Source organism: Xanthomonas vasicola, assembly GCF_000772705.2.
GTDB lineage: Bacteria > Pseudomonadota > Gammaproteobacteria > Xanthomonadales > Xanthomonadaceae > Xanthomonas > Xanthomonas vasicola.
Genome location: NZ_JSBW02000035.1, coordinates 1 through 57,671, shown reverse-complemented (window position 1 = coordinate 57,671; position 57,671 = coordinate 1). Strand labels below are relative to the sequence as shown.

52 protein-coding genes, 1 tRNA gene, 1 other RNA gene and 1 pseudogene are annotated in these 57,671 nt (G+C 62.3%); 27 read left to right on the top strand and 28 right to left on the bottom strand.

The features are described from left to right. Positions 1–16: 16 nt before the first annotated feature. From NX05_RS08165 to NX05_RS08135, 8 genes are all read right to left on the bottom strand, one after another. The gene (locus NX05_RS08165) at positions 17–616 is read right to left on the bottom strand and encodes a LysE family translocator (protein ID WP_039436757.1); all 600 of its coding nucleotides are present in this window, start codon (positions 614–616) and stop codon (positions 17–19) included. Between the two features lie 34 nt (positions 617–650). After that, positions 651–1,511 (bottom strand): gamma-glutamyl-gamma-aminobutyrate hydrolase family protein, encoded by an 861-nt coding sequence (locus NX05_RS22135; RefSeq protein WP_080764576.1) that lies wholly within the window; start codon positions 1,509–1,511, stop codon positions 651–653. A gap of 17 nt (positions 1,512–1,528) precedes the next feature. After that, positions 1,529–2,569: a fatty acid desaturase family protein gene (locus NX05_RS08160; protein WP_010363239.1), complete on the bottom strand. Its 1,041-nt coding sequence runs from the start codon at positions 2,567–2,569 to the stop codon at positions 1,529–1,531. Positions 2,570–2,594: 25 nt separating this feature from the next. Continuing rightward, a complete protein-coding gene (locus tag NX05_RS08155) occupies positions 2,595–3,917 on the bottom strand; it encodes an O-acetylhomoserine aminocarboxypropyltransferase/cysteine synthase family protein (RefSeq protein ID WP_039436754.1) in 1,323 nt (440 codons plus the stop codon). After that, on the bottom strand, positions 3,917–5,071 hold the full coding sequence (locus tag NX05_RS22130) for a 2-aminoethylphosphonate--pyruvate transaminase (RefSeq protein ID WP_080764577.1): 1,155 nt from the start codon (positions 5,069–5,071) through the stop codon (positions 3,917–3,919). Before NX05_RS22130 ends, NX05_RS08155 begins: the two co-directional genes overlap by 1 nt. Positions 5,072–5,350: 279 nt before the next feature. Next, the gene (locus tag NX05_RS23680) at positions 5,351–5,719 is read right to left on the bottom strand and encodes a hypothetical protein (RefSeq protein ID WP_126922596.1); all 369 of its coding nucleotides are present in this window, start codon (positions 5,717–5,719) and stop codon (positions 5,351–5,353) included. Between the two features lie 517 nt (positions 5,720–6,236). Continuing rightward, positions 6,237–7,217, bottom strand: a complete 981-nt coding sequence (locus tag NX05_RS08140; RefSeq protein WP_053012849.1) for an IS5 family transposase — start codon at positions 7,215–7,217, stop codon at positions 6,237–6,239. A gap of 217 nt (positions 7,218–7,434) precedes the next feature. Beyond that, positions 7,435–8,679 (bottom strand): MFS transporter, encoded by a 1,245-nt coding sequence (locus NX05_RS08135; RefSeq protein WP_039436747.1) that lies wholly within the window; start codon positions 8,677–8,679, stop codon positions 7,435–7,437. 470 nt (positions 8,680–9,149) lie between these two features. Here NX05_RS08135 and NX05_RS08130 point away from each other — a divergent pair, with 470 nt between their 5' ends. Both NX05_RS08130 and NX05_RS08125 read left to right on the top strand, forming a co-directional pair. Further along, positions 9,150–9,443 carry an FmdB family zinc ribbon protein gene (locus NX05_RS08130; protein WP_010379621.1) on the top strand — a complete coding sequence of 98 codons (294 nt, stop codon included), beginning with the start codon at positions 9,150–9,152 and terminating at the stop codon, positions 9,441–9,443. Between the two features lie 157 nt (positions 9,444–9,600). Next, entirely contained in the window at positions 9,601–9,840 is a 240-nt protein-coding gene (locus NX05_RS08125; RefSeq protein ID WP_017118561.1) for a response regulator, read from the top strand. A 204-nt stretch (positions 9,841–10,044) separates the two neighbouring features. On the opposite strand, the gene NX05_RS08120 is transcribed toward NX05_RS08125, so the two are convergent. After that, complete coding sequence (locus tag NX05_RS08120; protein ID WP_039436745.1) at positions 10,045–10,812, bottom strand: DUF3011 domain-containing protein; 768 nt, start codon at positions 10,810–10,812, stop codon at positions 10,045–10,047. Positions 10,813–10,969: 157 nt separating this feature from the next. Between NX05_RS08120 and aspS the strand changes: the two genes are divergently transcribed. The 17 genes from aspS (at position 10,970) to queE (ending at position 26,461) form a co-directional block, all read left to right on the top strand. Further along, positions 10,970–12,736 carry an aspartate--tRNA ligase gene (gene aspS, locus NX05_RS08115; protein WP_039436744.1) on the top strand — a complete coding sequence of 589 codons (1,767 nt, stop codon included), beginning with the start codon at positions 10,970–10,972 and terminating at the stop codon, positions 12,734–12,736. A 310-nt stretch (positions 12,737–13,046) separates the two neighbouring features. Then, a complete protein-coding gene (locus NX05_RS08110) occupies positions 13,047–13,574 on the top strand; it encodes a GNAT family N-acetyltransferase (protein WP_039436743.1) in 528 nt (175 codons plus the stop codon). A 99-nt stretch (positions 13,575–13,673) separates the two neighbouring features. Next, positions 13,674–14,351 carry an alpha/beta hydrolase gene (locus tag NX05_RS08105; protein ID WP_017116757.1) on the top strand — a complete coding sequence of 226 codons (678 nt, stop codon included), beginning with the start codon at positions 13,674–13,676 and terminating at the stop codon, positions 14,349–14,351. Positions 14,352–14,440: 89 nt separating this feature from the next. Next, positions 14,441–15,169: a YebC/PmpR family DNA-binding transcriptional regulator gene (locus NX05_RS08100; protein WP_010363965.1), complete on the top strand. Its 729-nt coding sequence runs from the start codon at positions 14,441–14,443 to the stop codon at positions 15,167–15,169. Positions 15,170–15,282: 113 nt separating this feature from the next. Beyond that, positions 15,283–15,807: a crossover junction endodeoxyribonuclease RuvC gene (gene ruvC / locus NX05_RS08095; RefSeq protein ID WP_010363966.1), complete on the top strand. Its 525-nt coding sequence runs from the start codon at positions 15,283–15,285 to the stop codon at positions 15,805–15,807. Positions 15,808–15,964: 157 nt separating this feature from the next. Beyond that, positions 15,965–16,549, top strand: coding sequence for a Holliday junction branch migration protein RuvA (gene ruvA / locus NX05_RS08090; RefSeq protein WP_039436742.1), 585 nt, complete (start codon positions 15,965–15,967; stop codon positions 16,547–16,549). Between the two features lie 197 nt (positions 16,550–16,746). Beyond that, positions 16,747–18,654 (top strand): potassium transporter Kup, encoded by a 1,908-nt coding sequence (locus tag NX05_RS08085; protein ID WP_039436741.1) that lies wholly within the window; start codon positions 16,747–16,749, stop codon positions 18,652–18,654. 129 nt (positions 18,655–18,783) lie between these two features. Beyond that, the gene (ruvB, locus tag NX05_RS08080; protein ID WP_010363979.1) at positions 18,784–19,821 is read left to right on the top strand and encodes a Holliday junction branch migration DNA helicase RuvB; all 1,038 of its coding nucleotides are present in this window, start codon (positions 18,784–18,786) and stop codon (positions 19,819–19,821) included. Between the two features lie 52 nt (positions 19,822–19,873). After that, the gene (ybgC, locus tag NX05_RS08075; RefSeq protein ID WP_039436740.1) at positions 19,874–20,332 is read left to right on the top strand and encodes a tol-pal system-associated acyl-CoA thioesterase; all 459 of its coding nucleotides are present in this window, start codon (positions 19,874–19,876) and stop codon (positions 20,330–20,332) included. Positions 20,333–20,343: 11 nt separating this feature from the next. Further along, positions 20,344–21,123, top strand: a complete 780-nt coding sequence (gene tolQ, locus NX05_RS08070) for a protein TolQ (RefSeq protein ID WP_010363983.1) — start codon at positions 20,344–20,346, stop codon at positions 21,121–21,123. A gap of 157 nt (positions 21,124–21,280) precedes the next feature. Then, a complete protein-coding gene (tolR, locus tag NX05_RS08065; RefSeq protein WP_017112552.1) occupies positions 21,281–21,730 on the top strand; it encodes a protein TolR in 450 nt (149 codons plus the stop codon). Then, the gene (tolA, locus tag NX05_RS08060; RefSeq protein ID WP_010363988.1) at positions 21,720–22,760 is read left to right on the top strand and encodes a cell envelope integrity protein TolA; all 1,041 of its coding nucleotides are present in this window, start codon (positions 21,720–21,722) and stop codon (positions 22,758–22,760) included. Before tolR ends, tolA begins: the two co-directional genes overlap by 11 nt. After that, entirely contained in the window at positions 22,760–22,885 is a 126-nt protein-coding gene (locus NX05_RS25170; protein WP_010363990.1) for a hypothetical protein, read from the top strand. The genes tolA and NX05_RS25170 overlap by 1 nt, the downstream gene beginning before the upstream one ends. A 130-nt stretch (positions 22,886–23,015) precedes the next feature. After that, on the top strand, positions 23,016–24,335 hold the full coding sequence (gene tolB / locus NX05_RS08055; protein WP_017118569.1) for a Tol-Pal system beta propeller repeat protein TolB: 1,320 nt from the start codon (positions 23,016–23,018) through the stop codon (positions 24,333–24,335). Positions 24,336–24,392: 57 nt separating this feature from the next. Continuing rightward, positions 24,393–24,911: a peptidoglycan-associated lipoprotein Pal gene (gene pal / locus NX05_RS08050; RefSeq protein WP_010363994.1), complete on the top strand. Its 519-nt coding sequence runs from the start codon at positions 24,393–24,395 to the stop codon at positions 24,909–24,911. A gap of 5 nt (positions 24,912–24,916) precedes the next feature. Further along, positions 24,917–25,735, top strand: coding sequence for a tol-pal system protein YbgF (gene ybgF / locus NX05_RS08045; protein WP_039436736.1), 819 nt, complete (start codon positions 24,917–24,919; stop codon positions 25,733–25,735). Positions 25,736–25,777: 42 nt separating this feature from the next. Continuing rightward, entirely contained in the window at positions 25,778–26,461 is a 684-nt protein-coding gene (gene queE / locus NX05_RS08040) for a 7-carboxy-7-deazaguanine synthase QueE (protein ID WP_039436734.1), read from the top strand. Positions 26,462–26,714: 253 nt separating this feature from the next. On the opposite strand, the gene NX05_RS08035 is transcribed toward queE, so the two are convergent. Beyond that, positions 26,715–26,790, bottom strand: a tRNA-Lys gene (locus tag NX05_RS08035). 47 nt (positions 26,791–26,837) lie between these two features. Then, positions 26,838–27,512, bottom strand: a complete 675-nt coding sequence (queC, locus tag NX05_RS08030) for a 7-cyano-7-deazaguanine synthase QueC (protein WP_010364121.1) — start codon at positions 27,510–27,512, stop codon at positions 26,838–26,840. A gap of 272 nt (positions 27,513–27,784) precedes the next feature. Between queC and NX05_RS08025 the strand changes: the two genes are divergently transcribed. Genes NX05_RS08025 through NX05_RS08015 form a run of 3 tightly spaced genes read left to right on the top strand, consistent with a single transcriptional unit; the run spans position 27,785 to position 29,424 of the window. Next, the gene (locus NX05_RS08025; RefSeq protein ID WP_039436732.1) at positions 27,785–28,792 is read left to right on the top strand and encodes a sensor histidine kinase; all 1,008 of its coding nucleotides are present in this window, start codon (positions 27,785–27,787) and stop codon (positions 28,790–28,792) included. Continuing rightward, positions 28,789–29,148 carry a response regulator gene (locus tag NX05_RS08020; protein WP_010364125.1) on the top strand — a complete coding sequence of 120 codons (360 nt, stop codon included), beginning with the start codon at positions 28,789–28,791 and terminating at the stop codon, positions 29,146–29,148. Before NX05_RS08025 ends, NX05_RS08020 begins: the two co-directional genes overlap by 4 nt. Positions 29,149–29,190: 42 nt before the next feature. Continuing rightward, complete coding sequence (locus NX05_RS08015) at positions 29,191–29,424, top strand: GNAT family N-acetyltransferase (RefSeq protein ID WP_010364127.1); 234 nt, start codon at positions 29,191–29,193, stop codon at positions 29,422–29,424. A 213-nt stretch (positions 29,425–29,637) separates the two neighbouring features. On the opposite strand, the pseudogene NX05_RS25165 reads toward NX05_RS08015, so the two are convergent. Both NX05_RS25165 and NX05_RS07995 read right to left on the bottom strand, forming a co-directional pair. Next, positions 29,638–31,666, bottom strand: a pseudogene (locus NX05_RS25165) (methyl-accepting chemotaxis protein). Positions 31,667–31,743: 77 nt separating this feature from the next. Then, positions 31,744–31,950, bottom strand: a complete 207-nt coding sequence (locus NX05_RS07995; RefSeq protein ID WP_010364131.1) for a hypothetical protein — start codon at positions 31,948–31,950, stop codon at positions 31,744–31,746. A 235-nt stretch (positions 31,951–32,185) separates the two neighbouring features. Here NX05_RS07995 and NX05_RS07990 point away from each other — a divergent pair, with 235 nt between their 5' ends. After that, positions 32,186–32,896 (top strand): rRNA pseudouridine synthase, encoded by a 711-nt coding sequence (locus NX05_RS07990; protein WP_039436729.1) that lies wholly within the window; start codon positions 32,186–32,188, stop codon positions 32,894–32,896. A 1,122-nt stretch (positions 32,897–34,018) separates the two neighbouring features. On the opposite strand, the gene NX05_RS24400 is transcribed toward NX05_RS07990, so the two are convergent. After that, positions 34,019–34,183, bottom strand: a complete 165-nt coding sequence (locus NX05_RS24400) for a hypothetical protein (RefSeq protein WP_172645724.1) — start codon at positions 34,181–34,183, stop codon at positions 34,019–34,021. A 134-nt stretch (positions 34,184–34,317) separates the two neighbouring features. Here NX05_RS24400 and NX05_RS24175 point away from each other — a divergent pair, with 134 nt between their 5' ends. Continuing rightward, positions 34,318–34,959, top strand: a complete 642-nt coding sequence (locus tag NX05_RS24175) for a hypothetical protein (protein ID WP_162231355.1) — start codon at positions 34,318–34,320, stop codon at positions 34,957–34,959. On the opposite strand, the gene NX05_RS07980 is transcribed toward NX05_RS24175, so the two are convergent. The 4 genes from NX05_RS07980 to NX05_RS07965 all read right to left on the bottom strand — a co-directional run bounded on the left by NX05_RS07980 (position 34,943) and on the right by NX05_RS07965 (position 38,893). Continuing rightward, positions 34,943–35,347, bottom strand: coding sequence for a response regulator (locus NX05_RS07980; protein WP_010364152.1), 405 nt, complete (start codon positions 35,345–35,347; stop codon positions 34,943–34,945). The two genes, NX05_RS24175 and NX05_RS07980, sit on opposite strands and share 17 nt — an antisense overlap. A 78-nt stretch (positions 35,348–35,425) precedes the next feature. Then, the gene (locus NX05_RS07975) at positions 35,426–35,923 is read right to left on the bottom strand and encodes a hypothetical protein (RefSeq protein ID WP_039436727.1); all 498 of its coding nucleotides are present in this window, start codon (positions 35,921–35,923) and stop codon (positions 35,426–35,428) included. Positions 35,924–36,061: 138 nt separating this feature from the next. Next, positions 36,062–37,858, bottom strand: a complete 1,797-nt coding sequence (recQ, locus tag NX05_RS07970) for a DNA helicase RecQ (RefSeq protein WP_039436725.1) — start codon at positions 37,856–37,858, stop codon at positions 36,062–36,064. 486 nt (positions 37,859–38,344) lie between these two features. Continuing rightward, a complete protein-coding gene (locus tag NX05_RS07965; RefSeq protein WP_010364158.1) occupies positions 38,345–38,893 on the bottom strand; it encodes a Dps family protein in 549 nt (182 codons plus the stop codon). A 102-nt stretch (positions 38,894–38,995) separates the two neighbouring features. On the opposite strand from NX05_RS07965, the gene hrpA reads away from it, so the two are divergent. Continuing rightward, positions 38,996–43,117: an ATP-dependent RNA helicase HrpA gene (gene hrpA, locus NX05_RS07960; RefSeq protein WP_039436723.1), complete on the top strand. Its 4,122-nt coding sequence runs from the start codon at positions 38,996–38,998 to the stop codon at positions 43,115–43,117. Positions 43,118–43,196: 79 nt separating this feature from the next. On the opposite strand, the gene NX05_RS22100 is transcribed toward hrpA, so the two are convergent. From NX05_RS22100 to pqqA, 10 genes are all read right to left on the bottom strand, one after another. After that, positions 43,197–43,273: non-coding RNA, sX9 sRNA (locus tag NX05_RS22100), on the bottom strand. Between the two features lie 61 nt (positions 43,274–43,334). Further along, complete coding sequence (locus NX05_RS07955; protein ID WP_039436720.1) at positions 43,335–45,971, bottom strand: TonB-dependent receptor; 2,637 nt, start codon at positions 45,969–45,971, stop codon at positions 43,335–43,337. A 102-nt stretch (positions 45,972–46,073) separates the two neighbouring features. After that, positions 46,074–47,108 (bottom strand): glucokinase family protein, encoded by a 1,035-nt coding sequence (locus NX05_RS07950; RefSeq protein WP_039436719.1) that lies wholly within the window; start codon positions 47,106–47,108, stop codon positions 46,074–46,076. A 299-nt stretch (positions 47,109–47,407) separates the two neighbouring features. Next, positions 47,408–48,922 carry a PhoPQ-activated pathogenicity-related family protein gene (locus tag NX05_RS07945; protein ID WP_039436717.1) on the bottom strand — a complete coding sequence of 505 codons (1,515 nt, stop codon included), beginning with the start codon at positions 48,920–48,922 and terminating at the stop codon, positions 47,408–47,410. 427 nt (positions 48,923–49,349) lie between these two features. Beyond that, the gene (locus NX05_RS07940; RefSeq protein ID WP_010375147.1) at positions 49,350–49,862 is read right to left on the bottom strand and encodes a hypothetical protein; all 513 of its coding nucleotides are present in this window, start codon (positions 49,860–49,862) and stop codon (positions 49,350–49,352) included. A gap of 62 nt (positions 49,863–49,924) precedes the next feature. After that, positions 49,925–51,043: a pyrroloquinoline quinone biosynthesis protein PqqE gene (gene pqqE / locus NX05_RS07935; RefSeq protein ID WP_039436715.1), complete on the bottom strand. Its 1,119-nt coding sequence runs from the start codon at positions 51,041–51,043 to the stop codon at positions 49,925–49,927. Further along, entirely contained in the window at positions 51,040–51,318 is a 279-nt protein-coding gene (pqqD, locus tag NX05_RS07930; RefSeq protein ID WP_010364171.1) for a pyrroloquinoline quinone biosynthesis peptide chaperone PqqD, read from the bottom strand. Before pqqD ends, pqqE begins: the two co-directional genes overlap by 4 nt. Continuing rightward, entirely contained in the window at positions 51,315–52,067 is a 753-nt protein-coding gene (pqqC, locus tag NX05_RS07925; protein ID WP_039436714.1) for a pyrroloquinoline-quinone synthase PqqC, read from the bottom strand. Before pqqC ends, pqqD begins: the two co-directional genes overlap by 4 nt. After that, positions 52,064–52,963 (bottom strand): pyrroloquinoline quinone biosynthesis protein PqqB, encoded by a 900-nt coding sequence (gene pqqB, locus NX05_RS07920; protein WP_010364177.1) that lies wholly within the window; start codon positions 52,961–52,963, stop codon positions 52,064–52,066. Before pqqB ends, pqqC begins: the two co-directional genes overlap by 4 nt. A gap of 82 nt (positions 52,964–53,045) precedes the next feature. Next, positions 53,046–53,126 (bottom strand): pyrroloquinoline quinone precursor peptide PqqA, encoded by an 81-nt coding sequence (gene pqqA / locus NX05_RS22095; RefSeq protein ID WP_002812057.1) that lies wholly within the window; start codon positions 53,124–53,126, stop codon positions 53,046–53,048. A gap of 314 nt (positions 53,127–53,440) precedes the next feature. On the opposite strand from pqqA, the gene NX05_RS07915 reads away from it, so the two are divergent. Together NX05_RS07915 and NX05_RS07910 are read left to right on the top strand one after the other, a co-directional pair. Then, positions 53,441–55,600 (top strand): RelA/SpoT family protein, encoded by a 2,160-nt coding sequence (locus tag NX05_RS07915; RefSeq protein ID WP_039436713.1) that lies wholly within the window; start codon positions 53,441–53,443, stop codon positions 55,598–55,600. 345 nt (positions 55,601–55,945) lie between these two features. Then, a complete protein-coding gene (locus tag NX05_RS07910) occupies positions 55,946–57,388 on the top strand; it encodes a hypothetical protein (protein WP_039436711.1) in 1,443 nt (480 codons plus the stop codon). Positions 57,389–57,671: the final 283 nt, after the last annotated feature.

Sequence of the window (57,671 nt, the reverse complement as noted above, 5' to 3'; positions counted from 1 at the left end):
AGAAAATTTGATTCAGTCAGTAGATAAATAAGAAAATTGCGACAAGCAGATATATGGCGCCGGCAAACCGAATTATATTGCGTTCATTCCTGAGGAGGGCGCGAGCCCTTTGGGCGAGTAGCGCATATCCACCATAGATTACGAGCGAAATAAATAATCCCATCAAAATCAATGCAATTGCTTGGTGCGTGTAAGAATAGTATGGGCTGATAAAACTTGGATAGGTGAGCAATGTGGCCAGCCATCCCTTGGGATTGGTTAGGGCTACAAGTGATGAATCAATGAATGCCTTTCGCGGGATAGAATAGATTATCTCGGTACTGTGATGTTCGGGTTGGTGCAGCAATGAGACTAGGCCAAGGTATGTGAGATAAATGGCTCCTACAAAACGAAGATAACCGAGAAGAGACGAGTGCTCGTGTATGAGCAAGCCGACCCCGGACAGCGCGATAACGGCGTGAATCAAAGTAGCTAATCCAAAGCCCAATAAACAGGGAACCATGATTTTATGGCCATACTTGATAGTTTGAGCCACGACAAATGCTACGTTTGGTCCAGGCACGGCGACCGCGCAAGTGAACGCAATCGCGAAAAGAACCATTAGCTGGGAATCCATTGTCTCGGCATTATATTAAGTAATGTTGGTCGCTTCAATCTATTTCTTGGAAGAAAGAGGCGGAAGTATTGGCGCCATGCCGCCTCGATTCGTATGCATAGCAAGCATCGCCAAAGAATTGAAATATCTTCTGACTCACTGGATCCTGCTTGACATGCCATTCCGGATGCCATTGCACTCCTAACTGAAAGGTCGAGGATCGGTAGGAAATTGCCTCGACAACGCCGTCGTCTGCGATAGCCTCTACACGAACCCCGGGTGCCGGCTCGGACGCTCCTTGATTATGGAGCGAGTTAACTTGGAGCACATTTTTTTCGTCTTTGAGAATATCGGAAAGCAGTCCATCGGAAATGATCCGAATCCCGTGTGATGGCAGATATTGTTGATCGCGAGGTACGTTCAAGGGCTCACTATGTACTATGCCGAGCTCAGTGACAGGCAGCTGTGCAACAAGTACTCCGCCTTGCTGTACATGCATTTCTTGCAATCCACGGCAAATTCCTAGGACCGGCATATCTAGCTCTCTCGCGATCGACAACGCGACACACGACAGGCGATCCCTGGGCCGGTCTCGTTCCCTAGCGATAACGTCGTCGTCGGCACGGTTCCATCGACGCTGCAGGCCATTAAAGATGTCTGCATCAAGATTTGATTCATCACCAGTCAATACTAGGCCATCTAAACGACGCATCAGATAACGGAATTTCCTGAGGCTTGCGTCCCAACGAAGATCGCCGTCCACAGTAGGAAGAATGACGCATTCAACAGCAGCGTAGATATCAAGGGCTTCAATGTAACGTCTTCTTAACCTGTCACGATGAACTCCATCATCAATGTTTCGATTTGCTGTGACTCCAACAACAGGTCGACTCACGTATTCGGAAACCTTTTCCATCGTGGATGTCCTCCGGCTCATTTGCGCGGCCCAATTTCGTAGAGGCGACGGTTTCGTTCAAGCAATTGCGCGATTACGCTTGGCTGTCCCTCTGGGCCGCTAAAAAATAGGCCACCCCAGGATTTCGCAATATTTGCATATGTTGGATCACGCATCCGGATTTTCTGTGCTTTTTTTAATAACCAGAAAGGAACCGCCGGCGAAAGATGGTGCTCAAGATGGTACTCATCGTAATTGACACCAAATAACAAGCGCTCTATGAGTCCGCTTTTTCTATTCCTTGTCAAATAAACATTCTTGACCTCACTTTCGCACATCGGCGAGTGCTCAGCCAGCTCGGTGAACCAACCCAAAACCTGAAAAGTGGTGAGATAGGGGATTAGCCAAAAAAGCACTAGCAGATGGAGAGCATTTGCTGAGGTAAAGCCAACTATTACCGTTATCCAGAACGCCGAGAAACCATACGAATCTATAAGGACGTCTCGCTTATTGACGATCCTCTCCTTGCTTCCCAAGACAAAGAATCGGTTACTCCAAAGATAGCTCAAATAACGAAGGGTGGCCCCGCCGAAAATTGACTTCCAGACAATAAATGATTTATACTTGCGCGGCTCGCGAACCGTATAGACCCCTGATTTGACAAAGAACTTCAAATCAGGGTCCTGCTCTGGATCACCAAGGTGCGGATGATGTAGGTGTACATGGGAGACGCGGTATGCCCAGTGCCGCTGGAATATAGGATAGGCGGCGAATATCGTCCCGAGTAAATTGTTCCATAATCTATTCTTTGCTAGTATTCGGTGCGCTGCATCGTGTGAGATCGTTGTTAGCCCGCGCTGGTGAGCGCCAATAATCAACAATGCCAATGGGTAAAGCCACCAACTGACTTGAACCGTAGCAACTGCGCAGGCCACCATTATCGTATAATCCTTGATTATATATAAGGCGCCGGTAATGTTATCTGTGCGCAAGCCAGCCAACTCGCGCATGATTTCGCTAGAAAACTCGAATTTTTCGAATCGCTTATTTCTGAGCGACCAAGTCTGCTTTGTTTTCATGATGCTTCTCCAGGCGGATCAGCCATTAAACGGCATCAAGGCCGCGTTTAATGTCATTAATTATGTCATCAATATTCTCTATGCCGACGCAAAGGCGGATAGAACCATCGAGGATTCCAGCTGCCTCACGCTGAGTTTTAGGGACGGTCGTATGAGTGGTAGAGACTGGATGAGTTACGAGCGTTCGTGCATCCCCCACATTCGACACGTGGTACATTAGACGGATGTTCTGCACGAACTTTCTACCTGCAGTTTCATCGTCCAACTCGAACATGATCATTGCGCCGTAGCCAACTTTGAGATCAATCAGTTCATCTACGATTTCTCTTTCGCGTCCCGTAGCAAGGCCAGGATAAGAAACGCTTCGGACCTTAGGATGACCTTCCAGAAAACGGGCAACCAACGCAGCGTTCTGGCAGTGGCGGTGCATGCGCAGGCTTAGTGTTTCCAAACCCTGTATCAATTGAAAACTTGCGAATGGGCTGATCGCCGCGCCTGTATCGCGAAGCCAAGTCATACGTGCCTTCAAAAGGTAAGCACTATTACCTAAATCTTTCAGAAAGTGCACCGCATCTCGCCAGCATATGCCGCCATGCGCCTCGTCAGGGCCATTTAGCAGTGGGAAGCGGGAGACATCATCCCAAGCAAAGTTCCCATTGTCGACGACCAGTCCTCCTAGTGTGGTGCCATGGCCGCAGATGTACTTTGTTGCCGAATAGGTAGTGATGGCGGCCCCCAACGCCCCGGGCCTGCAAGCAAGTGGTGTTGTAGTGTTGTCAACAACGAGGGGAATGCCATGGACCCTGCCAATCTCAGCAAGCGCCGATACCGGCAAGGGAATGACACAAGGATTGGAAAAGACTTCGCCGAACAACGCTATGGTCCTGTCATCGATTTGCCGCCTGAAGGATTCTGGTTCCTGGGGGTCAGCCGATCTTGCCTCAATGCCTAAGCGCTTGAAGGTGTTAAACAGCAAATTCCAAGAATTTCCATAAAGATACTTCGATGTAACTATGTTGTCGCCCGGTCGACCGCTGCCCAAGTTCATTAGCGCAAGAAAGGTAGCGGCTTGTCCAGAAGCCACTGCAAGCGCATCCGCCGCGCCCTCCACCCGGGCGTATCGGCGCTCTAGTACACGGGTGGTAGGATTAATGATCCGCGTATAGGTGAAACCGTCTCGCTTTACATTGTATATATCAGATACACCCGCTAGGTCATCACTGAGCTCATAAGCCGTGGTCTGGTATATGGGAACTGCCATAGCGTTGGTGACTGGATCGTGCCGATAACCTGCGTGTAGAACGGCTGTTTCCGTCAAAAAGTCTTTTTCGTGATTGCGATACGACATCAGACCGCTCCACCTGCAAGCGCGGAATTGGAAAATTTCGCCTCTGTCAGACGGCGTTTGCGATCTTCGAAAAAATCACGGAATGCTGTCGCCATAGTGATTATCCATTTTGGCTCGATCGCGCCGATGCAGCCGATCCTGAAGCTTCGCGTCTGAATATGGAATTTTGAGTAGATATAGAGATTGTACTTTACAAGATGGCAATAAAATTCATCGAAATCCTCTTCGGTATCAATCACACCCTTCGCGGTGAGCGCCAAACATACCGGGGATCGTGCCATGGCACTTAGTAACGGCTTAGCGTATTGGTGGGTTGCACTAATAATATCTTCTCGTACGATGCAATATCGCCTTCTGCGATTTTTCACGCCTTCACAGCTCAGCAATTCGAGCGCTTTGGTGCAGGCTTGTATCACATGAGTAGGAGGAGTTGAACGCCATTCTCCTGTCTGTTCAAAACTTTTCCATTGAGCTCGAACATCCAGAACGAAAGAATTGACCGGAGTTGTTTTTTTTCTTGTCAGTAACGCCAAACTGGCGATTACTAATGAAATGCCAGGCGGTCCTTCAATGCATTTATTACTGGAAGTAACAAGAATGTCAAATGGCGTAGCTTTTACGCTAATATCGAGTGCGCCAAAAGAGCTCATAGCGTCTACAATCGTGACAATTCCATATTTTTTTGCCAACTGGACGATTCCATCAAGTGGATTTATTACGCCAGTGGTTGTCTCACAGTGTACAAAGCAGATGTGAGTTATGGAGCGATCTTTGCAGAGGTATCTCTCTATATCGACGACAGAAAGTGGTTTGTCGACAGGTGCATTAATGCTGATTGCGCTTATTTCGCGCAGTTGAAGTATTTTAAGAATGCGTTCGCCATATATACCATTTATGCAAACAAGCGGCTTATCGGACTGGGAAATAAAGGTGGCTAACGCCGCCTCGATTCCGTATGTTCCACTACCTTGAATTGGTACAACCGAATGGGAATCCTGTCCTTCAACCAGGTTGATCACTAGATTGCGCATCAAGGCAGTCATGATCCTAAAGCTTTTGTCCCTTGAGCCCATGTCAAACTGCATCTGTGATTTTACCTCGTCGCTTAAGGCCAACGGACCTGGTGTCATTAAGAAATATTTTTCTGTAGACATATAGGAACCTCAGTAGCGGAGGATAGGCACACTTAGCTCAAGATGCTTACGCAGGCTACAACTAGTGGTGATGAGGGGGGGGCAACGATGCCTGTTTAAAAACTTTTGAATAGCCAAATTGTGGCAGGCAACAAGTTGGTGTGCTGCAGTTGCTCTATATCTAAATTTAATTAATATAAACTATGATGCATATCATGATATACGCACACACCGAGCCCAGTGTGCGGAGACATGTGATAATTTTGAGAAGAAACCGCGCGAGGACGGGCTATGTAAAAATTACTCGATCTTCTTGGCCAGAGTATCGCGTTGCTGCTGCATCGGGTTCAAATCGATGACGCTCGCAAACACAGGATCAGTGCGCTGGAGATCGGCGGCGCCGATCATTTTCTTCTTCAAAGGAATTGAAAAATCGGCAGCCGATCGCAACAGGCAGCCGATCGCAACAGTGATGTTACATGTCACCTCCGTGACGGTCACCTCGGTTGACCAATCACGCTGGCCAACCTTCACCTTGTGAGCGGCTGCAATTTTCTCATCCAATGAGTAAGAGCACTCACAGCCAGATTTTCTATGCCGCGACAACAATGTCAGCGGATTACTGAAGTCCTGGCGTCTGGCATGGCGTTGTTCAAGGGAAAAATTCATTTGGATAGCTCTCTGTCGGCATCAGCACCAATCACAATGTTCCTACTCTACCGAATCCTTTCTAATTTCAATAATTTCAATATTAGGTTAGCCTAGGTTTGATTATATGCTTCGGATGAGCTGGCGCAAGGTAATTTTGCAATCGCAGACATGAGATTTTGTTATTAAAATTTTCGTCATGATCGTTGTGCGCGTCCCTTTAGCTTTTATATGAGATATCCATCTAATAATCTCCTGACAAACAGCTGAAATACCAACGCCGATCTACTGTGGCTGGAGCATTGCTGCGTGACCTCCCCCTGCGTTAGGGAACCTCTGAACAACACACCGCAGATGAGCGACACTCTCCGCTCACGTATAGGGACGCGACATACAACTGACGTAGGTGGCGCTGAGGACCTAGGGAAGGTCTGATCAACGAGGCCTGAGAGTGCGGGATGTCGCGTCGTTCCGAAGAGTGGCGTTTGGATCTTCGGAATTTCGCCATTTCTGGCGCTTTGCGTGGGAATTCCCCGGTTTACAGGCGCACGCTCCCCATAGCCGGCAGCAACTGCTTTGGCTTCATCCACAGATTGGAGAGCGCAAACAAGGTCAGCACCTGTGCGGTGTTCTTGGCCAGGCCGCGATAGCGGAGCTTGGTGTAGCCGAACTGACGTTTGATCACCCGGAAGGGATGCTCCACCTTCGCGCGCACGCTGGCTTTGAAGTGCTCCCAACGCTGTTCCCGAGCACGCTCGCGGTTGTTGCCGATGGCTTGGATCGTCGAGGGCTTGGCGGCGCTGAAGAATGCAGCTTCGCAGTCCTGCAGCTCTTTGCGTTTGTCTGCACCGGTATAGCCGCTGTCGCCGAACACGCTGTCTTCTTTGCCGTGTAGCAAGGTGTGCATCACCGTGACATCGGCGACATTGGCCGCTGTGCAATGGACGTGGTGCACCAGCCCGGAAAACTCATCCACGCCGATGTGCGCCTTCATCCCGAAATACCACTGATTGCCCTTCTTGGTCTGATGCATCTCAGGGTCGCGTGCGTGATCGGCGTTCTTGGTCGAGCTGGGTGCAGCGATCAGCGTCGCATTGACGATCGTGCCCGACCGCAGGCTCTGGCCCGTGCGCGCCAGATGCGCGTTGACCGCTTCCAGCATCCGCGCGGCAAGGCCATGGGTCTCCAGCAGACGCCGAAAGTTGAGAATCGTGGTCTCGTCGGGAATGTCGTCCAACCCGCAGAGCTGGGCAAATCGCCGTAAGGTCGGAATCTCGTGCAGCGCTTCTTCCATCGCCGGATCGCTCAACGCATACCACTGCTGCAGCAGATGAATCCGCAACATCGTTGCCAGGGCGTATGGCTGCCGCCCTGGCCGCCCCGACACCGGATAGTGCGGCGCGATCAGCCCGAGCAGTTGCTGCCACGGAACCACCTGCTCCATCTCGGCCAGGAAGATCTCCCGCCGGGTCTGCTTGCGCTTGCCCAGGCCCTCCGCGTCACCGAACGTCAGTTGCATGGATGAATCCTCAACATGAGGCGGGTAGTGTCGCGTATCTGTGGTGAGTTGATCAGACCTTCCCTAGGCAAGCGCAAGCAGACCCGCCGCGAGATCTTTGTGGCCGAGATCGAGCAGGTCCCCTCGACGTCCCCCCGTCGCTGGTCGCAGTAGCACTTCTGCGTCGTGCACTGACCAAACTGTTCAAGCCTCCTAGAAAACAGCGCGAAGGAGGGTTTCAGCGTTGCTTGGTATGCGGTGGCGCTTCGGCCTGCTGGGTTTCCGGCATCAATTCCAGTGCCGACGGCGTGGTGCGCAGAATCGGGCGGAAGGCGATCGGATGGGTGCGGCGGCGGGTGAAGCGTAACAGTCGCGACAGCGTGAATCCGGCCAGTGCCAACAGCATCACGGCGAAGTACACCGGCAACGCGGCTGGGCCGAATTTCTGCATCGCACCGCCGGCCAACGCTGGGCCGACCGCCGCACCCACACCATGCACCAGCAACAAACTGCTGCAGCCGGAAAGCAGGTCTTCGCGCGGCAGGTAATCGAGCATGTGCGCCACCGCAAACGGATAGAGCGAAAACGCCAGCCCGCCATAGACGAAGAACAGCACGAACAGCATGGTCGTCTGCGTCTGCACCATCGGCAATGCCGCAGCGATGGCGATGCCGGCGGCCATCACACTCACCGTCACCAGGCCGATGCGGCGGTCATGCCCGTCGCTGATGCGCCCGATCGGCCACTGCAGCACCGCACCGCCCACGATGGCGGTGAGCATGAACATCGCAACGCCGTCGGAATCCAGCCCGATCCGCTTGGCGTACACCGGCAACAAGCCCCAAAACGCGCCCATCGCCAGGCCGGAAAGGCCGGCGCCAATCGTCGCCACAGGCGCTAAGGCATACAACGTGACCAACCGCAGCCGCGATACATGCGGCACCTCGGGCGGGATCAGTCGCGTGGTCATCACCGGCATGACCGCTGCACAGAACAGGATCGCCGTCAGCGTAAACATCGCCGGCGCGCCTGCGTCGCCGATGGTGAGCAGGATCTGCCCCAGCGCTAGCGCCGACAGATTGATTGCCATGTACACCGAAAACACCCGGCTGCGCCGGCGCGCGTCCGGTTCGGCGTTGAGCCAGCTTTCGATCACGGTATACAGACCCACCAGCGCCGCGCCGGTCACCAGGCGCAGTACGCCCCAGCCCCAGGCATTCAACCAGATTGGATGCAGCAGCACCGCAATGGCCGCCAGCGCCGCATAAAACGCAAATGCGCGGATATGCCCGATGCGGCGAATCAGCGGCGGTGCAAAGAAGGTGCCGAGAAAGAAACCGGCGAAGTAGCCGGACATGATCAAGCCCAACGCACGCGCATCGAAGCCGGCCTGATCGCCGCGCACGGCGAGCAGCGTGCCGAGCAAGCCGCTACCGGTGAGCAGCAGGGCAACGCCGAGCAATAAGGCAGTCAGCCGCAGCATGGATGCGGCCCTCGTGGGGGAAAAGGCGCGTCGATCACGTGTCCGAGTGTAACAGCCTGCCCGACGCAGCTTGACTGTGTTGGCGTGCTTCGATGGGGTTGTCGGCGATTGCCAGGTCGCTCTGTGATGTGATTCCTGCAACGTGTAGGACTTCTACGATTGGCTGCACGCTGCGCTGCCTGCATGGCTCATCCACTCACGCACTCACGCACGCGCATCGCGCGCGCAATGAAGCGGGACGTCATTCCACCACTGCGCACGCGGGGGCGGGACTGGGGGTATTGCGTCCGTACACGGAATCCATCCACGCGATGTTCTCGAAGCGGCCATCCATGGTCGCCGCCCGCTACGCGCCGCCGACCTTGATCGCCCACCGTCGCTGTCGCTGCGCACCGCCTACCCCCACTGCACCTGCCAGCCTGCATGCGTCTAGAATCTGCGCCCCTGCATCGTCTTCAACTGATCCTGCCATGCCCATCTACGGTTTCCAGTGCACCACCTGCGGCCACGCATTCGACCGCCTGCAGAAGATGTCCGACCCCGATCCGCAGAGCTGCCCGGCCTGCGCCGCGGCCACGATCAAGCGTCAGGTCACCGCGCCGTCGTTCCGCCTGTCCGGCAGCGGTTGGTATGAGACCGACTTCAAGTCGGCCGGCGAAAAAAAGAAAAACCTCACCGAAAGCAGCAGCGCCGGCGGCGATGCCAAACCGGCCGCGGCAGCAGAGAGCAAGCCTGCGGCCAAGCCCGCGTCCGATCCGGCGTAAGTGGTCACGGTGCGCAGATTGCGCCGGTTGGCGCGATGCCGCGCGCCAAATGCCCCCGCGTCGCGCATCGTGCTGTCAGCAGGGTCACGCTAGCCTGCGTTGTTGCTGGCCGCCAGGTCAGGTGGCTGTAAGACGCCAACGCAGTTCGCCGCCATCAGTGTTGTGCCCGCAGATTGATTTGTTCAAGCGCTCGCAATCGCCGCATCGCCGCCCTGGTGTGGGCGACTTGCTGTCTGCACGCACCTATGCCGGCGCGCTGCTGTCGATGGACGGCTACCGCGTGGTGCTGGCTGCCGACGGCGCTGCCGCACTGCATTGCGGGCGAGTATGGGCTGGCTGGGCCATGCTCGGTAAGTCTGGTTCCGCCATCACACCTGCATTCCCAGCAAACCTCTGACGAAGCGTGCGCGCGCGGCTACCAGGCTCTACGGCCCCGACGTGCGCGTCGCGCGCGCAGGTGTTGCCGCACTTCTTTATGGTTGCCCCGGCCGGGTTCGAGATCCGCACCGCCTGGATACCTGCTGTTGTCGATAGCAATAGCCCGGTGCCTCGCCGAAGCGCGCAGGCCGATCCCACAACGCCGGCCTGCGCGCCCGGCGCCTCAACGCGCTTCGAAGCGCGCCCGGCAACCATCGTTGACCCACACCGTGGCGCGGCGATCGTCGTAGCCCCAGGTGCGGCCTTCCTCACAACGCGTGTCGGAAAGCTGGCGGGTGAGCACCGGGCGGCCATAGCGGCCATCCCAGGCGCAGGTGCGCAGGCGGCGGTCGTCGCTGGCGCAGTTGATGGCGTAGTCGTTGCGGGGGCGGTCGTCGCCGCCGTCGCCGCGATCCCAGCCACCGCCACCGCGGGCCTGTGCAAATTCGCCCCGGCACCCATCGTCTACCCAGATCCGGCCGCCTTCCTGGCGCCAGTTGCCGCCTTCCACGCACGGGGTATTCGAGAGTTGGCGTACCAACATGGCGCGGCGCCAGCCGGTGTCGCAGATCTTCTGGCGCTGGTCGTTGCTTTCGCAGCGCACCGTCCCGGCGGCCCCGCCGTAGCCACCACCTGGGCCATTGCCGCCGCCCCAGCCGCCGCCGTTGCGGCCTTCGACAAAGCGACCGCGACAGCCGTTGTCCACCCAGACCCGGCCGCGGTCGCTGCCCCAGTTGCGGCCTTCGATGCAGCGTGTGCCGGAGATGTTTTCCACCAGCACGGCGCGGCCGCGGAACGGCGTATCGCACTCGCGGCGGCGGTTGTCGTTACTGGAGCAGGTGATGCTGGCGCCGTCCCAGCCGCGTTCCTGCGCGCTGGCGGTGGCGCTGGCAAACGCGCCGGTCAGGGTGATCAGGCCGAAGCCGGTAAGCAGCAGGGCGGTGCGCAGCATCGTGTCGTCCTTGGTGCGGGAGGGGCGTGGCGCCTATTCAGCCGGGCGCTGACTTAAGCGACCATGAGCGCCCGCGCATTTGCTCCTGTCGGCCGCCGGCCCCAGAATATCCGGCTTTCCGGTGCTGTCCTGCGTCGGGTTTTCAGCGGAGCTTTCGATGCGTACCCACTTCTGCGGCCTGGTCGATGAGACCTTGATCGGCCAAACCGTCACTCTCGCCGGCTGGACCGACGTGGCCCGTAACCTGGGCGGGGTGTGCTTCATCGACCTGCGCGACCACGAAGGCATCGTGCAGGTGACGGTGGAACCGGTGGCCGGCGACGACGCCAGCGCAGAGCTGTTCAAGGTGGCCGCCAGCCTGGGCTACGAGGACGTGTTACAGGTGGAAGGTGTGGTGCGCGCGCGCCATGCGGTCAACGACAAGCTGCGCACCGGCAAGGTGGAAGTGATCGCCACGCGCATCAGCATCCTCAACAAGGCCGCGCCGCTGCCGTTCCACGCGCATGAGAATCCGGGCGAAGAAACCCGCCTGAAATACCGTTACCTGGACCTGCGTCGCCCGGAAATGCAGCGCATGCAGCGCACCCGCATCAAGCTGGTGCAGGCGCTGCGCCGGCATCTGGATGCACGCGATTTCCAGGACATCGAAACCCCGATCCTGACCAAGGCCACCCCGGAAGGCGCACGCGACTTCCTGGTGCCGGCGCGCATGCATCCGGGCGAGTTCTACGCGTTGCCGCAGAGCCCGCAGTTGTTCAAGCAGATCCTGATGGTGGCCGGCTTCGACCGTTACTACCAAATCGCACGTTGCTTCCGCGACGAAGCGCTGCGCGCCGACCGCCAGCTGGAATTCACTCAGCTCGATATGGAATTTGCCTTCGTGCGCGAGCGCGACGTGCAGGATTTTGTCGAAGACATGATCCGCGCCATTTTCAAGGAAGTGGTGGATGTGGACCTGGCCGCGCAGTTCCCGCGCATGACCTGGGCCGAGGCGATGCGTCGCTTTGGGTCGGACAAGCCGGACCTGCGCATCGCGCTGGAATTGGTCGACGTGGCCGAGCTGGTCAAATTCAGCGAATTCCCGGTATTTACTGCCGCCGCCAACGATGCCGATGGCCGCGTCGCCGCGCTACGCATTCCTGGTGGCGCCGGCCTGTCGCGCAAGCAGATCGACGAATACGCCGCGCACGCCGCTAAATATGGTGCCAAGGGGCTGGCGTATATCAAGTTGTCGGAGACCGGCGAGGTGAGTTCGCCGATCGCCAAGTTCTTCAGCGAAGAGGCGTTTGCTGCGCTGATCAAGCACGTTGGTGCCGGCAATGGCGACATCGTGTTTTTTGGCGCCGGCGGCTACACCAAGGTGTCCGATTTCATGGGCGCGCTGCGCCTGAAGGCCGGCAAGGAGTTCAATCTGCTCGCCGACGGCTGGGCGCCGCTGTGGGTCACCGATTTCCCGATGTTTGAATGGGACGACGAAGCCCAGCGCTATGTGGCCCTGCATCACCCCTTCACCGCACCGGCGGTGGACGATATCGCCGACCTGCGCGCCAACGCACGCATCGCGGTCTCGCGTGGTTACGACATGGTGCTCAACGGTAATGAAATCGGCGGTGGCTCGATTCGTATCCATCGCCCCGACATGCAGAGCGCCGTCTTCGAGCTGCTCGGCATCGGCGCGGAAGAAGCGCGCGCCAAGTTCGGCTTCCTGCTGGATGCCTTGAACTACGGCGCACCGCCGCACGGCGGCATCGCGTTCGGTATCGACCGCATCGCCGCGCTGATGGCCGGCACCGAGTCCATCCGCGACGTCATCCCGTTCCCGAAGACCACCGGCGCGCAGGATCTGATGACCGACGCCCCCTCGCCGATCGCCGCCGACCAGCTCGCCGAAGTGCACGTGCAGGTCCGCCCGAAGCAGGTCTGACCAGCACTCAAGCACGGCCGCGTCCAATGCGTGGCCGTGTTTGTTTATGCGCAGCGGGCAATCTTCTGGGCAAGGCCTTAGCTTAGCGAATCTGCGCCGTGCTCAACGCCGGTATCGGACGGCTGCATGCGCAGCGTGGCGCGCAGCAGGTGAGCGCCCGCCAGTCGCGAACCGTAACTTTCCCAGTGCGATGACGCCATCGCGCGCGGCCAGGGTGCGGTTGATGATGCTCTCCGATTCCCGATTCCCCACTTGCAGCAGCGCCGCAGCATGCGAGAAGCTGCCCCGTCGATCTGTCCGAGAAGCCCGCATGACCCGCATTCGCCGCGCCACGCCGGATGATGCCGAAGCGCTGTCGCTTCTGGCCGCACAGACCTTTACCGAGACCTTCGGACATCTGTATCCGCAAGAAGACCTGCATGGTTTTCTGGAAGAGACCTATGCCGTGGAGCGTGCGCGTATCGTGCTGGCGCACCCGAATTACGCGATCTGGCTGTTGGAGATGGACAACCTGTTGGTCGGCCACGCGGCTGCCGGCCCCTGTGGGCTGCCGCATGACGAAGTGCGCCCCGGCGATGCAGAACTCAAGCGGTTGTATCTGCTGAAGGACTACCAGAACAGCGGCTGGGGCAGCCGGCTGTTCGAAACCGCGCTGCAATGGCTGGAGCGCGACGGCCCGCGCAGCTTGTGGATCGGCGTGTGGTCGGAGAATTTCGGCGCGCAACGGTTCTACGCCCGCTACGGCTTCGAGAAGGTGGGCGAATGCGATTTTCCGGTCGGCAAGATCGTCGACCGCGAATACATTTTGCGGCGCAGGCCGGTGCTGGCAGCCGGCTGATCGCACCAGTGCTGCCGCTCAGTGCGATTGCGCCTTCGCCCCTGCAGTCCCGCGCGCGCCAGGCACGCATTTGACGCCCATGTCCCGGTAACCACCGAAGTGTCCAACGCATCACCCATCAGCCCGGCCACGCCGCGGCGCAGTCCACGCGCCCAGGCGACCACCGCCACCGCCGACGTGTTGCTGGTGCATGGCATCTGGAACACCGCGCACTGGCTGCTGCCGTTAGCGCGGCGGATGCGTGCCGACGGCCTGGCGCCTGCGCTGTTTGGCTACGCCAGCGTGCTCGGCGGGCCTGCGCAGGCGGTACCACGGTTGATCGAACGCCTGCGCGCCAGCCGCGCGCAGTGGGTGGTCTGCCATAGCCTGGGCGGCCTGATGACCTTGCAGGCATTGAAGGATGCTCCCGACCTGCCGGTACGCCGCGTGGTGTGCCTGGGCTCGCCGTTATGCGGCAGTGCCGCCGCGCGCGGGCTGGCGCAACGTGGCGGGCTGTGGGCGATGGGCCGCAGCGCCGCGATCTTGCAACAGGGCTTCGCGCGCTGGGATGGCCAGGCCGAGATCGGTCAGGTGGCCGGCAGCGTCGCGCGCGGGGTCGGTCGTTGGCTTGCCCCGCTCGACGGCGGTTCGGACGGAACTGTTGCATTGGCCGAAACCCGTCTGCCCGGGTTGCGCGACCATTGCGTGGTGCGGGCAAGCCATAGCGGCCTGTTGCGCTCGCCCGAGGCCGCCGCACAGGCGCTGGCCTTCCTGCGCACCGGCCGCTTCCAGTCGTGAACATCTGCCAGCGGATGTTGTGGCCCCGGTGAGGGCAGGCAATCAGGTAAAATCCGCGCCCTGTCATCCAAGCCAGTCTGGAACCACCCATGGGTAGAGGCCCCTCGATCGAAGGCCGCAAGAACGCCTCCGACGCCAAACGCGGCAAGATGTTCACCAAGATCATCCGCGAGATCAGCGTGGCCGCCCGTGCCGGCGGCGGCGACCCGTCCAACAATCCGCGTCTGCGCACCGCCATGGACAAGGGTCTGTCGGCGAACATGTCCAAGGACGTGATCGAGCGCGCCATCAAGAAATCCACCGGCGAGCTGGAAGGCGTGGAATACGAAGAAGTGCGCTACGAGGGCTATGCCCCCGGCGGCGTGGCGGTGATCGTGGACTGCCTGACCGATAACCGCGTGCGCACCGTGGCCGACGTGCGCCATGCCTTCAGCAAATGCGGCGGCAACATGGGCACCGACGGCTCGGTGGCCTTCATGTTCAAGCGTCTGGGCGTGCTCAGCTTCGCCGCCGGCATCGACGAGGACACCCTCACCGACGCGGCAATCGAAGCCGGCGCCGACGATGTCGTGGTCTATCCCGAAGACGGCGCCATCGACGTGCTCACCGCCCCGGATGCCTTCGCCCAGGTCAGGGACGCCCTGGCCGCCGCCGGCCTTGAACCGGAGCACGCCGAAATCACCTTCCGTGCCGACAACGACATCGCCGTGGACGGCGACACCGCGGTGCAAGTGCGCAAGCTGCTGGACATGCTCGAAGACCTGGACGACGTGCAGGACGTGTATTCGAACGTCGATCAAGCGGCGCTTGGCGCCTAAATGAAGACGGGGATGGCAGGATTCGGCATTAGGGATTCGCAACAGCGATGCGACCGGCACGTTGCACGCGCTTTACCAATCCCCAATCCCCAATCCCCCATCCCGGCCGCTCGATGACCCGCATCCTGGGCATCGATCCCGGTTCGCAGCGCACCGGCATCGGCATCATCGATATCGACGAGGGCGGCCGCAGTCGGCATGTGCACCACGCGCCGCTGCTATTGCTGGGCGAGGGCGACTTCTCGCAGCGGCTCAAGCGGCTGCTGCAGGGCCTGGGCGAGCTGATCGAGACCTACCGGCCGAACGAGGTGGCGATCGAGAAGGTGTTCATGGGCAAGAGTGCCGCTTCCGCGCTCAAGCTCGGTCACGCACGCGGCGCGGCCATCTGCGCGGTGGTCATGCGCGACCTGCCGGTGCATGAGTACGCCGCCAACGAGGTCAAGCTGGCGCTGGTCGGCAAAGGCGGCGCAGACAAGGTGCAGGTGCAGCACATGGTCGGCATCATGCTCAACTTGAAAGGCAAGCTGCAGCCCGACGCCGCCGACGCCTTGGCGGTCGCCATCACTCACGCTCACGTGCGCGCCACTGCGCAACGCTTGGGCGTCAATACCCAACAGGCCTGGAGCCGCAAGAAATGACAATCGGGATTTGGGATTGGAGATTTGGGATTCGCAACGGCGCGTCTGCGCGCGCTGTGCCGCTTCGGCGGTGCGTAGCCTTCGTTAACGGCAGCGAGGGAATTTGCCAATCCCCAATCCCGAATCCCGGATCCCGGCACCGCCACGGCGGTGCCCAATGATCGGCCGTCTGCGCGGGATCCTGGCCTACAAACAGCCGCCGTGGCTGGTGATCGATGTGGCCGGGGTGGGGTATGAGCTGGAGGCGCCGATGAGCACCTTCTACGACTTGCCCGATGTCGGTCGCGACGTGATCCTGTTTACCCATTACGCGCAAAAGGAAGACAGCGTGTCGCTGTACGGCTTTCTGCGCGAAGGCGAGCGGCGGCTGTTCCGCGACGTGCAGAAGGTCACCGGCATCGGCGCCAAGATCGCGCTGGCGGTGCTGTCTGGCGTGACCGTGGACGAGTTCGCGCGCCTGATCACCAGCGGCGACATCACCGCGCTGACCCGCATCCCCGGCATCGGCAAGAAGACTGCCGAGCGCATGGTGGTGGAGCTGCGCGACCGCGCGGCCGACTTCAGCAGCGGCGCGCCGATCACCGGTCAGTTGGGGCCGGACGCCATCTCCGAAGCCACCGTGGCCTTGCAGCAGCTGGGCTACAAGCCGGCCGAGGCCGCCCGCATGGCACGCGAAGCCGGTGCAGAAGGCGATGAAGTGGCCACGGTCATTCGCAAGGCGCTGCAAGCCGCGCTGCGTTGAGCGCAGCCGCCCCAGCACTGCGCTGCCGCCAAGCGAGCGCGGCCTTCACTCGGAATCGGGAGGGACGCCTCGTACACTGCGCATCCTTGCCCGCGGCCCGCCCGTACGTTGGTCGCCTGCGCCGGTAGTGCAGCTGCCTTCGGCAGGCGCTGCGCCCCTCATCTTCTTCACGCTGTCTGGCGAAAACTGCTCACCTCATGTCCCACACCCCCACACCAGCAGCCGGCTCCGGCCACGCGCCCGCCAATAGCCAAACCGCCTTGGTCATCGGCGCCATCGGTGTCGTCTTCGGCGATATCGGTACCAGTCCGCTGTACACCCTGAAGGAGGCGTTTTCGCCGCATTACGGGTTGAACCCGGACCACGACACCGTGCTGGGCATCCTGTCGCTGGTGTTCTGGGCGCTGATGCTGGTGGTTACGCTCAAATACGTCACCGTGATCATGCGCGCCGACAACGACGGCGAGGGCGGCATCATGGCGCTCACCGCGCTTGCCCAACGCACGTTGCCGGGCGGTTCGCGCTCGATGTATGTCGTTGGCATCCTCGGCATCTTCGGTGCCTCGCTGTTCTTCGGCGACGGCGTCATCACCCCGGCCATTTCGGTGCTGTCGGCGGTGGAAGGCCTGGAGGTGGCCGCGCCCAAACTCGAACCGTTCGTCGTGCCGATCACCCTGGTGGTGCTGAGCATGCTGTTCCTGGCCCAGCGCTTCGGCACCGAGCGCGTGGGCAAGGCGTTCGGGCCGATCACGCTGGTCTGGTTCTTCGCATTAGGCGCAATCGGCGTCTACAACATGGCGCGCGCACCGGAAGTGCTGCACGCGCTGAACCCGTGGTGGGGCGTGCGTTTCTTCGCCGAACACAACTGGCATGCGGTATTCGTGCTCGGCGCGGTGGTGCTGGCCGTGACCGGCGGCGAGGCGCTGTACGCAGACATGGGCCATTTCGGCGCCAAGGCGATCCGTCGTTCCTGGCAGTTCGTGGTGCTGCCCATGCTGACCCTGACCTATCTGGGGCAGGGCGCGCTGGTGCTGCGCGATCCATCCGCGGTCAGCAATCCATTTTACGAAGCAGTGCCCGATTGGGCCTTGTACCCGATGATCGTGCTGGCCACTGCGGCCACGGTGATTGCCTCGCAGGCGCTGATCACCGGCGCCTATTCGGTGGCCAGCCAAGCCATGCAGCTGGGCTATATCCCGCGCATGCACATTCACCACACCTCGCACTCCACGATTGGCCAGATCTACGTGCCGGCGGTGAATTGGTGCCTGCTGGCGCTGGTGGCGGTGGCGGTGATCGGTTTCGGTGACTCGGCCTCGCTGGCGACCGCGTACGGCGTCTCAGTGACCGGCACCATGCTGATTACCACCGTATTGATGATCATCTATGCGCGCGCGAATCCGCGTGTGCCGGCGCCGCTGCTGTGGCTGTTCGGGCTGGTGTTCCTGGCGGTGGACTGCGCATTCTTCTACGCCAACATCATCAAGTTCCTGGATGGCGCCTGGTTCCCGCTATTGCTGGGCCTGATCCTGTTCACGCTGATGCGCACCTGGCGCCGCGGCCGCAAGCTGCTGCACGACGAGATCCGCAAGGACGGCATCAAGCTCGATACCTTTCTGCCCGGGTTGATGCTGGCGCCGCCGGTGCGCGTGCCCGGCACCGCAGTGTTTCTGACCGCCGACCCGATGGTGGTGCCGCACGCGCTGATGCATAACCTCAAGCACAACAAGGTGCTGCACGAGCGCAACGTGTTCCTGACGGTCGAAACGTTGCAGATGCCGTACGCGGCCGCTGGTAAACGGCTGAAGATCGACGCGATCGGCGACGAGTTCTACCGCGTGCATGTGCGTTTCGGCTTCATGGAGACCCCAGACGTGCCGCTGGCACTGATGCGCTCCTGCGACCAGGGCGGGATCTATTTCGATCCGATGGACACCACATATTTCGCCAGTCGCGAAACCATCGTGGCCAGCGCCAACCGCGGCATGCCGATCTGGCGCGACAAGCTGTTCGCGCTGATGCATCGTAATGCCGCCCCGGCCACCGGGTTCTTCCGCATTCCTGGCAACCGCCTGGTCGAACTAGGTGCGCAAGTCGAGATCTAAGGCCGCCGATGGCGGCCCGTGATTGGAGATTGGAGATTCGGGATTGGATTAAGAGCGTAGCGCTGAAGGCGCCCGCGTCCGATACTATGCGGTTCCAATCCCGCTCCCGCATCTCCCAACCCCGCCCGAATGGACCAGCGCATCATCGCCAGCAGCTCCACCCGCGAAGACGATGCCGCCGATGCGAGCATTCGTCCAAAGCGCTTGGCCGATTATCTCGGCCAGCAGCCGGTGCGCGAGCAGATGGAGATCTACATCCAGGCGGCCAAGGCGCGTGGCGAAGCGATGGATCATGTGTTGATCTTCGGCCCGCCCGGGTTGGGCAAGACCACGCTGAGCCACGTCATCGCCAACGAGTTGGGCGTGAGCCTGCGCGTGACTTCCGGCCCGGTGATCGAAAAGGCCGGCGATCTGGCCGCGCTGCTGACCAACCTGCAGCCGCACGATGTGTTGTTCATCGACGAAATCCATCGCCTCTCACCGGTGGTGGAAGAAGTGCTGTATCCGGCGATGGAAGATTTCCAGATCGACATCATGATCGGCGACGGCCCGGCCGCGCGTTCGATCAAGATCGATCTGCCGCCGTTCACCCTGATCGGCGCCACCACGCGTGCCGGGTTGCTCACCGCCCCACTGCGCGACCGCTTTGGCATCGTACAGCGGCTGGAGTTCTATTCGCCGCAGGAACTGACCCGCATCGTGATTCGCTCGGCAGCGATCCTGGGCATCGACTGCACGCCCGAAGGCGCCGCAGAAATCGCGCGCCGCGCACGCGGCACCCCGCGTATCGCCAACCGGCTGTTGCGCCGCGTGCGCGACTACGCCCAGGTCAAGGCCGCCGGGCATATCGATTTGCCGGTGGCGCAGGCGGCCATGCAGATGCTCAAGGTCGACCCGGAAGGATTTGACGAGCTCGACCGCCGCATGTTGCGCACCATCGTCGAACATTTCGACGGCGGCCCGGTGGGCGTGGAATCGCTGGCCGCGTCGCTGTCGGAAGAACGCGGCACGCTGGAAGACGTGATCGAGCCCTACCTGATCCAGCAGGGCTTTCTGATCCGCACCGCACGCGGCCGCATGGTCACCACCAAGGCTTATCTGCATCTGGGCCTGAAGCCGCCGCGCGACCGCGCGCCCGGCATCGGTGAACCGGGAGACTTGTTTTGAAGACGCGCTGTTGGTCGCCAACCTGGACCGTCCCGACCGAAACTCAGTGCCCATGACCATCGAATCCCAATTTCCGAATCCCGAATCCCCACCCATATTCAGTTGGCCGACACGCGTCTACTGGGAAGATACCGACGCCGGCGGGGTGGTCTACCACGCGTGCTACGTTGCTTTCATGGAACGTGCGCGCACCGAGTGGATGCGCGCGCTCGGTTACGGGCAGGAGCGCATGCGCCAGGAGCACGGTCTGGTGTTTGCGGTTCGCTCGATGCAATTGGATTTCCTCAAGCCGGCCCGGCTCGACGACGCGCTGTCAGTGTCGGCGTTGCTGCTGCGATGCAGACGGGCCAGCCTGCTGTTCGCGCAATCGGTCCGTCGCGAAGGCGAAGTGCTGCTGACCGCTGAGGTGCGCATTGCCGCACTGGATGCCAGCGACTTCCGCCCGCGCGGTATGGACGATGCGCTGTATGACGTGTTGAAAGCTTTAGAAACCACAGAATCCGATTACTGAGGAACGAACGGATGTCGATTGCATTGCTCCTGGCCCTGCAGGACACGGTAGTGGAAGCACTACCGCAGGACGTCGCCGCTGCCGCGGCGCAGACCGCCAGCGTGGCGCACAACAGCAGCATCAACTATGTAGACCTGATCCTGCGCGCCAGTATCCCGGTCAAGATCATCGTGTTGCTGCTGCTGATCGGCTCGTTCATCAGCTGGGTGATCATTTTCCGCAAGGCGCGTGCGTTTAAGCAGGCCAACCGCGAGGCGGACGAGTTCGAAAACCGCTTCTGGTCTGGTGCGGATCTGGCCAAGCTGTACGCCTCGGCAACCGATCGCAACCGTACCGTCGGTGGTCTGGAGTCGATGTTCGAAAGCGGCTTCCGCGAGTTCTCGCGATTGCGCGACCGTCGCCGTTTGGATGCACGCGTGCAGTTGGAAGGCGCGCAGCGCGCCATGCGCACCGCCTTCACCCGCGAAGTCGATCAGCTTGAGCGCAATCTCGAACTGCTGGCCAACATCGGCTCCACCGCGCCGTACGTCGGCTTGGTTGGTACCGTGTTCGGCATCATGGTGACCATGCACGACATGGTCAGCAGCGGCGAGCAGGCCGGTATCGCCGCCGTGGCCCCGGGTATCTCCGAAGCGTTGTTCGCCACAGCCATCGGCCTGTTCGTCGCGATCCCGGCCGTGTGGGCCTACAACCGCTTCACCACGCGCGTGGAACGGCTGTCGGTGCGCTACGAAACCTTTGCCGACGAGTTCAGCTCCATCCTGCAGCGCCAGGTCGGCGCGGACGAGTGATGCGCGCTCCCGGCACGCACCCGCATGGCGTTACGCGGGACGTGGCCGGGAGAGCCAGTCGCGTTGGTGCGCAGCGCCACGTGCAGGTGTCCCTGACGCGGATACCGTGCGACCACGCTGCCAGCTGGCGCCGAGGACTAATGAGGAACGTTTCGCGATGATCTCCGGTATTTCCCGCCGTAAGAAGCGCAAGCTCAAATCCGACATCAACGTCGTGCCGTATATCGACGTGATGCTGGTGCTGCTGATCATCTTCATGGTGACCGCACCGTTGCTGACCCTGAGCACCGACGTCAGTCTGCCCAGCTCGCGCGCCAAGGCGCTGGAGAGCAAGCAGGACCCGGTCGTGGTGGTGGTCGCCGCCGATGGCAAACTCGCGCTGCAGCTGCCCAAGGGTAAGCCGCAGGCGATGGACGTGGCCGCGCTGCAGGCGCAGTTGGCTGCCATCGTGGCGCAAGACAAGGATGCGCGCGTGGTAGTGGCGGGCGATCGCGACGCGCCCTATCAAAAGATCATGGACGCGATCGATGTGCTCAAGCAGGCAAAGGTCGAGAAGGTGGGCCTGATTTCCGACTCCGGCGGCACTGCAGGCAGCGATGCACGCTGACGCACTCCCCACGCAGACGGCGCGCGATGACGGCTGGTTTCGACCGGTTGTCCTGGCATTGGTCGTGCACGTGCTGGTCGCGCTGGTGTTCATCGCCGGCTGGCTGTGGTCGCCCGAACGCTCGGTCGAACCGGCTGCCGGCGACCCCAGCATGGAAGCCTCGCTGGACGTGTCCGCCGCTGATGCACGGGTTGCACGCCAGGCACTGAAGGCCACGCCGGTCGAAACCCCGCCGCCGCCCGCGCCATTGCCCGAACCCGCGCCGGAAGACAGCGTGCCACCGCCGCAGCCTATTCCCGAGCCGCGTCCGCAGGATGCGCCCACGCCACAGCAGGCGCAGGCACAGGAACGCGTCGCCCAGCCCGACAAGGTCGACCAGGATCGTGTTGACGCACTGGCCATTTCCGCCGAAAAGGCCAAGCAGGAACAGGAAGCCAAGCGCCGCCAAGAGCAGATCGATCTGACCGAGCGCAAACGCCAGGAAGAGGCCGAGCAGAAGTTGCGCCTGGCCAAGCAGCAGGAAGAAGCCGACGCCAAGAAGAAGCAGGCGGCCGCGCAGCAGGCGGCGGACGACGCCGAACGTCAGAAGAAGATCGCCGACATCCGCCGGCAGCGCGAGCAGGCCACCAAGGAAGCAGCGCTGGCCGAACAAAAGTTGCGTCAGGTTGCTGCCGCACGTGCGCAGCAGGCTTCCGCGGCCGCTGCGACCAGCGCGCAGCCGACTGCAGGGCAGGGCGGTACCAGCACCGATCTGGCCGCCAAGTACGCTGCGGCGATCCAGCAGAAGGTGTTGGCGCAGTGGGTGCGCCCACCGTCGGTGCCGCCGGGCCAGAAATGCACGATCAATATTCGTCAGTTGCCTGGCGGCAGCGTGATGGAGGCCAAGGTCGCGCCGGGCTGCCCTTACGACGAGGCTGGCCAGCGCTCGATCGAGGCGGCCGTGTTGAGTGCCCAGCCATTGCCCTACCGCGGATTTGAATCGGTGTTCCAACGCAATCTGACCTTCGTGTTCACCGCGCAGGACCAGTAATGATCGTCGTCGGGCTGCGGCTGCCGTCGGCGCCGCAGCCTGATGCGGTGGAACGGGTGCTGTTCCCGGTGCGCGCGCTGCTGCCCCAAGCGGCAGCGGGCGAGCTGCCACGCCAACGCGATTGATCAATGGTGCCGCCCCTGTCGCTACACGATCGCTCGCTCCATTTTCACGCCAACTCATTCACGATTGCGCGTATGTTCACGCGTTGATTGCTATCCCTTGCACACTTTTTCTGCCCGATCCGAGCCGTCCATGAACAAACCGCTGCGTTGGCTAGTTGCCTTGACCGCCCTGTTGTTGCCGCTGAGCGCATTTGCGCAGCAGCAAGGCCTCACCATCGATATCGTCGGCGGTAGCGCTTCGGCCACGCCGATCGCTGTCATTCCGATGCCATATCAGGGCTCCGGCACTGCGCCGCAGACCGATGTGTCTGCCGTCGTCGGCGCCGACCTGGATCGTTCTGGCCAGTTCCGCACGCTGCCGGCCGCGCAGATCGTCGAAAAGCCGACCCGTGGCACCGAGGTGCAGTTCCAAACCTGGCGCACCCTCAAGCAGAACTACATCGTGGTCGGCCGCGTCATGGACGCTGGTGACGGCGCCTATCGCGTGGAATACGAGTTGTTCGACGTGGCCAAGGGCGAGCGCATGCTGGGCCTGGCGATGACCGCGCGCGCCAACGCAATGCGCGATGTGTCGCACCAGATGGCCGATGCCATCTACGAAAAGATCACCGGCGTGCGCGGCGCATTCTGGACCCGCATTGCATACGTGACTGCCAGCGGCAAGGGCGGCGCCATGCGTTATGCGCTGATGGTGGCCGATTCGGATGGTTACAACCCGCAGACCATCGTGCGTTCGGCCGAGCCGTTGCTGTCGCCGAACTGGAGCCCGGACGGCAAGAAGCTGGCCTATGTGAGCTTTGAGCGCGGCAATTCGTCTATCTACCTGCAGGACATCGCTACCGGCGCACGCGAGCTGGTCTCCAGCTTCCGCGGCATCAACGGTGCACCGTCGTTCTCGCCGGATGGCCGTCGCCTGGCGCTGGCGCTGTCGCGCAGTGGCAACCCGGAAATTTACGTGATGGATCTGGGCAGCAAGCAGCTGACCCAGCTCACCAACCACTTCGGCATCGACACCGAGCCGACCTGGGCGCCGGATGGCGGCAGCATCTACTTCACCTCTGATCGTGGCGGTCGTCCGCAGATCTATCAGGTCTCCGCCAGCGGCGGCAGCGCCAACCGCGTGACCTTCCAAGGCAACTACAACGCCACCGCCAGCGTGTCGTTCGACGGCAAGAAGATTGCCGTGGCACAGGGCAGTGGCAACAGCTATCGCATCGCGATGATGGACCGCAGCCTGGGTTCCCCGAGCTGGAGCACGTTGTCGCCCGGTTCGTTGGACGAATCGCCGAGCTTTGCGCCTAACGCCAGTATGGTGTTGTACGCCGCGCGCGAAGGTGGCCGTGGCGTGCTGTACGCCGTCTCTTCCGACGCTCGGGTCCGCCAGCGTCTGGTGCTGGCCGACGGCGATGTGAGAGAACCCGCATGGGGGCCTTACCGAACCGCGCATTAATGTTAATATTTCGCTGCGTTAAACCACTCATCGGCCCAGAGCCTCCATAGGTACCTCATGAACAAGTCCACCCGCGTCTTGCTTGTCTCCCTGTTGTCCGTCGCTGTACTGGCTGGTTGCTCGAAGAAGGTGAAGGAAACTCCGCCTCCTGCAACCGATACCACCGCTGGTTCTTCGGTTCCTACCGGCCCGTCCACCTCTGGTCTGTACGGCCCGGGCGACCTGGATACCGATGCCTGCCTGCGCCAGCGCGTTGTTTACTTCGACCTGGATCAGGACTCCCTGAAGCCGGAATTCCAGGCCATCATGGCTTGCCACGCCAAGTACCTGCGTGACCGTCCTTCCTCGCGTATCACCCTGCAGGGCAATACCGACGAGCGTGGTTCGCGTGAATACAACATGGGTCTGGGCGAGCGTCGCGGCAATGCCGTGTCGTCGTCGCTGCAGGCTGCCGGCGGCTCGGCTAGCCAGCTGACCGTTGTCAGCTACGGTGAAGAGCGTCCGGTCTGCACCGAGTCCGGCGAAAGCTGCTGGTCGCAGAACCGTCGCGTCGAAATCGTGTACACGGCTCAGTAAGAGCGATGCGCTTTCGAGTGACATCCCTGTTCGTCGCGGCGGCCCTCGTGGTCGCCGCGCCGGCATACGCGCAGCGAGCCAGTCTCGCTGACCGTGTGGCCTTGCTTGAGCAGCAGCAGGCCAACAGTCAGGCCAATAACGATCTCCTCAACCAGCTGCAGCAGGCGCGTTCGGACCTGCAGGCGTTGCGGTCGACCGTCGAACAGCTGCAGCACGATAACGAGCAACTCAAGCAACAGTCCAAGGACCAGTATCTGGACCTGGACGGACGTCTGAATCGGTTGGAAGGTGCAGGTGGCGCAACGCCGTCATTGCCCCCAGCAACCGGCAGCGTCACCCCGGCCCCGGCATCTGCCGCGCGGCCTGCAGCGGCGGCAACTTCCGAGAAGCCGCCCACCGTTCATGGCGACCCAGGCACCCTGGCCGTCAGCAACGACGAACGCACTGCCTATAACATAGCGTTCGATGCCTTGAAGAACGGCAAGTACGACGATGCGTCGCAGTTGTTTCTGAGCTTTCTGGAGCTCTATCCCAACGGCGTCTACACCCCCAATGCCTTGTATTGGCTGGGTGAGAGTTATTACGCCACCCGCAATTTCCAGCTTGCCGAGGCGCAGTTTCGCGATCTCGTCAGCCGTTATCCCACGCACGACAAGGCCGCTGGCGGCCTGTTGAAGCTCGGCCTGTCGCAGTACGGCGAAGGCAAGAACAACGAAGCGCAGCAGACCTTGCAGCAGGTCGCCTCGCAGTATCCCGGCTCCGATGCAGCACGCGTCGCGCAGGAACGCCTGCAGTCCATCCGTCTCGGCCAGCAACTGCGCTGAGCCAGCGCGTCGGTGCCTGTCGGCACGGCGCATACTTTGCCCATGAACGCCGCCGCCGTCCCTAGCGAGATTATTCAATCGCCCCTGCCGCGGTTGAAGATCACCGAAATCTTTTTGTCCCTGCAAGGCGAAGCCGAAGCCGCCGGCTGGCCGACAGTGTTCGTGCGTCTGACCGGCTGCCCCTTGCGCTGCCTATATTGCGACACCGCCTACGCCTTCCATGGCGGCGAGTGGCATGACATCGACGCCATCGTCGCCGAAGTTGCCCGTCATGGCGTGCGCCATGTCTGCGTGACCGGCGGCGAGCCACTGGCACAGAAGCGGTGCTTGGTGCTGCTGCAGAAACTCTGCGATGCCGGTTACGACGTGTCGCTGGAAACCTCCGGTGCGCTGGACGTGTCCGCCGTCGATCCACGCGTCTCGCGCGTGGTTGACATCAAGACGCCGGCATCCGGCGAAGAAGCGCGCAACCGCTGGGAAAACCTGCCGCTGCTGACCGCACGCGACCAGATCAAGTTCGTGATCTGCAGCCGTGCCGATTACGAATGGTCGCGCGAAATCGTCGCCGCGCACGCGCTGGATCGACGCTGCACGGTGTGGTTTTCGCCCAGCAAAAGTGAGGTCAGCCCGCGACAACTGGCGGACTGGATCGTCGCCGACCGCCTGCCGGTGCGCTTCCAGATGCAGCTGCACAAGCTGCTGTGGAATGACGAGCCTGGGCGCTGAGAATCAAGCGCTTAGCACAGCGTATTAGCCGAGTGCCTCATGCTGAAAAACAGACTTAGACGATGTGTTGGTCTGCTCAGGCAGCGCGCAATCCTACAAAGCGACAAGGCCCGAAAGCCAACACGACGATGATGCGTTAGCGTCGCGGTACACCTGCGCGCGCGTAGTTACACCGCCGACCGGATAATGCGAAATTGCGGAGCGGACTGCCTTCTTGCGGAGCAATGAACGTCGCTGAAAGCTTTGCTAGAGATGGTGGGCCGTGATGGATTCGAACCATCGACCAAAAGATTAAAAGTCTTCTGCTCTACCGACTGAGCTAACGGCCCACTGACCCGACATTGCGTCGGGGTGCGCATTCTACCCTACGCGGGCGTCAAGATAAAATGGCGTAGTGGGTGGGGTCGGGGACGCCGGCGTCGGCGAAGCCGGCAGCGCGCAGGCGGCATGCGTCACAGTGGCCGCAGGCGCGACCATCGGCGTCGGCGCGGTAGCAGGAGACGGTGAGGCCGAAGTCCACACCCAGGCGCACGCCTTCACGAACGATGTCGGCTTTGCTGAGGAACTGCAGCGGTGCGTGCACGCGCAGCCCCGCGCCTTCCACACCTGCCTTGGTGGCCAGATTGGCAAGTACTTCAAAGGCGCGCACGAACTCGGGGCGGCAGTCCGGGTAGCCCGAGTAGTCCACCGCATTGACGCCGCAGAACAGGTCGTTGGCGCCGACGACCTCGGCCCAACCGAGTGCCAGCGACAGCATGATGGTGTTGCGTGCGGGCACATACGTGACCGGGATGCCGTCGCCACCGGCGTCAGGGACGTCGATGTCGTCGGTCAGTGCCGAGCCGCCGATGCTGCGCAGGTCCACGTCGACCACCTTGTGCGCAATGACACCCTGCGCGGCGGCAACGCGCGTAGCGGCGTCCAGTTCCGATGTATGGCGCTGGCCATAGCGCACGCTCAGCGCGTAGACGGCAAAGCCCTGCTCCTGCGCGAGTGCGATGACGGCGGCGGAATCCATGCCACCGGACAACAGAACAACGGCTTTTTTCATGACGAATCGGTAATCACTGCGGAATAGGGCGAAAGGCTATCAGGGACGGCGGTGCAGGGCGACCAGGCGGACGATCATCGGTCCAGAGTGGGCAGTGAAGATTCTGAAGGCGTAGGCACGGACGCTTGGAATGCGCTCGCAGTGTCCGGTCGAGCGCCGGCCATTTTCTTGGGCTGCAGCGCGCTTTGGCTCCATTCGCACGTCAGATACGCATGATCGGACGTTCACGTCCGTCCATTTATCGTTCGCTTCAATTTCAGGACCATGGCGCAATGGCCGAGCATCAGGAAGACGCAGCGAAGTCGCGCATTTACGAGGCCTTACTCCAGGCAACACCAGATCTTTTGTATGTGTTCAATATCCAGCACCGCTTCGTCTACGCCAATCAGGCGTTGTTGACGATGTGGGGCATGCGTTGGGAAGACGCTTGCGGCAAGACCTGCCTGGAACTGGGCTACGAGCCCTGGCATGCGGCCATGCACGACGAGGAAATCGAGCGGGTGATCGCAACACGCCAGCCGGTGCGTGGCGAAGTGCCATTCCCGCATACGGTCAAAGGCCTGCGTGTCTACGACTACATCTTCACTCCGGTGTTCGGGCCGGATGGCAAGGTCGAAGCGATTGCTGGCGCTACACGCGACATCACCGAACACAAGCAGCACGAACAGCATCTGCAATTGTTGATCAACGAGCTCAACCATCGGGTCAAGAATTCGCTGGTGATGGTGCAATCGTTGGCGCGGCAGTCGTTCACCAACGCCGCCAGTCTTGCCGACGCACAGGAAAAGCTTGATGCGCGCCTGCTGGCGCTGTCGCGGGCACACGACACGCTGACGCGTGAGAACTGGGTCAGCGCCGATATCTTGGAGCTGACCCGCGACGCGGCCGCGCTTTACGAATCCAACGAGAGTCAACGTTTCACCCTGCAGGGCGGCTCGTGTCGGCTGGATCCGCGGCGCGCACTGGCGCTGTCGATGGCGCTGCACGAGCTGTGCACCAATGCGCTCAAGCACGGTGCATTGTCGTCGCCGGCTGGGAACGTGCTGGTGTCGTGGGAGCGCAGCACACGTGGCGAGCAGGATCTGCTTGAGCTCTTCTGGCAAGAAGCCGGTGGCCCGCCTGTTCAGCCGCCCAAGCGCAAGGGGTTCGGCACGCGTCTTCTGGAACGTGGTTTGAAGCATGACCTCAAGGGCGAGGTCGAGTTGTCCTTCGACCCGGCTGGCGTGTGTTTTCGCGTTTCCATTCCGTTGCCGCCAGAGCTTTCCGAGGCACGTCCATGACCATGCGTGTGCTCCTGGTCGAAGACGAGTCGTTGGTCGCGATGCTGCTGGAGGATTGCCTGGGGGAACTGGGTTACGAGGTGGCGGCAACCGTGGCCGACGTGGACGCCGCGCTGCAGGCGGTGCAGGCAGGCAATCTCGATCTGGCACTGCTGGACATCAATCTGGGCGGCACCTTGTCGTTTCCCATTGCAGAAGAACTGGACGCGCGCGGCGTGCCCTATATCTTCGTGACCGGCTATGCGCAGGGCGGAATTCCTGAAAAGTACCGGCATCGGCACGGGCTGCAGAAGCCTTTTCATTTTCGCGATCTAAAACACGCGCTATCGCTGTTGCAGCAGCGCAGTGCCGATTGATCCATGGCAGGTTTTGCTGCAGTTGGATGACACTGGCCGCGGGTGCCGCGTTCGATCAACAGCTTGCTGTGTTTTGGCGGTTCCATCGCCAGCGAACTGCTGTCGTTCGCGCGGGTGGTGCCCGATGACGCAATCTTCGCGTATCTGGGCGATGTGTTTTTGCTGCCTGAGCACCAGCGCAGGGGCTACAGCAAGGTGCTGATGGACGCTGTCATGGCGCACTCCAACGTGCAGGGGCTGCGCCGTCCTGCCACCAGCGATGCGCACGGGCTGTAAGCGGTTGACGGCTTTACGTCGCCGCTGTTTCCGCAGTCGCTGATGGAGCACTAGCTTCCCTGGATGTATACGGCGTAGCTGAACTACCAAGCGCGCCTTCTAGGGCGCGCTTGGCGGAAACGTTGGTCAGCGCGCTGCGGCCGCGGATGGCAGCGACATCAGTACGCACACGCCAGCGGCACTTTGAGAGCAGCCAGCGCGGTGCGCATTTGCTCAGGCGCTGCGCACCTTGTTCAATAGATGCGCAACCGGTGCTGCTGCGCGCGTATCTGCCCGACGTGCCTGCCCTGCATCGATCTTGAAGATGGCTACCGCGTCGGTGAGTTGCACGGCCTGTTCTTCCATCGAACGTGCGGCAGCCGTGGCTTCTTCCACCAGTGCCGCATTTTGCTGCGTGGTTTCGTCCATGTGGGTGATGGTCTGTTTGACCTGTTCGATCCCGGCAGATTGTTCCTGCGATGCTGCAGAAATCTCGCCCATGATGTCGGTGACCCGTTGCACGCTGGCTACCACATCGCCCATGGTCTTGCCGGCACTGTGCACCAGTTACGATCCGTCTGCTACGCGTTGGACGGAATCGTCGATCAGGTCCTTGATCTCCTTGGCCGCGCCGGATGAGCGCTGCGCCAGTGTGCGCACTTCCGACGCGACCACCGCGAAGCCACGGCCTTGTTCGCCTGCGCGGGCCGCTTCCACTGCGGCATTTAATGCCAGGATGTTGGTCTGGAAGGCGATGCCGTCGATGACGCTGATGATGTCGGCGATCTTCTTGGACGAGGCTTCGATCCCGCTCATCGTATCCACGACCTTGCCCACCACATCGCCACCTTGCGAGGCCACGCGTGCAGCGCCGATTGCCAGCTGATTGGCCTCGCGGGCGCTCTCGGCATTCTGCTTGACGGTGGAGGTCAGCTCTTCCAGCGAGGCGGCAGTTTCTTCCAGATTGGCTGCCTGCTGCTCGGTTCGCTGCGACAGGCCCTGGTTGCCGGCGGCACTTTCGCTGGCAGCTGCGTTGATTGACACCGCCGACTGCTGAATGTTGCCGACGATTTGCGCCAGCTGGCTCGCCGTTGCATTGGCATCGTCGCGCATTTGTGCGAACACGCCGCGGAACTCGCCGCTCATGCGCGCGGTGAGGTCGCCCGCTGCGATCGATTGCAATAATGCCGACAGTGATTGCAGGTTACCGTCGGCGGTGGACATCAAATGGTTGAGGCTCTCGAGCATGATGCGGAAGTCGAACTGAAAGCGCTCGGCATCGCCACGTGCGCTGAAATCGCCGTTTGCCGCTGCCTGCGCAAGATGCTTGATTTCGTGATTCATCGCCGACAGGTTCAGCTTGACCTGCGACATGGTGTTGCTGAAGGCCGCCTTCTCGCCCGGCAAGGGCTGCATGTCTTCGGAGAGTTCGCCAATGGCGTAGCGCCCCATGATGCGCGCCAGGTCGTTCTGCACCGCGACGTGGGAGTCGATCAATAGGTTGGTGTCGTTTGCCATGCGGCCGTAGTCGCCAGGGAATGCAGAGGTATCGATGCGGAAGCTGATCTGGCCATTGTCGTGATGCCTGGCCATGTCGGTCTGTGCTGCGATGAGGTTGCGCAGCTGCAGTTGCATCTTGTCCATGGCCTGCAGCAGGCGGCCGGTTTCGTCAGTCGCCGTAGTGTGTATCGTTATGCAGATTGCCTGCCGCAATGGCTTCGGCAGTGCGCGTGGCCTGGCTCAGCGGCGTGGTCAGGCTGCGCGTAATCAACCACGCAAGCAGCGCACTCATCACCAGCGCAGCAATACCGCCGCTTGCCAGGATGATCTTGCCACGATGCATGGATGCAACAGCGGCCGCATACGCTTCTTTGCTGAGCCGACGTTCCAGTGCAGCATTCGCGCGGATGGCGGCTTGTTGTTCGTTCATCGCCGTTGCAGCAGCGCCTTGCAACAAGGCTTGTGCTTCCTGATTCTGGTCGCGCATGCCGTAGTCGAGAATCTGGTTGTTGAATTTGACCGAGACGTAGCGCTTTTCCTGGACCAGCTTGAGTGCGGTCTTTTCCAGGTCGCTGCTTGGCATTGCTGCCAGCGCATCGTGCGATTGGTGATAACACGTGCGGTTCTGTTCGATCATGGCAAGTGCAACGCGGTTGGCTGCATCGCCGGAAGCTATCACGATGTCGCGCAAGCCGATCGCCACGTTGGTGTTTAACGATGCGCATGATGTGCATCGAGTGTATTGCGGCAACGCAGCAGGCATGCCGCCATATAGCGCCTATTGCATTTCAAAGCATCGCGTGCGCAACCGGCGCGGCGCGATGCGCGTGTCCTTTCCGCTCAGGCTTCCAACGCGGCGAGCACGTCGGCATGTAGCTGCTTTGCGCCGCTTTCGCTGTTGAAGCGCGCAATGACTTCCTCGCCGGAGATCAGCCCGACCCGAACCGAGTAGCAGTAGGACCCGAAGCTTTCGCCCGCGTTGAACGGATCGCTGATGACGGAGATATGGTTGAGGCGGACCCGAGCGGTGCCGAAAGTGATGAACATCTGCGATCTCCTGTGTGGGCGTTAAGTTTCCCACTTTGTTGCGCGGCACAGAAGCATTGCCGGTGGCAGGGCGCCTACGGTCTGCGTCTATGCGGTAGCTACAGACAGGCCGGTCCGTGCATGCGCAGCGTTGGCGGCCTGTCGTTACACGATCCGTTGCCATGCTAAGCGGCGATTCCCGCATCTGTTGAGCCAGCACACGTACACTGCGGTCCCCTGATGCTGAGCTCGCCCGATGTCCGATCCGATCCGTCTCGATAAATGCGTGGCTGCCGCGTTCGGCTGCTCGCGTGGCGAGGCCCAGCAATACATCGAGGGCGGCTGGGTGAGCGTAGACGGGGTAGTGGTCGAAGAACCGCAGGCACTGGCAACTGCGGGCCAGGTCACCCTGGCCGAAGATGCGGTGCTAGCACCGGCCGAGCCCGCCACCCTGCTGCTGCACAAGCCGGCCGGAGTCTCCGCTGAGGCGGCGTTGGCACTGGCCACGCCAACGACGCGCAGCGCGCTGGATCCATCCGACATCCGTGTGCTCAAACGGCACTTTCTGCGTTTGATTGCACCGCTGCCGCTGGAGGACGCCGCAAGCGGCCTGCTGGTCTTGAGCCAGGACGGCCGCGTGCTGCGCAGGCTGAGCGCCGATGCCAGGTCCATCGAGCAGGAATTCCTGGTCGAAGTACAGGGCCAGTTGCGCCCGTACGGCATGGCGCGGCTGGCACAGGGCCTTGTCTATCAGCAGCGCAGTCTGTTGCCGTGCAAGGTGAGCTGGCAAAGCGAAGACCGCCTGCGGTTTGCGATCAAGAACGTGCAGCCGGGCCAGCTGCGCTACATGTGCGGCGAAGTGGGTCTGGAGGTTGTGAACATTCGCCGCCTGCGCGTGGGCCGGGTGTCGCTGGGCAAACTGGCGATCGGCCAATGGCGCTATCTGCCGACGGGTGAGCGGTTCTGATTGCTACGCTGTACTGTGCGACTGCGGCAGGTTTGTTGCGCTTCGCCGCTTGTGCAGCATCTTGATGGAAGGGACGCAGCCGCAGTGTTGGCCGGTACCCTTCGTCGGCACTGCGGACTTCATACAGGTAGGCGCATGGGTGAGGCTTTAACCTGAGTGCTGTGTAGTGCGTGTTCGTTCGATGAGGATGCGAAAAGCGATGCTTGATCAAGCAAAGGCCGATTGAAGCCGACCGAGGCCCGGGTGATCTGCAATGACGCGGCGACTGTTTCGCAAGTGCAATCAGTCGCGACCGTCAGTGCATGCATGGGTTATTTTTTGTTGCGCTTCTTCTTGGCGCGCGTGACCAGAAACAGCACAACGGCAATCACACCGATGACCAGAATGATGAAGGCCGGTGATAGAAACGAATTGTCGCCCATAAGAAACTCCTCACGGTTTCCGCAGCACAGCGCTGCACTGACGTTAGCCTAGCGAGCAGCCTGCTTGATCACGTGAAATGCGTGGCTTGCTGAAGTGAAGGCGGCGTATTTCCTCGGTGTTGATGCGCAAGCCTGCTATTTTCTAGCATCTGCATGTGTAGCCCGAAAGCTGGCATTGCGTTGCATCGATCAGGACAGGCATGGCCGAGCCGCCTTGCACTACCGGGCGCGTGTTTCTGCTGTGTGATTCGACAGTTGAGAACAACCACGTGTGAGATGGCGCTCAAGCAAGCGCTTGTTGCTTGATGCATGCACGTGCAGATGCCGCGTGGATGGATCACCAAGCACGTAATGCGCGATGGCCGCAACGTTTGAAAGGTGACCACTTGCGCAGGACGCAGGTCTCTAAAAGACCGAATCCAGCGACTATGAAGCCTGCACGCAATCACACCCGCGCAGATCAGAAGAGAAGGCGGCACACCAGCCATTCGCAACTGAATCTCATCGATGTTCCGGCAGGGGCGTGCTCAGCGCCCCACGAGTTGAGCGGCCAACAGGCCTCGCGTCCGGTAGCTGCAGTTTAAATGAAATGTTCGTTACGTAAATCAGGGGCGCGCCGACAGGCCGTCGGGGTGTTCCCGACAGCCTTCTCGCACGCGTGCGGGTGACAGTTGCCTGTGCTCAGTGCAGCCAGCAAACCTCACTGAAACGTGGAGGTGCAGCGGAAGCCGGAGCAATTGATCTGCACCGTGTTGCCGCTGCTGCAGACCGCACTGAAGCGCGTGGCACTGATGGCCTGCACGGTGCCGCATTGCAGGCCGCTGCTGAGGCTCTGGGCGCGGATTGCCGCCGGCTCGGTCGACATGGACGGACCCATGGCATGGGACTGCTGACGGCACCTACCGGCGCTGCTGCAACGCCTGCCTGCGCAGAGGCGGCCGGTTCGCTTGCCAGCTGCAGCGTGACTGCGGTGTTCTGCGCGCCGCTACCGGAAGCGGCGTGCGCCGCAACCACGACACCTTGCGCATTTTCGCCCTGCAGCGGCTGGCCGCGGTCTTCGCGATGGCGGTCCAAGGTCAGCGTCTGCCCGAACACCAACTGGATCCAGCTCGGGTAGGTGTAGCCAGTGCCTTTGGTGTGATCGACGACCGCGCCGATCACCCCGCCGATCAAAATGTTGCCCCAGATCCCCATGTTGACGCGCGAGATGGAACGGCCCGCGGCATCGCGCTGGCCGGGCAGCACGCAAGTCACATCCAGATCGTGTGCGGAACGGTGTACCTGTGCGGTCTGGCCGGACTTCAATGCAACACGGCCCTTATCGTTGCTGATGGAGCAGTCGGCGCCTCCAATGAGTTGCCCGTCGGCCGTCTTGGTGTCGACGCGAATCGGCTGAGTCGCGTCATTCATGACCGTGGCGCAACCGCGCAACGCAGCAATGGCAATGGCTGGGTCACTAAATGCCGCATGTTTTCCCCTGGCGTAAGACACAGCGGAGCCAGGCGGCAGTGCGCCGCGTGCTTGGTACACCCGTGCGTGATCAATCCCCATTGCCAGCGCATCGCGCGACGGCTGAAATTTCATATCGGGATTGTGCGCCGCCGTCCAGTCGCGGCCACCAGTGTTACGCGACCGGAGTGACCAGTACGCGGTGCTTTGCCATCACGCTGCGGATCGCGCTCAGCAGTTGCTCGGGGGTATAGGGCTTTTCCAGGAAGGCCACGCCGTTGGGCAAAATCTCTTCCACGTACTCGACTGCCAGGCCGGAGGTCAGCAGGACGGGTAGGTTGTACGGTGCATGCGCCGTCTTGAGCGCCAGATCCACGCCGGTCAGACCGCCCGGGAAATGGATATCGGAAAACAGCACGTCAACGCGTGGATCGCTTTCGATCAGGGCCAATGCTTCTTCGACCGAGCCGGCACTGCGGCAGGTGAAACCGTAGCTCTCCAGCACAAGGCAGCTGAGTTGTCGGGTGCCGTCGCCGTCTTCGACAACGAATACAACCGGCCGTTCCTTGTTCTGTGGCATGAGCAGGTCTCGTAAGGCAGGCCACATTCTCAGCGATGCGGGAGTGAACCCTCCGTCAACGCAGACGGATCCGTATGGTTACCAACCAAATGGGCCACGTCCGTAGCCGCCGGGGGCGTATCGCGGGCCAAAGATAGAGCCTTCGCCACGTCCCACACTGATGCTGACGCCGATCTGATGCACCTTGCCGTCGTCGTCGTAATAGGTCTTGCAGGAATTCAAGTTGACCGCCTGCCAGTTGCTATTGCCGCCGTGGCTGGAATAGCCCAGCCCGGTTTCCACCGCGCCATGCAACTTGCCCTGGCATTGCTCGGCGCGCTCGGCAGCGATGGATGCGGCGCTTGGCCGGGCCAGCGCAGGCTTGGGGCCGCTCTTGTCGCCGTAGAAGGTGCCCGGCGGGTCGGTGCTGTATTCCGGATCGGAGCGGAGCTGCACCGGGGCTTGTGGAAGGCTCAGGTCCAGCGAGCGTGGTGTCGCCGTTTCGGCGTTGCCATCACTGGCTTGGGCCAACGCGCTTCCGGCGGCCACGCTGCCGGTGGCGAACAGAGTGACCAGGACAAGCAGGCTACGTTTCATCGGTTGGACTCTACGAAGAGGGTATGGCAGCGCGTGCCAGCTCACTGGGTGAAACTAGCAATGGCCGGTTGAATGCGCGCTGTCGATCTTGCGGATTTTTGTGCCGCCGGCGGTGTTGCAGTGCCACACGCTGTTGCATCAGCCCTGTTCGCGGACGATCTCGATCAGCTGCGCGCCGTAACGTGCCAGCTTGCCGCCGCCGATGCCACCCACCCGCGACAGTGCGTCGATGCTGGTGGGCCGTTGTTCGGCGATGTTGCGCAACGTGCTGTCGTGGAAGATCACGAATGCCGGTACGTTCTGTTCCTTGGCCAGTTCTGCGCGCAGGCCGCGTAAGGCGTTGAACAACAACAGATCTTGCGCCTGCACCGGCAGACCGGTGCGCTGCGCGCTGCGGTCGCGTCCGGCGGCCGGGTTTTCGCGGCGCATCATCACCTGGCGCTCGCCCTTGAGTACCTGGCGGCTGGCATCGGTGAGGCGCAGGCCGCCGTGACCCTCGCTGTCCACTTCCAGCAGGCTGGCGGCCACCAGTTGGCGAAACACGCCGCGCCAGGTGCGTTCGTCCAGGTCGCGGCCGATGCCGTAGGTGCTTAGTTGATCGTGACCCAGCTGTTTGATGCGCTCGTTCTCACTGCCGCGCAGGATGTCGATCAGATGGCCCACGCCAAAGCGCTGCCCGCTGCGGTAGACACAACTGAGCGCTTTCTGCGAGGCCACCGTGGCGTCCCAGGCGGCGGCCGGCGTCAGGCAGTTGTCGCAGTTGCCGCAGGGCTTGGGATAGGTCTCGCCGAAACCGGCCAGCAGCACCTGGCGGCGGCATTGCATGGATTCGCAGTAGCCCAGCAGGTGATCGAGCTTGGCGCGTTCCAGACGCTTGCGCTCCTCGGCGGCTTCGCCTTGTTCGATCATCTGCTTGAGCAGCACCACATCGCCCAGGCCGTAGCAGAGCCAGGCTTCGGCAGGATCGCCGTCGCGGCCGGCGCGGCCGGTTTCCTGGTAATAGCCCTCCAGCGATTTAGGCAAGTCCACATGTGCCACGAAGCGCACGTCCGGCTTGTCGATGCCCATGCCGAAGGCGATCGTGGCGGCCATGATGATGCCGTCCTCGCGCAGGAAGCGGCGCTGGTTTTCTGCACGCACCTCGGCTGGCAGGCCGGCGTGATAGGGCAGCGCATTGAAGCCGTGTGCACACAATTGCTGCGCGGTTTCTTCGACCTTGCGTCGCGACATCGCATAGACGATGCCTGCAGAGCCGCGGTAACGGCCCAGAAATTCCTGCAGCTGTTTGCGCGCGTTGTCCTTCTGCACCACGGTGTAGCGGATGTTAGGGCGGTCGAAGGAACTGACGAAATGGCGCGCGTCTACCAAATCCAGGCGCTCGGCGATTTCGCGCTGGGTCGGCGGGTCGGCGGTGGCGGTCAGCGCCATGCGTGGGATGTGCGGCCAGCGCTCGTGCAGCACGGTGAGCTGGCGGTATTCCGGGCGGAAATCGTGGCCCCATTGCGAAACGCAATGCGCCTCGTCGATGGCAAACAGCGCGATGCGGCTGCGTTCCAGCAACGAGAGGAAGCGCTGGGTCAGCAGCCGTTCCGGCGCGACGTACAGTAGGTCCAGATCGCCCGACAGCAAGGCGCGTTCGACGCGCTGGGCGTTTTCGGCATCCAGGGTGGAATTGAGAAATTCGGCGCGTACGCCGAGCTGGCGCAGCGCTTCGACCTGATCCTGCATCAGCGCGATCAACGGCGAGACCACGATGCCGATGCCATCGCGCAGCAGCGCCGGCACCTGGTAGCACAGCGATTTGCCGCCGCCGGTGGGCATCAGCACCAGAGCATCGTTGCCGGCAGCGACGTGTTCGACGATGGCCTGCTGTGGTCCCCGGAAGTCGTCGTAACCGAAGACGCGGCTGAGCAGTTCGTGGGCGGGGGAAGACATCCGCCTAGGATACCGCGCAGGTCAAGTTCTGGTCGGGGTGCTGTGGGGCGGAGCTGCGCGAAGCCGCATCAGGGATTGCCGTGATGCGGCTGGTGGGTTGACCAGCGGTGCGTGAGGAGTTGGGAGCAGTGAGTTGCACGAGGCTTCGCCCCGTACCCCCACCCCAACCTCCGCTGCGCGCCCCGGCCCGCGCTTGCGGCGCGGGCGCTGCAAGGCCCGCGCGCCAGTGGCGCGCATGCTGTGCCTTCTCGCCCCGGTGGGAGAGCGCATTAATGACTGGCAGTCGATGCGCCGAGTGAGGCAAAAGAATGCTGAACACTCCAGAGCCTGTGCAACATGTGCTCCCTCGTTGTGAATGTGACCACGACAACCCCCTGAGTCAGGGGCGCGCCGAAGGCGCGGGATGTGGCAGGCAATTGAGCAAGGGCCCAAGGCTTCGCAACTGCGAAACCCTGGGCAAACCTGAAGGGGCGAAGCCCAGAGGGCTTACTGCAGCAGCGAGCGCAGCATCCAGGCGTACTTTTCGTGGGTCTGCAGACGCTGGGTCAGCAGGTCCACGGTCGGGTCGTCGCCGGCGTCGTCGGCGGTGCCTAACACCTTGCGTGCGGTGCGGCAGACCGCTTCATTGCCGCTGACCAGCTGGCGCACCATTTCACGCCAGTCCGCGCTGTCGCTCAGGCCCGGCTCTTCGGCGATCGAGGTGAGCGCAACGAATTCACGGTACGAGCCCGGTGCGTTGTAGCCCAGGGCGCGGATACGCTCGGCCACTTCGTCCAGCGCCGCCCACTGCTCGGTGTACTGGGTTTCGAACATGGTGTGCAGCGAGTTGAACATCGACCCGGTGACGTTCCAATGGAAGTTGTGGGTCTTCAGATACAAGGTGAAGGCGTCAGCCATGTAGCGGGCCAGACCGTCGGAGATCTGCTTGCGATCGCTGTCCTTGATCCCGATATCGATATGCGGTGCCGACGCAGCAGCGACCGGCAGGGCGTCGCTGATGACGACGGGCTTGTTGGCGTTCTTTTTCTTGGACATGGGATGGTCCTTACGGGGTTGATGTCGTTGGGAACTGATATGGCGTCACAATAGACAGGCTAAAGGATCAAACGTCATTCAATCTTTCACATTTTTCGATCAATGAGCGCTATCGACTCCGACCTTGCCCACACCTTGCGTGAGCGCCGCCGTGCCGTGGATGGCGCGATGAGCCGCGACCGTGGCCGCTTGCTGGGCCTATGGTCGCGCTGGCAGGGCAAACCGAGCAACCCGCAGGTGCGCGATGCGTTCGAGCAGGCCCTGGCCGCGTCGCAGGCGCAGCGCCAAGCACGGGCCGAGCAACAGCCCGCCATCACACTGGACAACCAGCTGCCGATCGCGCGCGAGGCTGAGCGCATCATCGCGCTGATCCGCGGCCATCAGGTAGTGGTCATCGCCGGCGAAACTGGTTCGGGCAAGACCACCCAGCTGCCCAAGCTGTGTCTGGCGGCAGGCCGTGGGGCCGCGGGCATGATCGGTTGCACCCAGCCACGCCGGATTGCCGCACGTGCGGTAGCTGCGCGTGTGGCTGAAGAGTTGAAGAGGCCGCTGGGCAGCACGGTGGGCTTCCAGGTGCGCTTCACCGATCGCGTCAGCGAGCAGTCGCAGATCAAGTTCATGACCGACGGTATCCTGCTGGCCGAAATCGCCAGCGACCGTTGGCTGTCGTCCTACGACACCATCATTGTGGACGAGGCGCACGAGCGCAGCCTCAACATCGACTTCCTGCTGGGCTATCTTAAGCAGTTGCTGCACAAGCGCCCCGATCTCAAGTTGATCGTTACCTCGGCCACCATCGATACCGAGCGCTTCGCACAGCATTTCGACAATGCGCCGGTGATCAGTGTGGAAGGCCGCACCTTCCCGGTCGAAGTGCGCTACCGGCCGCTCGAAGGCGATGTGGGCGACACCGACGATGGCGAACATGGCAGCGGCCGCGACGGCGAGCGCAGCGTCAACGATGCGATCGTGGCGGCCGTCGATGAGATTACCCGCATCGACCCGCGCGGCGATGTGTTGATGTTCCTGCCGGGCGAGCGCGAGATTCGCGATGCGCACCAGTCGTTGGAACGGCGCAAATACCGCGAAACCGAAGTGGTGCCGCTGTACGCGCGGCTGTCGGCAGCCGATCAGGACCGCGTGTTCAATCCCGGCCCGCGCCGACGCCTGGTACTGGCCACCAACGTGGCCGAAACCTCGCTGACGGTGCCGCGCATCCGCTATGTGGTGGATCCGGGGCTTGCCCGCGTCAAACGCTACAGCCCACGCCAAAAGCTGGACCGCCTGCATATCGAGCCGATCTCGCAGGCCAGCGCCAATCAGCGCATGGGCCGTTGCGGGCGTATTGCCGAGGGCATTTGCTACCGGCTGTATGCCGAAGCTGACTTTGCCGCGCGCCCGGCGTTTACCGACCCGGAAATTCGACGTTCCTCGTTGTCCGGCGTGATCCTGCGCATGCTGCAGCTGGGGCTGGGCCGGATTGAAGACTTCCCGTTCCTGGAAGCGCCCGACGAACGCGCGGTGGCCGATGGCTGGCAACAACTGCTGGAACTGGGCGCGATCGATGCCGAGCGGCGTCTGACCGCAACCGGCCGCCAGATGGCGCGCCTGCCGGTGGACGTCAAGTTGGCGCGCATGCTGGTGGCCGCGCAGCAACATGGTTGCCTGCGCGAGATGATCATCATCGCCGCGTTTTTGGGCATCCAGGATCCGCGCGAGCGCCCGCCGGAAGCACGCGAAGCTGCCGATAACGCGCATGCGCTGTTTGCCGATGCGCGCTCTGAATTTGTCGGCATCCTGCGCTTGTGGGATGCGTACCGGCAGGTGCATGAAGATCTCACCCAATCCAAGTTGCGCGACTGGTGCAACCGGCATTTCCTCGGCTTTCTGCGCATGCGCGAATGGCATGAGCTGCATCGGCAGCTGCGGCTGCTGTGCGAGGAACTCGGTTGGAGCGAGGAGCCGGCCAATGTGATGCTGGCGCCGCTGCTGGCCGGTGCGAGCGCGCCCGCGCGCGAAGATGGCCACAACGCCAACCGGCCCACGCGTGGACAACTGCACCGTACTGCACGGCTGGCGCGCGAAGGCAAGCCGGATCCGAATGCAACGCCTGTGCAACACGCACCTGCAGCGGCAAACAAGCAGGCCGAGATTGCCGAAGCATCGGCGCGTACCACCGAGCGCGAACGTGCAGCGGCGTATCAATCGTTGCATCGCGCGCTGCTGGCGGGTCTGCCCACGCAGATCGGTCATCGCACCGAGAAGGGCGATTATCTGGCCGCGCGGCAGCGTCGCTTCGTGCCGTTTCCGGGCTCCGCGCTGGCGCGCAAACCGCCGCCGTGGATTCTGGCTGCGACACTGCTGGACACGCAAAAAGTGTGGGGCATGACCAATGCCGCGATCGAGCCGGATTGGGCCATTGCCGAGTTGCCGCATCTGCTGGCGCGCAAGCACTTCGATGCGCATTGGTCGCGTGCGCAGGGGCAGGTGGTGGCGTCAGAGCAGATCAGTCTGTTCGGGCTGGTGCTGGCGCCGAAAAAGCCGGTGCACTTCGGCAAGATCGATCCGGCCGCGGCGCATGACTTGTTCGTGCGCCAAGGCCTGGTGACCGGCGAAATCAACACGCGCGCCGCATTCGTCGCCGACAATCTCAAAGTGCTCGATCAAGCACGCGAAGAAGAGGCCAAGCTACGCCGCGCCGGCATCGTTGCCGACGAAGGCTGGCAGGCGCGCTGGTATCTGGATCGCATTCCGGCCGAGCTGCATTCGGCCAGTGGTCTGGATGCGTGGTGGAAGACCTTGCCGCCGGACAAACGCCGCAGCCTGCATTGGTCGTTGAACGATCTGCTGCCGGGCGAAGGCAGCGAGGCCGATCGCTTTCCGAAGTATTTTCCGCTTGGCGATGCGCGCTTGCCATTGCATTACCGCTTCGAGCCGGGCGCGATCGACGACGGCGTGACCCTGGATGTGCCGTTGCACTTGCTCAATGCGCTGGATCCAGCGCGGCTGTCGTGGCTGGCGCCGGGCTTCGTCGCCGACAAGGCGTCTGCGTTGATTCGCAGCCTGCCCAAGGTGCAGCGCCGCAATTATGTGCCTGCACCGGATTTCGGGCGCGCGTTTTACGAGGCCTACAGCGTTGCCTCGGCCGACGATATCCGCGGCGAGCTGGCGCGCTTTTTGACCAAGGCCACCGGTACGCAAGTGGCAGCGCTGGATTTCGATGAAGAAGCGCTGGACACGCACCTTCTGATGAATCTGCGTCTGCGCGACGACGATGGCAAGGTACTGGCCGAGTCGCGCGATCTGGACGGGCTGCGTGCTCGCTTCGGCGAACGCGCCGGACAGGCGTTTGCTGCGCGGGCCGGGCGCGCACTGGCCGCCGAAGGCCTGCGCGATTTTCCGAGCACGCCGATTCCCGAGCAGGTGGCAGGCGAGGCCGGTGTGCCGGCGTACCCGGTGCTGGTGGATCAGGGCGACAATGCGGCATTGCGCATCTTTGCCGACCGCCACGAGGCCGCGCGCGCGCATCCTCGTGGCGTGCGGCGGTTGCTGGAAATCGCGTTGGCCGACAAGATCAAACAAGCACGCAAGCAATTGCCGGTATCGCCCAAGACGGGGCTACTGTATGCGGCGATTGAATCGCAGGAACGCCTGCGTGGTGATCTGGTCGATGCCGCGCTCAATGCTGTGCTAGCCGATGGCCTGGGTGCTATTCGCGACCCCGGCGCATTTGCGCAGCGCCGCGACGATGCGATCAAGCGGCTGTTCGGCGAAGCGATGGAACGGTTGCAGCTGGCCGAAAGCATTCTGGGCGCGGTGGCCGAACTTAAACCTTTGCTGGAAGCGCCGTTGATGGGCTGGGCACGCGGCAATCTGGACGACATGGAGCAGCAGCTGCGCGCATTGGTGCATGCCGGCTTCCTGCGCGACACGCCGGCCGAAGCATTGGCCAATTATCCGCGCTACCTCAAGGCGATGATCCTGCGTACCGAGCGTGCCAAGCGCGATCCTGCGCGCGACCAGGCGCGCATGCTGGAGCTCAAGCCGTTCGTGGATGCGGTGGAAGAGGCCGCCGCACGCGGGTTGCAAAACCGCGAAGAATGGCAAGCGCTGCGCTGGGATCTGGAAGAACTGCGCGTGTCGGTGTTTGCGCAGGAGCTGGGTGCGAAATCCGGCGTATCGGCGAAGAAGCTGTCGCAACGCGTCGCTGCATTGCGCAGTTGAGCCTTCGCGTAGGGCATGCGTCTTAAGGAAGCCGTGTGCGTTTTTCAACGCGCGCGGCTTCCGTCTTCAAGGCGAGATTAGCTAACAAACCCTAACGAGCAGTCGTCAGGTGAGCGTGGACGGCGCACTCAGAATCGGCGTGTACAAGTGATACACGCCGATTCTGAGTACCGGCCGCGCGCGCCTACCGGTGAGCGCAGTGGTGTTGCTAGCTGCACTAAAACTTCACGTGCAGGCTGGCCATGTAGCGGCGTCCACTCTTGTAGCGGCCGGCCAGATGGTCCTTGTCGCCCAGATACTGCAGGTATTGCTCGTCCAGCAGGTTCTGCGCGTCGACCTGCAACGACCAGGTGGGGCTGAAGGCATAGCCGACGCTGGCGCCGAGTTCGGCGTAGTCATCCACGCTTGCCGGGGCCGCACCGGCCACATACCCACCGGCCAGATAGCTGTCGCGCCAGTTGTAGGTCAGCCGCGCATTGAGCGGGCCTTTTTCGTAGTACGGGCTGAAAGCGATGCTGTTGCGCGACTGATAGGGCAGGGCATCGCCAGTGTTGTTTTCGCCGGCGGCATAGGTGTAGTTGGCGGTCAGGCCGAAGCCGCTGTCGCCGAACGGTTGCTGGAAGGAGATGTTGAAGCCTTTGACCTTGCCATCGCCAGCATTGCGCGGCCGCTGGATGCTGTAGCCGCAATAGCCATCGGCGGTACAGCCATTGCTGCCCACCAACTGCGCCCAGCTTTGCGGTGCGGTATCGCGCAATGCGTTGTACTGGCGCTCCACGCTGGCGCTGGTGTCGATGTAGTTGTCGATCTTCTTGTAGAACAGCGACCATGCCACCACCGCTTGCTGCGCGAAGTAATACTCGGCAGAGAGATTGAAATTCCAGGATTCGTACGGCGATAGCTCTGCATTGCCGCCGCTGCCGGTCAACGTGGTGTCGTTGAGAAAGGTGTTGTTGACCATCTGGTTGTACGGTGCCCAGGCGATGACCTTGGCCGCAGCGAAGCGGAACACCCAGTCGTCGCTGGTGTCGTACGAAAGCGTCAGCGAAGGCAGCAGAAAGTCCTCCTTGCGGGTGCGGGTCTGCCACAGGCTGTCCGCGTTGGCGAGCGAGGGCGTGCCGCTGTAGACGAAGCCGCTGCCTTCGCTCTTGGAATCCACATAGCGCACGCCCAGATTGCCGCGCAGCCCGCCGCCGGAGAAATTGAGCTGCGCATACGCTGCGTTGTTGATCTGCTGCAACGCCCACGTGTTGTTGAGGTAGCTGGCAGGATCGGGCGCGCTGTAGTCGACCGGGCTGTTGCGGATCCAGTTCAATACATTGTTGCGGCCTGCCTGCACGTGCTGGCCGTGATCGGGATAGAACTGCTGTAGATCGGTCAGCCCGATGGTGCCGACATCGGTCAGGGTGCCCGGGGTGACGCCGCCATATACATTGAGTTCGAAGCGCTCGTCATGCTTGCCGTGGCGCACGCCCAGCAGCAATTGATTGAACACGCCGTCGAACTGCAGATTGAAATCCAACTGGCCGTAGGTGTCCTTGCTCTCGGTGGAGAAGATGCCGTTGTTGCCGAACCAGCCGCCGGCCGAACCCCAGTTGGCGGGGTCACGTGCCGCTGCCGGATCGTCGAAGCGGATGCCGCGGCGGGTGTCCCAGCTGAAGCCGCCGTTGTAGAACGGCTCGATGAAGTATTGCGAGAGGTCCTTATTCTCGGATTTGCTCTGGCCGACCTGTCCATTCAAGCCCCAACCGTCGCCGCGGAAGGCGCCGCGCAAATCCAGCCCCTTGGTGGTCACTTCCGATTCGCGTACGTTGTTGTCGTAGATCACCGTGCCGCCGAGCGGGCTGGCATTGGCACTGGAATGGCCACTGGTGACCACCCCATTACGGACGCCGCCGAGCTGGTCGACCGCCGCCACCGTGCCGGGATTCCAGGTGAGAAAGCTGTACATCGACTGGTTGTAGTTGTCGAAGTTTTCGTTGATGTACAGACCGCTCAGATTGAACTCCAGCGCATCGTTGGGCTTGAGCTGCAGGTTGACCACGGCACTATCGCGCTCGCGATCCTGCTGGAACCAGGCTGCGTTAATCGAGTTCGGCACATCCGCCTCGGCAGGCACGCCACCTGCGGCATTGGCGAAGGTGCTGGCCGGTGCATAGCCGAATACTTCCATGCCGCGGCGGTCCACGCGTTCTTCGTAATGCTGCGCCGACACTGCGATGCCGAAGGTCTCGGCCGCGTTCTTCCAGCTATACAGCAGTGCCGCATTCGGTTTGCCCTGGCTGGCCTGGTTGCTGTAGCTGTAGCCGATGGAGGCAGCCACTTCATTGACCTTCAGATCTAAAGGCTGGCGCGTGTGCATCAGCACCGTGCCGCCCAGGCTGCCTTCGGTGAGGCGCGCTTCGGAGGATTTTAGGATTTCTGCACGGCCCAGGATCTGCGGGGCCAGCAAGGTGTAATCGAAACCGCGGCTGGGTTGTTCGCCATACAACCAGATCGCCTGCGCGACCGGGTGCCCGTCCAGGAACGACAGATTGAGGCTGGGGTCGGTGCCGTCGATACTCACGCGCTCGCCTTGCCCGAAGCGCCGGTCCAGGGTGACGCCGGGAATTTGCGAGAGCGCTTCGGCCACGTTGGTGCTTGGGAATTTGCCGATGTCTTCGGCAGTGATCGCCTCGGAAATACCAGTGTTGTTACGTTTGGTATCGAGCGACTTTTCCAGGCTGGCACGAATGCCGACCACCTGGACAGCGTCCAGGTCGGTGGCTTGCGTGCCAGCGCTTTCCTGGGCTTGCGCAGCGAATGCCAGCGACATTGCAATGGCGCCGGACAGCAGGGTGACGCTGTATTTCATGATGTCTCTCCTCATCACGCACAGGGATGGACGGCGGGCTGCTGCTCGCCGGATGCGGGGTCGTGCAAACGCGCGCTCGGGGTGGAGCGCGTGGTGGATCGCTTACGACACGTGGGTGTGGTGTTGCACATACCAGTTGGCCGCGCCAAGCACGCCCAGTTGCCCGTGCTCGACCAATTTGACCGGGATGCGTTCGAGTACTGCGCGCATGTTGCCCTTGGCCAGAAAGCGCTCGGCAAATGTGCTGCCGGCCAAGAACTGGCCGATCGTCGGCAGGAAGCCCCCAGCCAGATAGATGCCGCCGGCAGCGCCGTAGGCCAGCGCCATGTCGCCGACCGCGCTCCCTAGCAGGCCGCAGAAAAGCTGCAAGCATTCGCGCGCGAGTGCATCGTCTTCGTGCAGCGCTGCGTGCGTTACGGCGGCGGGCAGGTGATGACGCGGCATTGCGGCATGCAGCTCGCAGACCGCATCGTAGAGATGCAGCAGGCCCGGACCGGAGAGGACGTGCTCAAGTGGCAGATAGTGCCGGCCACGTAACAGGATCTGCAGCAATGCGTATTCTTGCTCGTGCGCGCTGGCCAGCGCGACCTGACCGGCTTCGGTGGCCAGCACGATCGCGCGTGGCTTGGCATCGATCCACACCGCGGCCCCCAAACCAGTGCCGGGGCCGACGACCAGAATCGGTCCGCTGGCGCGCGCGTGGCGCGGCGTCGGCCCGCTCAGTTGCAGCACGGCGCGTTGTTCCATCTGCGGTGCCGCGTAGGCGACTGCTTCGAAATCGTTGACCAATTGCACGTTGCGCACTGCCAGTGCGGCGCCGATGCGGCTGGGCGAGATCGTCCAGGGTAGGTTGTTGCTGATGAAGCTGCCATCGTCCAGCGCCACGCCGGCACTGGCGATCACCACTGCATCCACACCACGCCGTTGTTGCATGAAGTCCTCGAGGATGGCTTCCAGACTGGCGTGTTCGGCGCAGCGGTAGGTGCGGTAACGCGACATCTCGATGGCTGCGGCGCTGGCCTGCACTATGTGACCGAGACGCACATGCGTGCCGCCGACATCGGCAGCGATGAAGCTGGTAGCAACGGGCACAGCGTGTGAAGCAGAGGCGTCAGCGGAACCCGAAATCGCAGCCACATTCAGTCCTTTAGTCCGTCTGATCGGCCAATGCCGTCAGCGAGTAGGGGCCTGTGTAGAAGTTGGTGACAACGATGTCAATGGATCAGTCGGGTTGGATCGATCTTGATGGCGTACTCAAGTGCAAAAATGTGCTGCCTGACGTTGTCTGTGCGGACTTCGTTGCGCAAAGCGGACAAGTGCGTCCAACGTGCCTGAGTCGTTTGATGCGAAACGGGCTCGATAAGCGCGTGCGTTGTGCTCAGCCGACCGCCCCGTGTTTCGGCGGCTATCGCTACCCACCCACTTCAACGATTGCTTTAGCGCACGGCAGCACCGCTGGTCGCCCCAGGCAACGTGCTGCAGGCGGCGTTGTCGGTGGGCGGTGGCCGGGTGGGGTAACGCTGCTTGCCGAGCACATAGGCCTGGCTGGTGGCAACGAACCCATCCGCGTAGGTGGCTTCGACGAAGTACGCGTTCCAGCCGGCCTCCGGAACCTGCACCGGCACCGAGACCGTGCTGCCGTTGGTGAGCGCAATGGGCGTGGCGCTGTAGCGAATGCCGCAGGCATAGCGAAAGTCGCGCGCCTGCGGATTAGTCGCGCTCCACAGCTGCATCCGCGTTGGTCGCTCGGAGGAGCGGAAACGGATCTGCGGCGCCTTGCCCGGACGCAAGACATCGCTCACCTGCGGTAACGGGCGCTGCTTCTGCAGACGCGTGATAAATGGCGCCAAGGTGTCGACGATGGAGGCGCGGATGTTGTGCGCACTATTGGGCAGTGCGCGCAGCGCCTTGCTGCCCGGCAGCGCGTTGTAGAAGAATTGGGTGTTGTCCGGCAGGAAGAAATCGTCGCCGCTGGCATTGACGATGTACTTGGGCACTGCCAGCCGCTTGCGATATGGCGTGTGCAGATAGCTCAGCGGATCCTGCAGCTGCACCAGTTGCGCGAAGGCCGGGGTCTGCAGTTGTGAGGTGATTCCCTGCTTTGCATAGGCGTTGAACGCAATCGGCCAGTTGCCGCCATAAGTGTGGGACATATGCGCCAGCACTGCCGGCATGTTGAGGATGTCGATCACGAACGGCACCACCGCGTCTACGCGCTGGTCGGCGATGGTGGCGTGCCAGCTGGCCCAACCGCGTTTGGAGGCGCCGGCAAGGACGAAGCGATGGATTCGCAACGGTGCCAATTCGCGCTCGGCCAGGCTCATGGTGCGTGCAATCGCGGCCGCCATCGGCACATGCAGCGGCATGGTCTTACGCTGCTGCGGCGCTTTCAGAAACAGCGACCAGGTATAGGCCACACTGTCGTCTTCGCGACGTGGGTTGGCATCGCCTTGGTAGCTCAGTGCCTGGTTGGGAATATCGCTGAGCGCGACCACCACGGTACGGGTGCGCTGCGCTAACGCCGCCAGCGCCTCGGGTGGCAACTCGCTGGCCGGCTGCGCCGTACTGCCATCCACCGGATGACGCGTGCCGTTGGTTGAGATCACGACAGCGCGTGTGGGCAGCGCCTCTTTCGGCACGTAGATCGCCACGTCGTGCTGCCAGCGAGCCGGTGTGACCAGTTCTTCGGGCGACCAATCTTGCGAGGTCAGCAGGTAATCGCGCCGCTCGACACCGCCGACGCTGCTGGTGGCAACGCGCGTGTAGATCAGCGGTTGTTGTTCGATTGCATCGTGGTAACACACCAATGCCTGGCCGAAGCCCACCTCGGTTGCACGCGCGCAGCGCTCTACCGGTGATGCAGCAGCAACGGCTGCATCACCGGACGCGATACCTGCGAAAAACATCAGGGACGACAGCAAGGCGACGCTGCAACGGGTAATCGAGCGCATGCATATTCTCCGGATGTCGTGCGTCTGCCAGCGTGTTTGCGGGCAATCGCGCGGGGGCCGCGTGACCAGCAATCGCGTCAGCTAGGTGTGGTGGGCGCAGTGTGAGCAGGAGTGTACGTGCGGTACCTATCGATACCGGGCACAGCCCCCATCGCTGGCAAGCATGTGCTGCGCTTCCAGCTGCTGAGCGCGATGACTCAGTGCGCCGCTTCCCCTGCGCCAAGCGTCGTGAGTACGCGCCCACGTTTTCGGCTTGTCTGCCGGGATCAACGCTACTTGCGCATGCACTGCTCTGCAGCAAAGCGAAAAATCGGCAGCTGCAGTTACATGGTGCGGGCGCGACGCCCAGCACCAGCATTCGCGTAGTGCGTGCCAATTCCAAGCACGGCGACCGCCATCGGCAGCCGCGCGATGTTAGCTGCTGCGCTTACTTGATCCGCCGCACTTTGGCCGGTGTGTTGTAGCCCTCGATCTGCAGATACCACACGCCCACCAGGCCCGGCTTGATCTTGACCTTGGGTGCGTTCTTGCGCACGCCGGACAGACTGGCCGCATCGGTCTGCTCCCAGTCCTGACCGTTCGCCAGCGTGTAGACGCGCCCCTTCGAAAAGCCCTTGAACTCGCCAACCAGCGTGCTCTCGATTGGCTCCTTGCTGCCGAAGTCGAAGAAGCCGCGGTTCTTGATCATCACTTCCTGGCGGCCGGCTTCCTTGGCCTGTTCGACCACCACCGCGGCCTCCTTGGCCACCTTGCCCTGTAGCCAGTCATTGAGCGCAGTCAGTTCGCTGGCATTGAGCTTGTCCAGACCGGCGGCCTTGAACTGTTCGGCACTCATTTGCGACTGCAGATTGCCTTGCACCGCGCGTTGCGCCAGGGCGGGGGCGGCATGCAAGGCCAGGGTCAGGCAAACCAGCAAGGGAATGCGGCGCGCGAGCGACATGGAAGCCATCCGAGGAAGAAGAGGTGGCTAGTGTAGACGCTGTCGGCTCCGGCCGATGCGGCTTACTCCAGCGTGTCGGTGGTGGCTGGGGCCAGGCGTTCGGGGCGGCGGTAGATAAACGCCGGTGCCGGCGATGCCGCCTCACGCTCGGCGGTCGCGCGGATATGAGCATGCGCGGGCGACCGTTCGCACACCGGGTCCAGCGTGGCCGCATCGCCGCTCAGAGCCAGCGCCTGGCAGCGGCAGCCGCCCCAGTCGATCTCGCGCTTGGGGCAGCCCTGGCACACCTCCGGCATCCATGCGGTACCGCGGAAGCGCACGAATGCCTCGCCGTTGTTCCAGATATCGGCCAGCGAGCGCTCGCGCAGATTGTCGAAGCGCATGCCTTCGATGGTTTCGGCGGCATGGCAGGGCAGTACATCACCGCGCGGAGAAATATTGACGAAGCGCTGGCCCCAGCCGCCCATGCAGGGTTTGGGCTGGCGCGCGTAGTAATCGGGAGTGACGAAATCAATCGCCATGCGGTCGCCGAGTGCGCGCCGCGCCGTTTCCACCGCATCGATGGTGGCCATCAGTTGCTCGCGGCTTGGCATCAGCGCGGCGCGATTGCGCAGCCCCCAGCCGTAGTACTGGGTATGCGCCACTTCGATACGCTCGGCCTGCCATTCCAGTGCCAGCGCGATCATGCCCGGCACGCGCTCGGCATTATGGCGGTGCAGTACTGCGTTGATCGTCAGCGGCAGGCCGCGCGCGCGTACCGCAGCGGCAAAGTCGCGCTTCTTCGACAAGCTATTGCGGTAACCCGCAATGCGGTCGGCGCCGGCCGCATCGACGTCCTGCACGCTTAGCTGCACGTGTTCCAGCCCCGCAGCCTGCAGTTGGTCCAGCATCGGCTCGCCGCCAGCAACACCGGAGGTAATCAGATTGCTGTACAGCCCCAACGTGCGCGCGTGCGCCACCAACTCGGGCAGGTCTTTGCGCAGCATCGGTTCGCCGCCGGAAAAATGCGCTTGCAGCACGCCCATCTCGGCGGCCTGCTCCAGCAGCGAGCGCCAGCCGGCGGTATCCATTTCCTCACGCAGCGCGGCCAGCGCGATCGGGTTGGAGCAATACGGGCATGCCAATGGGCAGCGATGCGTCAGCTCCAACAACACCGACAGCGGTGGCGGCGCCGTGCTCATAGCCGCAGCAAGCGTTTCTGATGCAGGGTGCCGGTGAGTTCGATCACGTCGGCTTCGATATCCGCCGCATCCGCATCGAATTCTGCGGCCAGCTCCTGCGCGATCTGCGCCAGCGAGCGCGTGCCGTCATAGCGTTGCGTCACTACCAATGCGATCTCGTCCAGCTCGACCACGCGCTCGGGTGCTAGCAATACCCATTGGTTGCGTGCACGGTCGTGCTGCAGGCGCACGCCTGCACGCAAGGCCGGTTTGCTATCGCGGGTAATGTTGCTCACGCCGCAGCCCGGCTGGCGTTACGGTCTGGCACGAAGGCGTCCGGCCACACGATGCCCGGCGTGACGTAGGCCACATGCAATGCATCCAGTTGCGCCCACAGCACGGAGCACTTGAAGTGCAGGGCTGCCTTGACCAGCGCCTGCTTTTCGACCGTGTCGGCATGCTGCTTGACGTAATCGAGTGCAAAATCCGAATCGCGCGGCGCTTCGGTCAGGCGATGCGCGAAATAGGCCAGCGCTTCGGACGACACGAAGTCGTAATGCTTGAGCATGCCGGCCACGCGCTGGCCAATGATGTTGGGGGCGAACAATTCGGTCAGCGACGAGGCGATCGCTTCTAGCAGGCTTTTTTCGCGCACAAAGTGCAGGTAGGCCTGCACCGCAAAGCGGGTGCCCGGCAGCAGCGCGCGCCCGGATTCCACCAGCGTGCGGTCCAGGCCGAGCGCGTCGGTGAGGTGTAGCCAGCGCGCGATGCCGCCGTCGCTGGCGCTATTGCCGTCGTGGTCGAGAATGCGTTGCCGCCAGATCCGCCGCAGCGCCGGATCTTCCATGCGCGCCAGAATCGCGGCGTCTTTCAGCGGAATGCAGCGCTGGTATTCGAAGCGATTCAAGGCCCAGGCCTGCACCTGCCCACGACCAAGCTTGCCGTGGTGCAACAGCGCATGGAACGGATGCTGGTCGTGATACAGACGCGCGCCGATGGCACGCAGGTCTGCTTCCAGTTGGTCGGGGCTGAGCAGGGCGGTCACAGGGCGATCTCCAGGCCGTCGTGGGCAACTTCCCACCCGCTGGCACGCGCGCTGGCGAACTCGGGCGACTGGGTGTTGAGCACGGGATTGGTGGTATTGAGATGGATGAAGATTTTGCGCGCCACGTTCAACGGCGCGAACGCGGCAATGGTGCCGTCGGGGCCGTCGATACTCATATGGCCCATGCGTTGGCCGGTCTTCTGGCTGATGCCCAGTTGCACCATTTCGTCATCGCGCCACAGTGTGCCGTCGAAGAACACCAGCTCGGCGCCCTGCAGGCGCGCGCGCAATTCGTCGGTCATCGCAGCGCAACCAGGAATGTAATGCATGCGGTGCCGGCCATCGTCGATGGTGAGACCGAGCGTTTCTTCATTGGAGCCAGCCAGATCGCCGCCGCTGCGCGATTCCATAAACAACGGCACCTTGCCTGGCACAGAGAACGGGGTGAGCTGCAGCCCGCTCAATGCCAGCGGCGTGTCCAGCGCGAACGGCTGCCGGCTCACGTACTGCGGGCTCACGGCGTCGAAGATCGGATTCTGCGCAAGCAAGTCCAGCACGCGACTACTGGCATGCAGCGAAAACCGCTGGCTTTCGCGCATCGATAGCAGCCCGGCGATGTGGTCGATCTCGCCGCTGGTCAGCAGCACCGCCTCGATTGGCGAGTGGCGCAGCCCATGCTGCGGCCACAAGGCGGGTGTCGCGAGAATTTGCTGGCGGAAATCGGGAGAGGCATTGATCAGCACCCAGCGCGCGTCATCGGCGCTGACCGCAATACTGGCCTGTGTACGACGCTGGGCACCGTCTGCTTGCTGCCAGGCCCGCAAACTCGCGGGGGTGTGGCAATTCCACTGCGGGTGCCCACCGCCGGCCGCCGATCCCAAAACAATGATGCGCATGGACGGCTGTTACCTCATCTGCCGGCAACTGCCGGTCATGCATCAAACCAAAGGCGGCAAGCTGAGCGTGAAACGTGCAGGATCAAAACTCGCCGGAGACGTAGCAGTTGATTTCGGCGCCACAGTTGACTTCACGAACGACAGGTTTCTTCCAGGTCTTCATTGGGCTACCTCGCAGTTGGAAAACGTCCCTGGTTGCCGGATGCAACGAGCGACGTGGCCTGAGCATAGGCAGGCGGTTTGGCGCAGTTGTAAAGGGCATGTAAAAAGGTGCGTCGGTGCCGACTTTCGTTTGCGGCATTTTTCCGCCTTGCGGGCCGAGCAGTTACGAATCAAGACGTTGCCGGGTGAACCTGGCATAAGCACGAGCCCTGTCCCGCGCGGTGATCGCCGCACCCAGACGCGTTGTGGAGAAGGTGACGCGCACGTTACCGTAGTCGTCAGCCACCTGTTGTTGCCCCCACCGTGTCCACTGTTGTGACCAGTTCCTCATTCGATCGCCTGCAGGCATTGCTGCAGCGCCCCGCTGTGGCCTCGATTGCGCCGGCGTTGCGCGAGGCGTTGGCGCGTGCCTGGCAGGAGCTGCCGCCCGCGCAGACCGACAACGTGCCGTGGGCCTTGCTCGGCGACACCCTGGATGCACTGGCGCTGCTATCTGCCGACGAGGCCACCCTGGTCGCGGCGTTGCTGTTCGACTTGCCCGCCTTACGCGGCGCGATTGCCGACCTGCCATGGCAGCCGGCGGAGCGGCGGGTGGCGGTGGAAGGCCTGCTGGACGGCCTGGATGCAGCCGATCAGGTCTGGGCGCTGCATGCCGGGCGCGAGGCCGGACGCAACAGCGAAGGGTTGCGGCGGCTGCTGCTCTCCATCATCCACGACCTGCGCGTTGTGCCGATCCTGCTGGCACGGCAGCTGTCGCGCATGCGCGTGGCCGACCGTCTCAGCGAAGAGCAGCGTCGCGCGCTGGCCCAACTCACGCGCGACATCCATGCGCCGCTGGCGAACCGTCTGGGCATCTGGCAGGTGAAGTGGGAGCTGGAAGATCTGGCATTCCGCCACCTGGAGCCGGAGACGTATCGCCGCATCGCCCGCGAAGTGGACGAAACCCGCGTGGCGCGCGTGCGCTATCTGGAAGCGGTCAAGCGCACCTTGTCGGCGGCGCTCGCCCAGCAGGGCCTGGGCTCAGAGGTGAGCGGGCGGCCAAAACACATCTACAGCATCTGGCGAAAGATGCAGAAGAAGCGGCTGTCGTTCGATCAGCTGTACGACATCCGCGCAGTGCGGGTGATGGTCGACGATGTGGCGGCCTGCTACGCCGCGCTGGGCGCGGTGCATTCGCTGTGGGCACCGGTGCCGAGCGAGTTCGACGATTACATCGCCCGGCCCAAGGCCAACGACTATCGCTCGCTACATACCGCGGTAGTCGGCCCGGAAGGGCGCACGATCGAAATCCAGATTCGTACCCACGAGATGCACGCTCAGGCCGAACTCGGCGTGGCTGCGCACTGGAAATACAAGGAAGGCGGCAAGGGCGGCGAAAAAGCTTTCGACCGCAAGATTCTGTGGATGCGCCAGCTGTTGGAACAGGTGCAGGAAGGCGAGCATGGCGAGCTGGCCGGCGCGCTGGATGCCGAGCTGATCGAAGACCGCGTGTATGCGTTGACTCCGAAGGGCGAGGTGATCGATCTGCCGCAAGGCGCCACGCCGCTGGATTTTGCGTATCACGTGCACACCATGGTCGGGCATCGCTGCCGCGGCGCGCGCGTCAACGATCGCATCGTGCCGCTGACCTACCGGCTGCGCAGCGGCGACCGGGTGGAAATCATGACCGCCAAGGAAGCCGACCCGCGCCGCGACTGGCTGCTGGCGTCCAATGGCTTTCTGGCCAGCGGGCGTTCGCGCGACAAGGTGCGCGCCTGGTTCCACAAGCTGGACCGCGCGCGCAACGTACAAGCGGGCAAGGACCTGCTTGATCGCGAACTCAAGCGCCTGGGCCTGCAGCATGCGGATCTGAGTGTCGCCACGCGCAAATTCCACGCCGACAACATCGACGATTTATATATCCAGGTAGCGTTGGGCGATACCGGCCCGAACCAGGTCAGCCGTGCGTTGCTGGAAGCCGAACGTGCCGCCTCGCAGCCGGCGGTACCGGCGCCGCCGCGGCCGACCGCGCGCCGCGATGGGCTGGGCAAATCCAAATTCACCGTGGAGGGCGTGGGCAACCTGCTGGTGCAGCTGGCCCGCTGCTGCCAACCGGTGGCGGGCGAGCCGATTGCCGGCTACCTCACCCGCGGCCGCGGTATCACCGTGCATCGCACCGATTGCGCGGCATTGGCGCGCCTGGCCGCCGCCCACCCACAGCGGGTGTTGCCGGTGGAGTGGGGCAAGGCCGGCAGCGGCTACGAGGTGGATGTGCAGGTGCGCGCGGTAGACCGGCGCTGGCTGCTCAAGGACATCACCAACCTGATCGCCCAGCAAGATGCACACGTGTTGGAAATCAATAGCGACAACGTGCGCGACACGGGCAGGGCGCAGCTGCGCTTGCGCTTGAAGGTCAGCGATTACGACCAACTGTCCGGTCTGCTTGGCAAGCTGGATGCGTTGCCGGGCGTGAGCGAGGTGCGGCGGCTGGGCTGAGTGCGCGGACACTCTTGCTGGCGCTCATCGATTGAAAACAAACAGCGCATAGGGGACGTGCGTTGTGCTTGCCTGACGATTCCCGATTCCCGATTCCCGATTCCCGATTCCCGATTCCCGAATCCCGAATCCCGATTCCCGATTCCCGATTCCCGATTCCCGATTCCCGATTCCCGAATCCCCAAGAGCCCACACCGTCTTCGCAACCCACACCGCTACCATAAGGCGGTGAACGCGTCCCCGTCAGGTCGCGCCAAGGATGGACGCCACCGCATGTCTTTGCTCCCGCGCTGGGTCAGATCGCCCCGCCTTTGGGCTCCACTGCGCAGTCGTGCGCTCTGGCGCGTGGTGCTGGCGTTGGGCGCCTGTCTGCTGCTAACCGTGGTCGTGCTGCGCAAGCCGCTGGCCGATTGGCTGTGGCCTGACACGCGCATCCAGCAATTGCTGCAGCGGGGCGATGCGGCGTTGGCGCGCGGCCAGCTCAGCGCCGCCAATGGCAGCGGTGCGCGCGAATTGTTCGCTGCCGCGCTTGCGCTGGATAGCGACCGTGGGGAGGCGCGTGGGGGGCTGGCGCGGACCGGTGCTGCTGCAGTGGTGCAGGCACGTGCTGCAGTCGCAGCCGGCGATGCCGCAGCAGCGCAACGCGCGCTGGCGCTGGCCACCGCCCTGGAAGCGCCGCAGGCGCAGATCGCCCCGGTGGCCGCGCGGCTGCGCGCGCTGCAGGCGCGCCGGGTCGGCCTGGATGCCTTGTTGGCGCAAGCGGCGGTGGCCCAGCAGCAAGGCCGCCTGGACGGCACGCCCGACAGCGCGCTGCCGCTGTACCAGCGCATCCTGGCCCTGGCGCCGGACCGCACCGACGCGCTGGAAGGTCGCGAAGACGCTTTGACCGATCTGTTGGCGCAGGCGCGCCACGCATTGGCGCACGATGCGCTCGGTGAGGCGTCGGCATTGCTGGCCGCGGCCAAGCGTTACGACGCCGGGCATGTCGACATGCCGCTGACGGAAGGTCAGTACCACCGCGTGCTGGAACAGCGCCGTCAACGTGCGCAGGCCTTGCTGCGCCGTGGCCGCCTGGCCCCGGCTGCGCGCGATTTCAACGCGGTACTGGCGGCTGAGCCGGACGATGCAATCGCCCAGCGGGGCCTCGATCAGGTGGCGGACGAGTACGCCGCACAAGCTAGCCGGCAAGCGGCGGATTTCCACTTCGACGATGCCCTGCAATCGTTACGTCAGGCGCAGTTGCTGGTGCCGGGCGCCACATCGATTGTGCAAGCCGAGCAGGCGATTGCGCGCGCGCGCGATGCTCAACGCGGTCCAACTGCGGGCCTGTCGCGCGGCACCCGCGAGCGCCGTCTGCGGGCATTGCTGCAGCGCGTTGCCGATGCACAAACGCAGCAGCACTGGATGACCCCGCCTGGCGCCAGCGCCTACGACGCCGTACGCGCCGCGCAAGCGCTGGCACCGCGCGATCCGCGTGTGCTGCAGGCTGCTGCGCGCGTGGTGCCGGCCAGCCAGCGTTGTTTCGAGGACGAGCTGCGCAACAACCGCCTGCGTGCTGCGCGTGGGTGTCTGGATGCCTGGCAGGCGCTGACGCCGAATGCCGACGCGCTGGCCGGGGCGCGTCGCCGCCTTGCACAACGCTGGGTTGCGGTCGGAAGCGAACGACTTGGTCAGGAGGACGCCGCATTCGCCCGCCGTGCGCAGGACGAAGCGCACCAACTCGATCCCGAACTCCCGGAACTGGCCGAGTTCACGCGGCGGGTCAAGGCTGTCGCCGAGCAGCATTGAACGATTGCTGGCGGTGTTGGCAACGTCAGAGTCTGTCCAACGTGCAGCTCAGTCGATGTTTTAAAGGCACACTTCTGTATCTCAGTTGCAGCGAGCGTGCGCAATGCGCGCGCGAGACATGTTCATGCACCCTGACATGCTTTTCAGCCTCTAATTAGTTGTCCCTGAAAAATCCCCTTCAAGCGCCCCGTGCCGTCTGTGACAGCGGCACGTGGCTAAAGGATGGCCATTCCATCGCCCGCATCCAGGCACGCAAAAACGCGATCCAGCGCAGCAGCCAGCG

Coding starts and splice junctions, on each gene's coding strand:
- NX05_RS08165 (WP_039436757.1), bottom strand. CDS start 616: ATGGATTCCCAGCTAATGGTTCTTTTCGCGATTGCGTTCACTTGCGCG.
- NX05_RS22135 (WP_080764576.1), bottom strand. CDS start 1,511: ATGGAAAAGGTTTCCGAATACGTGAGTCGACCTGTTGTTGGAGTCACA.
- NX05_RS08160 (WP_010363239.1), bottom strand. CDS start 2,569: ATGAAAACAAAGCAGACTTGGTCGCTCAGAAATAAGCGATTCGAAAAA.
- NX05_RS08155 (WP_039436754.1), bottom strand. CDS start 3,917: ATGTCGTATCGCAATCACGAAAAAGACTTTTTGACGGAAACAGCCGTT.
- NX05_RS22130 (WP_080764577.1), bottom strand. CDS start 5,071: ATGTCTACAGAAAAATATTTCTTAATGACACCAGGTCCGTTGGCCTTA.
- NX05_RS23680 (WP_126922596.1), bottom strand. CDS start 5,719: ATGAATTTTTCCCTTGAACAACGCCATGCCAGACGCCAGGACTTCAGT.
- NX05_RS08140 (WP_053012849.1), bottom strand. CDS start 7,217: ATGCAACTGACGTTCGGTGACGCGGAGGGCCTGGGCAAGCGCAAGCAG.
- NX05_RS08135 (WP_039436747.1), bottom strand. CDS start 8,679: ATGCTGCGGCTGACTGCCTTATTGCTCGGCGTTGCCCTGCTGCTCACC.
- NX05_RS08130 (WP_010379621.1), top strand. CDS start 9,150: ATGCCCATCTACGGTTTCCAGTGCACCACCTGCGGCCACGCATTCGAC.
- NX05_RS08120 (WP_039436745.1), bottom strand. CDS start 10,812: ATGCTGCGCACCGCCCTGCTGCTTACCGGCTTCGGCCTGATCACCCTG.
- aspS (WP_039436744.1), top strand. CDS start 10,970: ATGCGTACCCACTTCTGCGGCCTGGTCGATGAGACCTTGATCGGCCAA.
- NX05_RS08110 (WP_039436743.1), top strand. CDS start 13,047: ATGACCCGCATTCGCCGCGCCACGCCGGATGATGCCGAAGCGCTGTCG.
- NX05_RS08100 (WP_010363965.1), top strand. CDS start 14,441: ATGGGTAGAGGCCCCTCGATCGAAGGCCGCAAGAACGCCTCCGACGCC.
- ruvC (WP_010363966.1), top strand. CDS start 15,283: ATGACCCGCATCCTGGGCATCGATCCCGGTTCGCAGCGCACCGGCATC.
- ruvA (WP_039436742.1), top strand. CDS start 15,965: ATGATCGGCCGTCTGCGCGGGATCCTGGCCTACAAACAGCCGCCGTGG.
- NX05_RS08085 (WP_039436741.1), top strand. CDS start 16,747: ATGTCCCACACCCCCACACCAGCAGCCGGCTCCGGCCACGCGCCCGCC.
- ruvB (WP_010363979.1), top strand. CDS start 18,784: ATGGACCAGCGCATCATCGCCAGCAGCTCCACCCGCGAAGACGATGCC.
- ybgC (WP_039436740.1), top strand. CDS start 19,874: ATGACCATCGAATCCCAATTTCCGAATCCCGAATCCCCACCCATATTC.
- tolQ (WP_010363983.1), top strand. CDS start 20,344: ATGTCGATTGCATTGCTCCTGGCCCTGCAGGACACGGTAGTGGAAGCA.
- tolR (WP_017112552.1), top strand. CDS start 21,281: ATGATCTCCGGTATTTCCCGCCGTAAGAAGCGCAAGCTCAAATCCGAC.
- tolA (WP_010363988.1), top strand. CDS start 21,720: ATGCACGCTGACGCACTCCCCACGCAGACGGCGCGCGATGACGGCTGG.
- NX05_RS25170 (WP_010363990.1), top strand. CDS start 22,760: ATGATCGTCGTCGGGCTGCGGCTGCCGTCGGCGCCGCAGCCTGATGCG.
- tolB (WP_017118569.1), top strand. CDS start 23,016: ATGAACAAACCGCTGCGTTGGCTAGTTGCCTTGACCGCCCTGTTGTTG.
- pal (WP_010363994.1), top strand. CDS start 24,393: ATGAACAAGTCCACCCGCGTCTTGCTTGTCTCCCTGTTGTCCGTCGCT.
- ybgF (WP_039436736.1), top strand. CDS start 24,917: ATGCGCTTTCGAGTGACATCCCTGTTCGTCGCGGCGGCCCTCGTGGTC.
- queE (WP_039436734.1), top strand. CDS start 25,778: ATGAACGCCGCCGCCGTCCCTAGCGAGATTATTCAATCGCCCCTGCCG.
- queC (WP_010364121.1), bottom strand. CDS start 27,512: ATGAAAAAAGCCGTTGTTCTGTTGTCCGGTGGCATGGATTCCGCCGCC.
- NX05_RS08025 (WP_039436732.1), top strand. CDS start 27,785: ATGGCCGAGCATCAGGAAGACGCAGCGAAGTCGCGCATTTACGAGGCC.
- NX05_RS08020 (WP_010364125.1), top strand. CDS start 28,789: ATGACCATGCGTGTGCTCCTGGTCGAAGACGAGTCGTTGGTCGCGATG.
- NX05_RS07995 (WP_010364131.1), bottom strand. CDS start 31,950: ATGTTCATCACTTTCGGCACCGCTCGGGTCCGCCTCAACCATATCTCC.
- NX05_RS07990 (WP_039436729.1), top strand. CDS start 32,186: ATGTCCGATCCGATCCGTCTCGATAAATGCGTGGCTGCCGCGTTCGGC.
- NX05_RS24400 (WP_172645724.1), bottom strand. CDS start 34,183: ATGTCGACCGAGCCGGCGGCAATCCGCGCCCAGAGCCTCAGCAGCGGC.
- NX05_RS07980 (WP_010364152.1), bottom strand. CDS start 35,347: ATGCCACAGAACAAGGAACGGCCGGTTGTATTCGTTGTCGAAGACGGC.
- NX05_RS07975 (WP_039436727.1), bottom strand. CDS start 35,923: ATGAAACGTAGCCTGCTTGTCCTGGTCACTCTGTTCGCCACCGGCAGC.
- recQ (WP_039436725.1), bottom strand. CDS start 37,858: ATGTCTTCCCCCGCCCACGAACTGCTCAGCCGCGTCTTCGGTTACGAC.
- NX05_RS07965 (WP_010364158.1), bottom strand. CDS start 38,893: ATGTCCAAGAAAAAGAACGCCAACAAGCCCGTCGTCATCAGCGACGCC.
- hrpA (WP_039436723.1), top strand. CDS start 38,996: ATGAGCGCTATCGACTCCGACCTTGCCCACACCTTGCGTGAGCGCCGC.
- NX05_RS07955 (WP_039436720.1), bottom strand. CDS start 45,971: ATGAAATACAGCGTCACCCTGCTGTCCGGCGCCATTGCAATGTCGCTG.
- NX05_RS07945 (WP_039436717.1), bottom strand. CDS start 48,922: ATGCGCTCGATTACCCGTTGCAGCGTCGCCTTGCTGTCGTCCCTGATG.
- NX05_RS07940 (WP_010375147.1), bottom strand. CDS start 49,862: ATGTCGCTCGCGCGCCGCATTCCCTTGCTGGTTTGCCTGACCCTGGCC.
- pqqE (WP_039436715.1), bottom strand. CDS start 51,043: ATGAGCACGGCGCCGCCACCGCTGTCGGTGTTGTTGGAGCTGACGCAT.
- pqqB (WP_010364177.1), bottom strand. CDS start 52,963: ATGCGCATCATTGTTTTGGGATCGGCGGCCGGCGGTGGGCACCCGCAG.
- pqqA (WP_002812057.1), bottom strand. CDS start 53,126: ATGAAGACCTGGAAGAAACCTGTCGTTCGTGAAGTCAACTGTGGCGCC.